This window comes from Kitasatospora sp. NPDC087271, from assembly GCF_044744605.1.
GTDB lineage: Bacteria > Actinomycetota > Actinomycetes > Streptomycetales > Streptomycetaceae > Kitasatospora.
Map to the genome: position 1 here is coordinate 169,681 of NZ_JBIUYQ010000009.1, position 44,532 is coordinate 214,212.

A 44,532-nucleotide genomic window follows, 5' to 3' on the forward strand; every position below is an offset into this window, starting at 1 on the left:
ACCACTCCGGGGATGCCGATGATGTGCGCGTAGTTGTTGATGTCCCGGTTGAACCCGATGCCGGTGGCCCCGACGACATCCGCGATGTGTCGGCCGTTCAGCGTGTTCAGCACGAGGAAGGCGATGTCGCCCTGCGGAGCGGGGGCGTCGACCCAGCCGGCCGCCCGCCAGGTCCACCAGCCGTAGGGGGCGTTCCCCGCGTCGTAGCCGGGAGCGAACTTGAAGTCGTGCCCGCCCTCCACGCAGTGCCGGGCGGTGGCGATGACATCGCGGTTGGCGCTGGAGACGACGTTGGCGGTGCACACGCCGTCCCCGGTGAGCAGCCGCCCCGTGGTGCCCCAGACGCTGGCCTTGGCGCCGGCCATCGCGTCGGCGTTGGCCTTGGCGCCTCCGTTCGGGCTGACGGTCGGTTCGGTCGCGTGGATCGTCAGCGGCTGGCCGTCGAGGGAGCTCTCCTTCTCGGGCGCCCAGCTCGTACTGCCGGCATTCGCCGGGTTGATCAAGACGTGGCTCTTGCCGCTGACCCGCTCGATCGGCTTGGCGTCCGTGGCCGGTGCGGCGGACGAGGCCGGCACGGCCATGCCGAGGGCCGCCACCGATGCCACGACTGCTGCGAGGAGACCGCGCATGCGCATGGTTGTCCTTCCTTCGCTGTGGGGTGTGCTGTCTGCTGTCCCGTCAGCTTGGAGGCGGCATGTCAACAACGAGTCAACAACGTGTCAATGGCCGGCGCGGCGACCGGCGTCGGCGACCGCGGCCCAACGCGGTGATCACCGTCCTCGGCCCGCCGATGCCGCCCCTGCTGCCGGTGGCCCAGCTCTACGCGCACGCGATTCCCTTGCTGCCGTGCCCTGAGGGCGCGGACCTGCTGCAGGTGCTGTGGTGTCCGCTGAACCACGAGCCGTCGTGGTTGCCCGCGGTCAGGGTGGTGTGGGGCTCCTCCGCGCAGGTCGACGCGCTGCTGACCGATCCGCCGCTGCCGGCTGACGTGGAGAATGACGGAGACTACGTGCCCGAGCCGTGCGTGCTGCACCCGGAGGTGGTGACGGAGTACCCGGCACCGCTGGAGCTGGGGGCCGACCTCGCGGACCGGATCGGGGACTGGTGCGAGCGGGAGTTCACCGGCACCGATCCGAGGTACCGGTACGCCGAGGAGTTCCGGGCCTACTACCAGTACGAGCTGTCGGTCGCCCCTGGGCGGCAGGTCGGCGGGCGGTTCGACCGGTGGGTGAGCAGCAAACGGCGACGCGGGCGAGGACGAGTCCGGTGTTTGTCCGGCGGCGGCGGGCCGGGCGTCGTGCGGAGCGGTCGGGGACCAGGCCTCGCAACTCACCCAACCCGTGCGGCCCTTCCACCGCCACGGCCCCACCAGCACCGGGACCGTTCATCCCATGGCCGTCAATCCGCCTCTTGGTCCCAGGGCGGCAGCTTGGTGGTCGCAGGCTGTCCGAGGTGGTCGCGCAGTTCGTGCCTGCCCAGATCCGTGAGGGCGAGGGCACGGGTGGTTCCGATCCGGGTCAGCCACCCGGCGGCCAGGGCGTGCCCGCAGATGGCGGCGCCGACGGCCCCGCCCAGGTGCGGGCGCCGTTCGGTCCAGTCCAGGCAGGCGCGTACCAGCGGTCTGCGGGAGGCGTCGGGCAGTGCGATGCCCAGGTCGTGGAGCCAGGCCGCCCCTTCGGCGGTGAGCGACGGATCGGCTCCCCACGCCAACAGGCCGAGGCCGGCCATCGAGTCGGTGACGGCCAGGCCCAGTTCTCCGGCCAGGTGGTCGTAGCAGAGCCGCGCGCGGGCCAGGGCCCGCTGCCGCCCTGAGCCCGACAGCGAACGCGGCCTGTGGGTGTGGCGCGGCGCGAGTGCGGCGAGGCTCTCGATCAGGGCCATCACGCGCGGATCGGCCATCCGCAGGTAACGGTGGCGTCCGTGGCGTTCCTCGGCGAGGAGTCCGCCACGTACGAGCACGTTCAGGTGCTCGGTCGCGGACGAGGCCGCGACACCGGCATGGCGGGCCAGTTCCATGGCCGTCCAGGCCCGGCCGTCCAGCAGGGCCAGGCAGAAGTCCGCCCTGGTGCCGTCGGCCAGCAGCCTGGCCACGGCGGCCAGGTCCACGCCGACGTCCCGGCCCTCGCGCTGATGGTCCATGTCCCCGATTGTCGTCGATCTCGCTTCGGGCCCGGCCGAAGCGTCCACGCCCTAACGTCCCGTACCGGCCGAGGCCACCGCGCCCTGCGCCCGCACACCTGCCGCCAACCGACCTGGGAGCCCCATGCCTGCCACCGACAACACGCCATCGAACCCCCGGCCCGGCATCGGCCTCACGGTCACCGACGCCCCGAAGCCCGCGGACGTATCGCTCATCTCCGACGCCCTGGACCGGTTCAACACCGACTCGACATCCGTCGACGACCGCCGCCCACTGGCCGTCCTGGTGCGTGACTGCGTGACCTCCCAGGTGATCGGTGGCCTGACCGGTCGCACCTCACTCGGGCTGTTCTTCCTCGACCTGTTCTTCCTGCCGGCCGAGTTGCGCCACGGTGGCCTGGGCAGTGAGATCCTGCGCCGGGCCGAAAGCGAAGCCCGCGCACGCGGCTGCCGCACGGCGGTCCTGTACACGATCAGCTTCCAGGCTCCCGGCTTCTACGCGAAGCACGGCTGGCGACGCCTGGGCGAAGTCCCGTGCGACCCGCCGGGCACCAGCAGGGTCTTCATGACAAAGGACCTCGCCCCGCCGTCAGCCGCCTGAATCCGCAGCACCGCGGTGCTGCATGCCGTGTTCTGCCCGCTCCTCAAGGACCGCGGTGGCGGGTGAGCATGCGGCCCCTGCCCCGAGCAGCCGACGGGCTGGCCCCCGCGGCCGGCAGAGCGGCGGCGGGGGCCTGCCGTCAGGTCGCCTCCGTCCGTCGAGGTACTCGCGCGTCCCTGGCCTGACCTCGTCCATTCCCGCCCCTTCCTTCTCACTCCTGTGGCACCTGTTGCCCCGGACGATACGCACCGCCGCAGACAACCCCCGGTGCCGCGGCCCGCCCGGCGCGGCCGGTTCTGACCGAGCCGCAGGGCCGCAGGCGTGCAGGCCGGTTACGGGGAAGCTTCCGAAACGGGAACCGTTTCCAAAAACCCCGCCATCGATCGGTCAAGGTCTGACGGAACGCGGCCGTAGCGACCGCCCGCTGCGCCAGGGTGGGCGCCATGAGACTCCTGAAACCCCGCCTTGCCCCGCGCGCGGGCCGGACGCCGTTCCGCGCGCTGCCGCTGATCGCGCTGGTCGTGGCCGGCGCGGTGATATCCCTCGGTACGGTCGTCCCGGCCGCGGCCGCGACCTCCCGGGTCGACCTGAACGTCCTCGTCGTCACCGACGGCAACCCGTGGGTCGAGGGCATCCACAAGCAACTGGTCTCCGAGGGCGTGCCGACCACCGTGGTCGACCTCACCAGCAGCAACCGCGCGACCCTCACGGCGTCCTTCCTCGCCGACGCCCTGGCCGACGGCACACCGCACGGCCACTTCGAGGGCGTCGTCCTGCCCAACGACGCGCCGAGCCAGCTCTCCGCCGCCGAACTCTCCGCCCTCACCGGCTACGAGCAGACCTACCACGTCCGACAGGTCGACTCCTACGTGTGGCCGGGCGCCAACACCGGTCTGAGCACGCCCTCGTGGACCGGTTCGCTCGACGCGACCACCGCCACCGCGTCCTCCTCCGCCCGGACCGACGCCTTCCGCTACCTCAACGGCCCGGTGCCGTTCGAGGGCACCGCGGGCGGCAGCGGCTCGTACGGCGCGCTGGCCACGCCGGTGCCCGACAACCCGACCACCGGCTCGCACTTCGAACCGTTCCTCACCGAGACGGTGCCCGGCACCTCGACGCAGGGCGTGCTCGCGGGCGTCTACACCAGCGGCGGCCGCCAGCAGTTGGTCCTCACCTTCGCGTACAACTACGACCAGCAGCAGTTCCGGCTGCTCGCACACGGAATCGTCGACTGGGTGACGCGGGGCGTCCACCTGGGCTACTGGCGCAACTACTTCTCGGCACACATCGACGACCTGTTCAACGCCAACTCCCGGTGGAGCCAGAGCGGCAAGTGCACCCCGGGCGAAGGCGACTGCGCCGCCGGCGTACCGGACACCACACCCATCCGGATGGCCGCCTCCGACGTCACCGACACGGTGAACTGGCAGCAGCAGAACGGCTACACCCTGGACTTCCTGTTCAACGCCGGACCGGGTGTCGAGTACCAGCAGGAGCAGGGCGGCGACGACCCGCTGAGCGACGCGCTGCTGGCGAACAAGAACAGCTTCCGGTGGGTCAACCACACCTACGACCACCCGTTCCTGGGCTGCGTGCAGGACTTCTCGGTGATCCCCTGGCGGTGCCAGACCGACGCCTCGGGCGCCATCGAATACGTCGACCAGCCCACCATCAGCTCCCAGATCACCCAGAACATCCAGTTCGCCCAGGCCAACGGCCTCCCGTTCCGGCCGAACGAGCTGGTCGCGGGCGAGCACTCCGGCACCGTGATGCTGCCGCAGCAGCCCGACGACAACCCGAACTTCCTGGCCGCGCTGAGTGCCGACAACATCCAGTGGCTCGGCGTCGACGCCTCCCGAGAGAGCGGGCAGCGTCAGATCGCCTCCGCGCTCGGCACCCCGCGCCACCCGGTCAACGTGTTCTACAACGTCTCCACCCAGGCCGACGAGGTGAGCGAGTACAACTGGCTCTACACCTCCAAGGCGAACGGCGGCAGCGGCAACTGCGAGGCCAACCCGGCCACCACGACCTGCATCGCACCGCTGGACCCGAACACCGCCTGGTCGAGCTACGTCCTGCCGCTGCAGGTCAGGATCACCCTCGGGTACGTGCTGTCCAACGACCCGCGGCCCTTCTTCATGCACCAGTCCAACCTGACCGACGACAAGCTGGCCCTGCAGACCCTCACCGGCATCCTGTCCACCTACCGCACCTGGTTCACCGCGGACACCCCGGTGGTCAACCAGACCCTCACCGACTCCGGGACGGTCCTCCAGCAGCAGGCCGGCTGGCAGCACGCCCAGAACACGGGCTCGGCCACCGGCTACGTCCAGGGCGGCGTGGTCACCCTCCAAGGGACCTCCGGCACCGCCGTGCCGGTCACCGTGCCCGCCGGCACCACCGTCACCGGCGGCGCCACCTTCGGCGCCGCGTACGGCGGCGAGCAGTCCGCGAACACCACGCTCGGCGCGACGGCGACCGCACTGACGCTGCCCACGAACGTGTTCGGTACGGTGGCCGACTCGACCCCCACCGGCCCGGGCGCGGAGCTCGCCTCCTACGCCAAGGGCTCCCCGCACGACGTGCGCCGCGACGGCGACGCCATCGTCATCACCGACCCGACCGGCACCCACGTCCTGCCCAAGCTGGCCGGCGCGCCGGAGGAACAGCTGCACATCGGCGACCACCACCACAACCCGTACAACGCCGTCCCGAAGGCACCGGCCAAGAAGTAGCCCGCACCCCGTACCGCGCACCCCGTACCGCGGCGGCGGGCCGCACGAGCGCTCCCCGGCCCGTGCGGCCCGCCGCCCGCCGCCGACCCGGCTACGCGGTGCCGACGGTGAGCCGGGTGATGGTCCCGACCACCTCGGTGTCGGTCGCGTCGAGCAGCGAGGCCCGGACGGCCGCCGTGTCACCCGCGACGTAGCGGCTCTGGTTCAAAGTCGTGACCGGGACGGTCACTTGGACATTCGCGCCCGTGCAGTTCGGGGTGAAACGGGCGTAGCCAAGGGCGCCGGACGTACGGTCCTCGGCGGTCACGGTCGCGGACGCGACGAGACCGCCGGCGTCGCAGGAGTACGCGATGGTGGCGTTCACCGTCGCCGAGGCGCCACCGGAAACGGTCGCGCCGTCGACCCGCACCCCGGTGCCGGCGTGCGCCGGGGCCGCACCGAGCACCGCCCCCGCGAGCAGTGCGGGTACGCCGAGCAGAGTCACGATCCTGCCGTTCATGATGTCCCTTCCAACGCCGATCGCTGCTCCCACGCCGTCGACGACGGTACGGACCGGCCGGACGGCGGTCGATCCCGGAGTCCTTCCCCGGGGTGATACGCCGGGCCTGCGCCACCGGCAGTGTCACGGCACTACCTGCGAAGTCGACCTGACTGTACATCATCTATCAACTCTGGCCCGGCAATTGATAAAAATCGAGGCGTCACTCCACCTGGCCTCGGCGGTCGGCGCTGAACCCGCCCTCCGCCCGCGCGGCCCCTCCCAAGCGGGCTGCCCACGCTGCCCGCTACTGCCTCGGCGCGCTCGGCGAGTTCGGGTGTGTTCGAGGTCGCGGCCGCGGACCAGCGGCGGATCACTCTCCAGGTTCGACCCACTGCGACCGCCAGGCCGGCGGGTCGAACGGGTCGGCGAAGTACTGCGTCTCCCGCACCACGCGGCCTGCCGAGAACTCCATGATGCTCACCGTCTGCGTGGGTTTGCCGTCATAGGTGAGCACGAACTCGGTCACCCAGAGGTCGCCGGATCCGAGGATCCTGCGCACGGTGAAGGTCCGGACCGCGGGATGTTGGGTGCGCAGTGCCTGGATGTTGCTCCTGCCGCGGATGACCTCGCCGGACTGCGGGTACTCGACGATGACGTCGTCGGCGTAGATGTCGTGTTCCGCGTCCGCGTCGCCGCTGTTCGATGCGGCCCAGTGCCGGTCCAGCAGGGCCCGGGCAAGCGTCGCTTCCACCGTCATGGCCCTTTCGCTCGAAACACCACGTGCCCCATGTCCTGCGACGCGGGCGCGTGCCTGGGCCGGATCGCTCCAGGACTGGTCACTTGAGGATCTCCAGCATCCGGTTCCCGAGGACCGCGGCCGAGGCCGGGTTCTGTCCGGTCACCAGGTTGCGGTCCTCGACCATGTAGGGCTCCCAGACCGGACCGCGGCTGAAGTCGACCCCGACCTTCGCCTTCACGTCGGTCTCCAGCAACCACGGCGCCCTGGAGGCCAGTCCGACGCCGTCCTCCTCCTCGTCGGTGAAGCAGGTGATGTGGTAGCCCTTGAACGGCGACTCGCCGTGGATCCTGGTGGCCAGCATCGCGGCGGGACCGTGACAGACGATGAACAGCGGCTTGCCCGAGGCCAGTTGCCGGGTCAGCAGCCGCCCCACGTCGGCGTCCCACGCCAGGTCCGCCATCGGACCGTGACCGCCCGGCAGGTAGACCGCGTCGTAGTCCTCCAGACGCACGTCCGACAGTTGTAGCGGTCGACGCAGCACCTCGGCGGAACGGATGACGGCCTCCAGCTCCAGGGCGCTGTCGTTTCCGCCGACCATCTCGGGGCGCAGGCTCATCATGTCGACGGTCGGTGTCACACCGTTGGGCGTCGCGACGTCGACCTCGTGACCGGCGTCCGTGAGGATCTTGTACGGGTTCGCGAACTCCTCGGCCCAGTAGCCGGTCGCGTGCCGCGTGCCGTCCTTCAACACCCAGTAGGTGGCTCCGCTGACGATGAAAAGCACCTTTGCCATGGCAGAGATCCCCTCTCGGACACATGCCAGGAGTGGGTTCGGCGGGATGCCCCACGGTGGGATGTCCCATGCAACCGACCCGCCCCGCCGGTTTTCGCCCCTCGCCCCACGCAACCACGCTAGGCAGCTGCGCCGACCGCGCGCAACCCGGCGCCCCGTCGGCGCTCTGCCACACGTATCGCTCGGCGCGCCGTCGGCGCTGGCGCCCTCCGCCACGGACGCATCCGGTCACCTTTGTTCTCCCAGGAGGCCCCGGCCGTCAGGACGGGGAGGAATGGGTCCTTGGCCCGGAGCCGCGCAGCGGCGGAGTGAGCTTCGGGGGCTTGGGCGGAGGGTGTCAGTGCCCTCCGGTAGGTTGTTGTTGTGCATCTTCGGTACTGCTATCGCATCTATCCGACGGTAAGTCAGTGTTCTGCGCTGGCACGTACGTTCGGGTGCGCGCGAGTGGTGTACAACGATGCCCTTGCCGCGCGGAAGGAAGCCCGCAAGGCAGGGCTGGCGTTTCCGAAGACCACGGACTTGCAGAAGCAGGTCATCACTGGGGCGAAGAAGACCGCCGAGCGGGCGTGGCTTGCCTCGGTCGGGGTGGACCCGCTGATCCAGTCCTTGCGGGACTTGGACACGGCGTACCGGAACTTCTTTGACTCGGTGTCCGGCAAGCGGCAGGGCCGTCCGGTCGGGCTGCCCCGGTTCAAGTCCAGACGGGACAGCCAGCAGTCGCTGCGGTTTACCCGCAATGGGTTCCGGGTGCGGGGCAACGGGAAGCTGAACCTGGCGAAGATCGGCGATGTGCGGGTGAAGTGGTCGCGGGCGCTGCCCGCCGACCCGTCGTCGGTGACGGTCGTCCTGGACCCGTCGGGCCGGTACCACGCCTCCTTCGTCGTGGACGTGGAACCCGGGCACCTGCCCGAGCTGGACACCGAGGTCGGAATCGACCTGGGGCTGACGACGTACGCCGTTCTCTCCGATGGCTCCGTGATCGACAACCCGCGTTTCCTGCGGAAGGCGGAGAAGCGGTTGAGGGCGGCGCAGCGGGAGCTGTCCCGCAAGGCCAGGGGGTCGAAGAACCGGGAGAAGGCCCGCAGGAAGGTCGCCAGGGCGCACGCCAAGGTGGCCGACACCCGCATGGACTGGTTGCACAAGCAGACGACCAGGTTGATCGGCGAGAACCAAGCCGTCTACCTGGAGGATCTGAACGTGCGCGGCCTCGCCCGCGGCCGGCTTGCCAAGTCCGTCCACGACGCCGGATGGGCCGCCTTCCGACGGCTCCTCGAAGAGAAGGCAGTCCGCTACGGGCGCGTCATCGGCATCGTGCACCGTGCGTTCCCGTCTTCCCGGCTCTGCTCGGAGTGCGGGCACCGCGACGGACCCAAGCCCCTCGCCGTCCGTAAGTGGGTCTGTAGCGCGTGCGGTGTGCTTCATGACCGTGACCTCAACGCTGCTCGGAACATCCTGGCCGCCGGGCAGGCGGACAGGCTAAACGCCCCTGGAGGGCCGGTCAGACCTGGCGTGGCAATCCCATGCCAGGCACGGCCCGTTGAACGGGGAACCTACCTCGGCGACCTGCCACGCACGGGTGTTTGTGCCGCCGCAGGCGCGGGAGGAATCCCCGTCCTCTGGGACGGGGAGGATGTCAAATGTCCAGGACCACGTCGGCCGGGGGCGTCGAGCAGCAGATGAGCGCGCTCCCCGTGGCGGGGGGCTCCAGGGGCTGCGGGGCGTACTCGACGTGGCCGGAGAGGAGCGCGGTCTCGCAGGTGTGGCAGATTCCGGTGCGGCAGGACCAGCGTACGGGCACGTCGCACGCCTCGGCGAGTCCGAGCAGCGTGCCGTAGTCAGGGTGCCAGGGGACGATCAGCCCGGTGCGCGCGAAGGCTACGGACGGTCCCGGGCGGCCGGCGGGAGGAGCGGCCGGCTGGTGCGGCGCCCGGGCGGGTCCGGTCACCACACCGGGGGTGACGGCGGACGTGGCCCCGAAGACCTCGGTGTGGATCCGGGAGGACGGCAGGCCGCAGGCCTGAAGGGCTCCGGTCATGTCCCGCATGAACGCGTTCGGTCCGCAGATGTAGGCGTCGGCGTCCGGAGGCGGCTCCAGGCCGCGGATCCGCTCGGGACTGAACCGCCCGCTGACCGTGTAGTCGACACCCGGGCGGTCGACGCCGGACGGACGGCTGTAGGAGACGAACGACCGGCCTGCGGGCAGCTGGGCGAGCAGTGCGCGCACTTCGTCGGCGAACGGGTGGTTCTCGCCGTCCCGGGCCGCGTGCAGCCACCACACCGCGCGCTGCGAGTGCTCCGCGGCCAGGGCGTGCAGCATGGCCAGGACCGGGGTGGCGCCGACACCGGCGGACAGCAGCAGGACCGGAGTGTCCGCGTCCGTGAGCAGGAACGTGCCGCGCGGGGCGGCGACATCGAGGACGTCACCCACCTTCACGTGCTGGCGCAGGTAGGTGCTGGCGACACCGTTCGGCTCCTGCTTGACACTGATGCGGTACGTTTCGGCGCCCGGTCGGCCGGAGAGCGAGTAGTTGCGGATGACCGGGGAGGTCTGGGGGTCCGGCCGCAGGCGGACCGTGAGGAACTGCCCCGGCAGAGCGGCGGGGAGGGGCTCGCCGTCGACCGCCGCCAGAGTGAGCGAGAAGATGCCCGCGCTCTCCGGCTCGATGCGGGAGACTTCGAGCCGACGGAACCCGGGCCAGGCCGGCGGCGGGCTGCTGGTGGTCAACCCGCGGTTTCCACCCGCGGCGCCGGAGCCGCGGTCCGCGTCGTCGAGCAGGGCTCGCAGCGACGTCTTCCAGCCGGGGCTCAACGCGGTGATGCGCAGGGCCCGTTCGAGCTGTGGCCGGGCGTGGCCGGGCAGGTAGAGCAGCGCGTCGATCTCCGCGACGGTCATCTCCTCGGGGCCCGAGGAGATCTTCACGATCTCGTCCCCGGCCCGCACCCGCCCTTCGGTCAGCACCCGCATGTAGAAGCCCGGGCGACGATGGGACACCAGCAGGGCGGCCATCTGCGGCTCGCCGAGCCGCAACCCCACGCGGTAGCACGTCACGCGGGGTTGGGTGACCTCGAAAACCGCACCGCCGATCCCGTAGCGGTCACCGATGCACACCTCGTCGTCGGAGAGTCCGTCCACGGTGAGGTTCTCGCCGAACTGGCCGTACGTGAAGTCGTCCCGCTTCAGGTGCTCCTGCCAATGGCGGTAGGAGCTCAACTGGTAGACCAGTAAGGCACGTTGCTCGCCGCCGTGCCCGGCGAGGTCACCCTGCCCGTCGCCGTCCAGGTTGAGCCGGCGCGCCATCACGGGCCCGGCGACGGGGTGCTTCCAGATGCCGGTGCGGGTGGTCCTGCCCTGCCAGGGGACGTCCTTGGGCATGCCGACGTTCACGGCGATCAGAACGGCCATGACCTGTGCTCCTCCCGCGCTCGACAGGCCGGTTACTCCAGCGTCGTACGGTCGGCCGCCGGCCGCACCCGAAGAACTCTGCGCGGCGCCGGGGCGCGGCGACGAGTAGAGTGAGAACCGGTGGGCGCCGCCGCCGGACGTGTGTCGCAGACGCGGGTACGCCGCCGTCGTCGAGGCGATCATGAACCTCGACGATCATGCACCTCGAACAGGCCCTGTTCGTCACCGGCGAGATCCTGTGCGTCGACGGCGGCCAGAGCGCCGGCTTCTGAAAGAACCGGGATCGGGAGCGATCGACCTATGCGCACTCGCAAGCAGCTGACCCCGCTTGGTGCTGTCGGTGCGGGCCTGGCGGCGGGAGTGGTCGGCACCGTCTGCATGGACGCCGCGCGGTTCCTGCGCCAGCGCCGGGCCGGTGGCGAACGCAACGCCCTGCACTGGGAGTTCGCCCCGGTCCGCACCTGGCAGGAGGCGCCGGACCCAGGGCAGGTCGGAAAGCGCCTGGTCGAGGCCTTCACCCGGCGCGAGCTGCCGGACAGCGCGGCGTTCCCCGTCAGCACGTTCATGCACTGGGCTTACGGAGTGGGCAACGCGGCCTTCTACGGCGCCGTCAGCGCCTCGCTGCGCAAGCCCCACGTCCTCTACGGGCTCCCGTACGGTGCGCTCGTGTGGCTCAGCGGATACGTGGTGCTTCCGATCACGGGACTCTACAAACCCATCTGGACATACGATGCCAAGACGCTGGGTGATGATCTGACCGCCCACCTCGCCTACGGCCTCGGCGCCAGCAGCGCGTTCTGGTTGCTGAGCAGGGTTTCCGTGTTCTCGCGACAGCTGTAGTTCGCGATCCGGCTGGTGCTGGTGCTGGTGCTGGTCGGCGAGGTGGTGGCCGGGTCCGGGCATGATGACGGCCATCGCGACCATGGCGAGGCGTGATCCAGGGTCGGAAAGCGGTGGCCCCCGATCGGCGTACGAGGACCAGTGCGCGCCCGTGGAGTGCCGCGTGCTACGGGTGTTCGGCGCCATCTACGTGGCAGGTGTGGTCCAACACGGGCATGTTCCCGGGTGCCACGCAGATCGCGAAGAAATCGCGTGTCGACCCGGTGACGCGCCAATTCACCGGCCGCGTGCTGGCCGCGCCTGTCCGAAAGCCATGCCCCGAGCGGGGACTTCCCTTCCTCGCCGACGATGAGGCTGCCGATGCGGTCGGCGGTTGCGCTGGTGGAGGTGTGGGGCGGGGCCGGGAAGGATGCCAGGACCAGGCGGTGACCTGCTTGGATGCCGGTTCCTCGTCGGCTCGCGCGGGGTGTTGCGAGACATGGGGTTTCTCATCGTCTCGCTACCTCGAAGCGATTGGGTATGGGCATCTGATTATGGTTTGTGATGATTTTTCATCAGGCGTCCCGTGTCGCTTGTGTCTTGTCGCGCGAGGGTGCGGGGCGCTTTGTTGGGGTGGCGCCGAGGTAAGCCCCAAAGCCGCCAGTACTTGATCTTGGCGCCCTGTGCAGTAGTGGCCGTCACCCATTCGGCCGAAGGTCGTTGGTGCTGATACTGACTGATCTCTGGGCCTGGGGCGGGACTTGTGACCTCGATCGAGCGGACCGCGTACCCGCGGTTCAAGCGGCTGATCACCGCGCATGAGCTGCATCTCTTCTTCGCGCCGACGCGGGAGGAAGCTGCGTGGGCGGCTGAGCGGATGGACTCCGACGGGCATCAGCTCGCGCTGCTGCTGGCGCTGAATTCGTATCAGCGGATGGGCCGGTTCCCGAAGCCGGATGAGTATCCGGAGATGGTGGTCGACTTCGTCCGCCGTACGGTCGAGCTGCCGGAGGGCACGCTCCCGTTGTACGAGACGGGCCGCACCGCTGAGCGGCAGCGTACGGAGGTGCGCCAGCGAGTGGGGACGAAGTACCAGCAGTCCCAGGCCCGGCAGATCGCTGAGGCGGCGATCCGCAAGGAGGCCGCTGCGAAGAACCGGCCCGCCGACCTGATCAATATCGCGCTGTTCACGCACTTCATCCCGTGCGGGGTGTGGGAGGCCGTCTACATCATCGAGGGCCTCCTCAAGAACACCTCCGAGGTCAAGCCGACCACCGTGCACGCCGACACCCAGGGCCAGAGCGTGCCCGTTTTCGCCCTGGCGCATCTGCTGGGCTTCGATCTGATGCCCAGGATCAGGAACTGGAAGGGCCTGACCTTCTACCGTCCGTCCAAGCAAAGCGAATACGTCCACATCGACTCCCTGTTCGGCGAGCCGGGCAAGAACGTCATCGACTGGGATCTGATCGAGTCCCAGTTCCGGCACCTGATGAAGGTGGCCGTGTCCGTGCGGGAGGGCGCCATCTCGTCCTCGACGCTGCTCAAGCGGCTGCGGTCGGGCTCGCACAAGAACTCCACCTACACCGCCTTCCGTGAGGTCGGCCGCGTGATCCGCACGGTGCAGCTGCTGCGCTACCTCTCGGACGCGCCGCTTCGCCGGCGGGTGACCGCGGCGACCAACAAGGTCGAGTCGTTCAACCGGTTCTCCCAGTGGGTCGGCTTCGGCAATCAGGGCGTCCTCGCCGACAACGACCCCATCGAGCAGGAGAAGGCGATGAAGTTCAACGCCCTGCTCACGAGCGCGGTGATCTTCCACAACGCCCTGGATATCGCGGAGATCATCCGCCAGCTCCTGGAGGAGGGCTGGGAGATCGACCCGGAGGACCTGGCCCACATCTCGCCGTACCTGACCGAGCACATCAAACGATTCGGCGAGTACTCCACCCAGGAACTCGGTATCCAGCCCGAGGCGTACGACCCGAAACTCGACGTCGACTTCACCCTGCTTCGCGACCAGGACCCGGCCGCCTCCGGCTTCAGCACAGCCGCCTGACCGTCACCTCTGTGAAGGACCCTGTCATGCCCGTTGAGCAGTACGGCCCTCGGCCTCGCTCGCATTCGGCAGGAGCTGAGCGTCACGCCGGCGGCCGGGCGAGTTTGGCGGCCACGGCGTCGAGGACCCAGTCCAGGCCGGTCGCGAAGGATGCCTCGGCGTCCACGTCCGTGCCCTCGTACACGGCCTTGGTCAGCGCCGGGAAGCGGCCCGTGGCCAGCATTCTCGTCAGGTGCGGGCCGCGGGCGCGCTGCCAGTCGTGCTTGGACAGGCCCGTGGCGCGCTCGGCCCGTAGATTCGTGATCTCGCGCCTGATCGCGCCCGTGAAGTAGGCGCTGACCGTCTCCACGGCGCGCATGACGGTGTCGATGTCGGCGAGGCCGTCAAGGGCGGACAGGGTGGACTCGGCCACGGCGAGGCCGTTCGGGCCGAAGGCCGGGCGGCCGCCGAGCAGGTCGGCCAGCCATTCGTGACGGAGGGCGGCCTGCCTGGTGCGGTGGGCGAGGACGCGCAGCGCCTCCCGCCAGTCACCGGGCTGTTCCTCGGGGAGAATCTCGGCCTGGACCTCGTCCACCATGAGGTCGAACAGCTCCTCCTTGGTGGAGATGTATCCGTACAGCCGCATCGGGCCGGCCTCCAGCCGGGCGGCGACCTTGCGCAACGACACCGCCGCAAGGCCGCCCTCGTCGGCCAGCGCGACGGCGGCGGCGACGATCCGCTCCCGGTCGAGCGGCACGGGGCGAGTCGGCGGCTCCGGCCGGTCCCACACGGTCATGGTCACTCCGAACTGTTGCGATGCATCGTAATGAGCAAATACAGTGTATCGATATGAGACATCGTATCGCTGTGGTCGGGAGCGGCCCCGCCGGCCTTACCTTCGCCCGCGTCCTGCACCGCCATGGCCACCCCGTCACCGTCCTCGAACGCGATCCCGCCCCCGACGCCCGCCCCCCGGGCGGCACCCTGGACCTGCACGAAGGGCTGGGCCAGCTCGCGCTGGACAAGGCGGGGCTGCTGGCGGAGTTTCAGGAGCTGTCTCGCCCCGAGGGACAGGCCATGCGCATCCTGGACACGGACGGGACCGTCCTGCGCGACTGGCAACCCCGTCCAGATGACCGGGCCAATCCCGAGATCGACCGCGGGCAACTTCGTGACCTGCTGCGCGGGCCTCTGGACGTTCAGTGGGGGCGGGGCGTGACGGAGGTGGTGCCGGGGACCCGGGATGGCGTACTGGTCCATTTCGCGGACGGGCGGCAGGAGACGTTCGACCTCGTGGTCGGCGCGGACGGCGCCTGGTCCCGGATCCGTCCGGCAGTCTCGTCGGTGACGCCGCACTACACCGGCGTCACCTCGGTCGAGACCTCCATCGACGACGTCGACACCCGCCACCCCGACCTCGCCCGGTTGATCGGCGACGGTTCCGTGGCTGCGTACGGCGTGAACCGCTCCCTCGTCGCCCAGCGCAACAGCGGCGGCCACGTCAAGGTGTACGCCAAGTTCCGCGCGCCGCTGGACTGGCACACGAACCTGGACCTGGCCGACGTCGACGCCGTGCGATCGAGCCTGCTGGCCCTGTTCGACGGCTGGGCCGCTCCCGTCCTCGACCTCCTCCGCCACGGCACCGCTTTCGTCCACCGCCCCCTCTACGTCCTACCCGTGTCCCACACCTGGACCCACGTCCCCGGGGTGACGCTCCTGGGCGACGCCGCCCACCTGATGCCCCCCTTGGGGGCGGGCGCGAACCTCGCGATGCTGGAAGGCGCCGAACTCGCCGAGTCCATCGCCACCGGCCCTGGAGATCTGGACGAGGCCGTCCGCGCCTTCGAGGAACAGATGTGGGCACGGGCCGGCAGGTGGGCGAAGATCACGACGGCCGGTCTGGAACGCCTCGTGAGCCCGGACCCCGCCGAAGCCCTCGCCCTCTTCGACCAAGTCCAGCCATCCTGACTGCCAAGCGCGAGAGCACCAGTATCAATAGCTCGCCACGGCTTCACGGGAAGGTACGGCACCGTCGCGGTCCCTTCCGGCAAAACCACCGTTAGACGAACGCACGGACGCCTGTACCGGACGCAGCCCTCAGCCCGCTACCGCGAATCCGGTCCGATCCTCCTCGCACACATAACTACCAGGTGCGCGAAGAGTGATGGGCTCCGGCCGGGACGTCCTGTCCGTCCTCCGTGTCGTCAAAGGATCGAATGGCGACAGGCGCGGCGGACGTCCAATGAACCCGGGCTTTCCGGGGCCCGGCGGCGGCGCAGATCCAATCAGATCCGATGACGGATGATGACAGGGTTTGCTGACAGCTAGGGTCGAATGCGACCACCACAATGGGGAGCAGCATGGCCAACCTGGTCTACAAGCGGGTGTCGACCGACCAGCAGTCGACCGACCGCCAGAACCTGGTGCTGGACGAGGCCGGGACCGAGGCCCCGGTTGTCTTCGAGGAACAGGCCGGGACCTCCAGCCGCCTTCATCCGCTGGAGCGGCCGAAGTTCGGCGAGCTGCTCGCGTACGCGCGGCCAGGCGACGCTGTGCACATCTCCGAGATGTTCCGCCTGGTGCGCGGCACCGGGCACATCCTCGACGTGCTCGACGTCCTGCACCGCGACCGCCTCGCCCTGCGCATCCACGATGGCGCGTTCTCCGCGATGGACCTCACCGCCCGCCACCCGCGTACCGGCGAGCTGCTGTCCACCGTGAAATTCATGGTGCAGACCCTCGCCGCCGCCGGCGAACTCCAGCGCGACCTTCAGCGCGAACTGACCCACGACGGGCTGCGGGCCGCCGAGGCGAAGGGCAACAAGGGCGGGCGCCGCCCCGCCGTCCCGGCCGCGAAGACCGACGCCGTACGCACCGCGTACCTGGAACGCCGGTCCATCGCGGCCCTCGCCCGCGAGCACGACGTCAGCCGCGGCGCCATTCGCACTGCCGTCGTGGACCTCCTGCCCGAGTACACACCCGCCGACCCAGGCGCCCCGGCCCCGGAACTGCCGGTCGTCCTCGACATGCCGGGCAAGGTCGCCGACTTCCTCCGCGCCGCCGAGTTGGAGCCCGTAGTGCGCGTCACGCTCGACCAGGGCGTGACCGTACGGCGCGGCCAGGGCTACACCCTTCGCGTCACTGCCGTGCCCGCGGTCCACCGCCAACTCCTCGACCGCTGCCAGTCCCTCGACGGCACCACGGCGGTCCCGGCCCAGCGCAAGGCCCGCCGCGAGTACGAGAACCGCGTCAACGCGCTCCCGGTTGCCAGCCTGCGTTGAACGGACCGAGCACCACACCCACCAAGATCAAGTACTGGCGGCTTTTGGGCTTACCTCGGCGCTACCCCTTGTTGTGAGGAGAGGTGAACCTGCGGATGAGCGCCCGTACTCGTGGACAGGGCGATCTGCCGTGGTACGGGGTCAGCCGTCAGTGGCCCGTGGCCGTGTTCAACAGGGCCACGGGCGGTGCCGTCGTCACCGGTGACCGGGGCACGTCACCTGCACCGCAGTGACGCCCTTCCCGCCGGGGTACGACCTGCGCTGCGACCACCGCGAGCACTGGTGGAGCAACCCGGGGTCCGGCGGGGCGAAGCACCGGCCACCCGCGCGGTGGCCGGTGCTTCTTGCCGTCCGGTGAGGGGCCCGAAGGTTGTGACCTGGCCTGCTTGCAGTGCTCGCTCCTGGAGGGCCCTGGGCGGGGCCGCCGGCCCGGTGCGGATGCGCGTTGGGCCATTGGTGTGCAGGGTGGATGGGTACGGTCCGGGCTGCCCGGCGGCGGCAGTCCGTCCAGCCGTGGAGCGCTCGGTGGGCGGGTGATCGCCCGGCCGCCGGTGAACTTCCCGGGAGCGCCGTCGATGACCGAAGGAGACGCCATGCCCACCTGGAAGGTCCTCCGCCGGGCTCTGGCCCCGACCGCCCTCGCCGCCGTGTTGGCCGCGCCGTTCACGATGCCGTCGCCGGCGCTCGCCACGGGGGCCCTCGCCCCGCAGGTGGTGGCCGCTGTCGCGCCGGTCTCGTTCGTCGGCCTGCCCGACCGGCCGCTGCCGTCCGACCACGCGGCGCACCCGATGACTGTCACCTACCGCAACGACTCGTCGGCGGACCGGACCGTCGCCCCGCAGATCCTCGTCGAGTCACCGGACAACGGGCCCTTCCTCGCCCCGACGGACATCAAGCTCGAGGTCCTGACCGGCGGCCACTGGAGGACCGTGCGGCTGGCCAGCCAGACGGGAACGCTGTACACCGACCTCACCCGGGCGAAACTGGTCCTCCACAGCCATCACACCCTCACCCAGCGGTACCGGCTCACCGTCGTCAAGGCCGGCCCGGGCACGGTCCAGCCCAGGATCGCGCTGTACGCCTGAAACCCTCGGGGCTTCGCCGGCCGCATAGGCCGCATAGGCCGCGTCGAGATGCGAGATGCCCGGCCACGAACGACATGGGCCGCATAGGCCGCGTCGAGATGCGAGATGCCCGGCGACTCGCACCCGGCCACGAACGACGCCGGGGCGTCTTCGGAGCGGGGTATGCCGGGCGGGACGGGCGTCTCGGTGGCCGGCCGGGATTCCGTGACGGCTTCGCGCCCTGCCCGACCGCCGCCCTGCCGACCAGGGGGCCGACAGCTGTGGCGACGCCCTGTGGTGCCGTTCCCGCGTCGGCCGGGTGTGGTGGCGGTCTCAATGGCGGCCGATCTGTGGTGACTCGGCGTGGTGGCGGTGGGCCGGTCGGTGATGGCGCCGGGGCTGGGGCCGTGAGTGCGCTCACATGCGAATGCGGCGTACGACGACGGATAGTGGTGTCCGTTTTGCACTATTTTGCAACTATTTAGCGGGTTATTGGGGGGTGTTTGCGCAGGCGGAGCGGGGTCGGCGCGCTCCGGGTGGCCCGCCTCTCGAACCAGTGCCGGTCGCTTCGCTACGACGGCGGATCGTAGCGAAGGGGTCTTGGCGGGCGCCGATCCGGTCTGGCAACTTGGCATTCATCGCCAGCCACACCGGCTCCTGTCCCACCGGTGAACGGCTTACCGCCGAGTCACACCCCGCGACCGTTCGGCCCCTGTCCGGCCACGGTCGAGGCGGGGAGTGACGCCGGCCCAACTGATTGAGGTCTTGCTCTCTATGCCCGCTTTCAAGTTCCGCATGCGTACCACTGCCGTGATTCTTGCCGGTGCCGCCGGTGTGACCGCCCTGGGTGCCGCCGTGGTCCCCGCCGTCGCCTCGGCCGCGGACGCCTCCCCGCAGGCCATCGCCGCGCAGATCGTGCCGGCGGACCAGCTGGCCTCGTTCAGCCAGATCATCTCCCACGAGTCGGGCTGGAACGTCACGGCGACCAACCCGAGCTCGGGCTCGTACGGTCTGGGCCAGGCGCTGCCGGCCTCCAAGATGGCCTCGGCCGGCGCGGACTGGAAGACCAACCCGTCCACCCAGATCAAGTGGTCGCTGGACTACATGAACACCCGCTACGGCAGCCCGAACGCGGCCTGGAACTTCTGGCAGGCCAACCACTGGTACTAAGCCGACCACTCGGCTTCCCCTCACCCCGGGGGCCGGACAGGGGCAACCGGAGTGACCCACGAAGGGCCTGTTCCCGCGCAGATGTGCGGGCACAGGCCCTCGTGCCGTCTCCGGGCCGTTCGAAACACCACGATCGGCAGCACCGCACCTGTGCCGGCGCCTGCCGTGGCGGCACGGCGACGTACCACTTCCGTGACGGCTGCCGGGAGGTGTTCGTCATCGGCACCGGCCACGCCGTGTGGACGCGTTGGACCCGCCCCTCGGGGACGTCGGTTACGGGATGCTCATGAGGCCGTCGAACCGCGGTGACACAACGGTCAAACGGCGCGAAAAGAGGTCTCCTAGCTTCTTCCGCATGACCTACGAACACCGAACGTCCCATGACCACGACACCCACGCCGTTGGCCGCGGCCTGCGCCGGGGTGGCGTCCTCTGCGCGGCCGTCCTCGCCGCCGCCCTCGCCCTGACCTCCTGCGGAAGCTCCCCGGCCGAGGACGGGGGTGGCCCGGGGCCGGCGAAGGCCGGGGCCGGCGCGGAGCGGTCGTCGTCGGTGCCCGGCGCCGGAGGGTTGAAGAAGCCCTCAAGGATCCTGTGGATGGGGGACTCCATCGCCGTCGGGGAGGCCCTGCCGCTGGCCGCCGCGCTCAAGTCCACCGGCATCGAGCTCACCTCCGTCGCCGCCGACGGCGGCGGCGCAGCGGTCGGACCGGTGGCGATGTCCAGCGGCGACGTCGCCTCCCGGCTCGCGTCGGTCCGCCCCGAGCTGGTGGCCTACCAGATCACCACCTACGACTGGGGCGGCCCGCAGGCGCAGCAGCAGGCGTACGAGAAGCTGATCGACACGGTCAAGGCCGCGGGTGCCCGTCTGGTGATCGTCACCACTCCGCCGTTCGACACGGGCGACGACTTCTACGCCCCGCACAGGGCCGACATCGAGTCCGCTCCGGGGGCGGCGAAGGCGGCCGTCGCCGCGCACCCCGGCGATGCCTTCTTCCTCGACGCCTCCGCCTTGTGGGGCACCGACTTCAAGGCCCCGCAGGCGCAGCGTTCGAACGACGGGACGCACTCCTGCCAGCAGGGCACGGCGAAGTTCGCGCAGTGGTTCACCACCGAGGTGGGCAAGCTGGCCGGGTTCTCGCCCGCCGATCCCAAGAGCTGGGCCAACGGCGACTGGACCAAGTCGGATGTGTTCGCCCAGCTGAACTGCGCCTGAGCCGGTGTCCGAGATGAAGACCGCCTCGCCGGCGGCCCGGCGGTGGAACGCGCGCGTGTCCCGCCGCCGGCCGGGCCCGGGGACCGCCGCGCGCTCCGGCTCCCGCCGCTCCCATGTCCCGGCCCTGGACGGCCTGCGCGGGCTGGCCGTCCTCGGGGTCTTCCTGTTCCACCTCGGGGACTTCCCCGGCGGGTTCCTGGGGGTCGACCTGTTCTTCGTGCTCTCCGGTTTCCTCATCACGGGGCTGTTGCTGCGGGAGGCCGGGGAGAACGGCGGCCGGATCGACCTGGCGGCCTTCTGGGGCCGCCGGGCCAGGCGGCTGATGCCCGCCCTGGCCCTGGCCTTGGGCTCGGCGCTGGTGCTGGCCTCCGTGCTGGGCACGGCGGCCATGGCCCGCTTCGCGCACCAGGACGCCCCCTGGGTGGTGGCCAACCTCGCGAACTGGCATTTCGTCGACGCGCAGGTCGGTTACTTCCAGGCGAACCCGACCCGGGTGTTCACCCACCTGTGGAGCATCGCGGTGGAGGAGCAGTTCTACCTGCTGTGGCCACCGCTGGTGCTGCTTCTGCTGCGGCCGCGCCGGACCGCGGGTGCCGGCGCGGTGGCCGGCGTGGCGCTGGTCGGTGCGCTGGTGTCCGCGGCGCTGATGGCGCTGCTCGTCGACCCGATGGACACCACCCGGGTCTACGAGGGCACCGACACCCGGGTGTTCGCCCTGCTGCTCGGCGCGCTCGCGGCCACTCCGGCGGTGCGGCTGCGGGTGGCGCGGTTGCCGGGGCCCGCCGCGGGCCGGCTGGCGCTGATCCCGGCGGGCCTGCTGGCCGCCGGGTGGGCGCTGGCCTCGGGGACGGGGCAGCTCGTCCTGTTCCGCGGCGGGTTGCTGCTGCACTCGGCGGCGGCGGCCGCGCTGATCGCCCTGCTCGCGCACGTCCCGGCGTCCCCGCTGGGCAGGGTGCTGAGCTGGCGCCCGCTGACGGTACTGGGCGGGCTCTCGTACGGCCTGTACCTGTGGCACTGGCCGCTGATCCTGCTCCTGGACCACGCTGGTCCCCACCTGGAGGGCTGGGCCCGGATGTTGTGGCTGGGTGGGCTGGCGGTGGCGGTCGCGGCCGGGTCGAAGGCACTGCTGGAGGACCCCGTCCGCCACCGGGTCCGCTGGGCCCGCGGCCGCCCCGGGGTCCTGGCGGCCGTGAGCACCGTGGGCGCGCTCGCCGCGCTGTGGCTGGTGCTGCCGCTGATCGCGCCGACGGCGCCGGGTGCCGTCGTGGACGTCACCCAACTGTCCCTTCCCTGAGGCGCGGTGGCCGGATCCGCGCTGTGCCTGCGTGCGTTCGGGCCGGGCTTCGGGACCTGTCCCAGACCGTCGCGGGCGGGCGGGCGGGCAGGCAGGTAGGCAGTCGGTGCCGGTGATCCGGCTCCGCTGGGCCCGGGCGGGCGGGCGTCCTCACCGAGGCGCGTGGCGAGTCCTCGTGCCACCTTCCGGGTCGGGTTCCGCCGGACTCAGCCGGTGTGGTGGAGGTCGCACTGCGCGAAGACCGGTCCGGGGGCGTCGCTGCTGACCACGGCGATCCGGGGGGCGGTCGCGGTGGTCGCGGGGGCGTCCTCGGCGGTGCAGACCAGCTGCTGGATGGCGTAGGGGCTCAGCGCGGAGGTCGGCCAGGACAGGCGCAGGGTGACGGTGCCGTCCTCGCCGGCGGCGGTGACCTTGCCGGAGGCGGGCAGGGCGGTGCCGAGACCGGCGTGCTGCTCCGTCCGGGTGGGGCCTGCCATGAGGGTGTCCAGGGTCTGCTGGAGGCCTTCGCGTTCGGTGCCCGGCCTGATCGTCAGGCGGATTCCCTGGGGGCTGAGGAAGTACAGCCGGGTGCCGGACTCGATCCCGGTGGCGGCCTTGCCCGACTTCACCGCGCCCGCCGTGTCGGGGATCGCGCAGCCGCAGGCCGTGAGGAGCAGCGCCGCTGCGGCGATCGAGCGGAGGCGGATGGTCATGGGGCGTCCTTCGTCAGGGGTCCGCGGGGCAGGACGAGGGTGAACACCGCGCCGCTGCCGGGCGCGTTGGCGGCCTCGATGAAGCCGCCGTGCAGGAGGGCGTTCTCCTGGGCGATGGCCAGGCCGAGCCCGCTGCCCTCGGATCGGGTGCGGGCCCTGTCGGCCTTGTAGAAGCGGTCGAACAGGTGCGGGAGTTCGGCGGGCGGGATGCCCGGGCCCTGGTCGGTCACGGTCAGCACCAGGTCGGATCCCGGCCGCGGGTCACGGGTGGTGAGGGTGAGGCGTACGGGCGGGCGGCCGTGGCGCAGGGCGTTGCCGGCCAGATTGGCGACGATGACGTCGAAGCGGCGCGCGTCGAGGCGGACGGGCAGGGCGGCGGGCAGGTCCAGCTCGATCCGGTCGCTCCAGCCGCGCAGGTCGAGGGTGGCGCGTACGGCTTCCGCGGCGTCCACGTCCTCGGTGCGCAGCGGGGCGGCGCCGGCGTCCATGCGGGAGATCTCGATGAGGTCGTTGACCAGGCGGGTGAGGCGGCCGGTCTCGTTGCTGATCATGCGCAGGGCGGTCGCGGTGTCGGCGGGCAGGTGTTCGGCGTCCTCGTCGAGGATGTCGGTGACGGCGGCCATGGCGGCCAGCGGGGTGCGCAGTTCGTGGGAGACGTCGGCGGCGAACCGGCGGCCCTGGCTCTCGACCGCCCGAAGCTCCTCGATGGTGCCCTGGAGGGTGCGGGCGGTGTGGTTGAACGTCTTGGACAGCTGGGCGAGTTCGTCGTGACCGGAGACGGCGAGGCGGGTGTCGAGCCGTCCCTGGGCGAGGGCCTGGGCGGCGTCGCCCAGGGCGCGGACGGGGCGCAGGACCTGGCGGGTGGCGAGCAGGGCGAGGCCGGCGGCCAGTACGGCGGCGAACACGCCGGCGCCGGTGGCGGCGGCCAGCAGGGTGCTGGTGGCCTCCTGTTCGCGGTCCAGGGGCAGGAGGGCGTAGACGGTCAGCCCGGACAGGTCGCCGGCTCTTGCGGCGGGGCCGGCGGGGCCGGCGGTGGTGCGGGTGGTGTGGGTGACGGGGATGCCGACCGCGAGCCAGGAGTGCCCGTCGGCGGTGAATCGCTGGAAGGCGCCGTGGCCCGAGCCGACGGTGTCCTGGAGGGCGGCCGGGATGGTGACGGCGGCGGTCCACTCGGAGTGGGCGGCGCCGTAGCGGGCCAGGACGTGCCAGTCGCGGAAGCCGCCGGTGCCCGAGAGCCGGAGGGACAGGCGGTCGAGTTCGGCCTGGGTCGGGGGGAAGGGCAGGGCGGGGGCCAGGACGTCGACGCGGCGGCGCAGCTCGTCCAGGGCGGTGTCCTGGGTCAGGTCGAGGGTGGAGCCGGTGGCGGCCTGGTAGGTGAGTGCGGAGGTGGCCAGGGCGCTGACGGCGGCGGTGGCGACGAACGCGGCGAGCATCCGCGGACGCAGCCCCAGGACGGCCCGGCGCCACCGGAGGAAGCGGGAGGCGTCGGCGCGGTCCGGCCGGCCGTCGGCACGGGCGGTGCCGTTCGCGGCATCGCGCGTCCGGGTTTCGGCCGAGGGGTGCTCCGGTGTGTGCGGCGGGGTGGTCACAGGGGTCCGAATCGGTAGCCGAAACCGCGCACGGTCTGGAGGTAGCGGGGCGCGGACGGGTCGTCCTCCAGCTTCGCGCGCAGCCGGTTCACCCCGGCGTCGACCAGGCGGATGTCCTCCTGGCGGCCCAGGCCCCAGACGGAGTCCAGCAACTGCTCCCGGCTGAAGACCCGGCCCGGCGCGGCGGACAACTCCAGCAGCAGGCGCAGCTCGCCGGGTGTCAGGGGCAGCGGGGTGCCGCGTTTGGCGACGGTCAGCGCGGCCCGGTCCAGCACCAGGTCGCCGTGCACCTCCCGCACCGGCTCGGCGACCCCGGGTGCGGGGGACACGTTGGTGGTGCGGCGCAGGACGGCCTTGATCCGGGCGTCGAGGACCCTGGACTGCGCGGGCTTGACCACGTAGTCGTCGGCCCCGTACTCCAGGCCGAGGACGGTGTCGATGTCGTCCCCTCGCGCGGTCAGCATGATCACCGGGACACTCCCGTGCGCGCGCAGCCGCCGGCACACCTCGAAGCCGTCGATCCCGGGCAGCATCAGATCCAGCACCACGATCTCCGGAGGCTCCCGGAACACCTGCTCCAGGCCGTCCTCGCCGGTGGCGGCCATCCGCACCTCGTGGCCCTGGCGGCGCAGGCCCAGGGCCAGTGCCTCGCGCACCGACACGTCGTCCTCGATCAGCAGTACCCGTGACATATCCACCAGTATCCGGCCCTCCGACCTGCGCAGGGGGCCGTGGAGCAGGGATCGGCGAGGTTGTTGCGAAACGCTCATACGCAGCTCACAGGCCCGGAAACCGCGCGACGGACGGTGGTTCCGTCGCCGTGGCCGACGCCGCCGAACAGTCGCCACCCCCGCCAACGCGTGAGGAACCCCACGTCCAACGGCTACACCTTCAGCTTCCCCGAGCAGTGCCCCCGCCCTGCGGATCTGCTGCTCCGCGCCCGGCCCCCCGGGCCGCCGGATCAGGCCGTGGGGAACTCGACCCGGACCCGCAGTCCGCCCGTGCCGCCGGGGACGGCGGTGACGACGGCGTGATGGGCGCGCGCGATGGAGGCGACGATGGACAGGCCCAGGCCCGCGCCCTCACCCGGGCTGTGCCGACGCTCCCGGAGGCGGCGAAAGGGCTCGAAGAGATAGGGGACGGTCTCCGGCGGCACCTGGGGGCCGGTGTTGGCGACCTCCAGGACACCGTCGTGCACGCCGACCTCGACCCGGCCGCCGTCGTGGTTGTAGCGCAGGGCGTTGCCGACCAGGTTGCGCACCAGGTGTGCCAGCAGCACCGGATCACCCTCGACGGACACGGGGGCGGTGTCGGTCCGGACGGTGACGCGGTTCTCCCGGGCTTCCTGCGAGGCGTCGCACTCGGCGGCCACCGCGCGGGCCAGCTCGTCCAGTGCGACCGGTTCGCGCCGGTCCAGCCTCTGGTCGGAGACGGACAGCAACAGCATGCCCTCGATGAGCCGTTCGCTGCTCTCGGAGACCTCGATCAGTTTGCGGCGGACCCGGGCGACGGCGGCCGGATCCTCGGTGGCCAGCCCGATTTCGGCCGCGGCCCGCTGCACCGCGAGCGGAGTCCGCAGTTCGTGCGCGGCGTTGGCCGCGAACCGCTGCTGCGCACCCACCAGTTGTTCCATGCGGTCGAGCATGGCGTCGAAGGTGTCGGCGAGCTGTTTGAGCTCGCCCGGGGGTGCGTCGAGGGCGATCCGCTCGTGCAGGTTCTCACCCGAGAGCCGCCGCGCCGTGTTGGTGATCACCGCCACCGGGCGCAGCACCCGCCCCGACATCCACCAGGCGAGCGCCACCGAGATGACGGCGAAGGCGGCCAGAGCGATCAGGGAGACGGTCAGCAGCTGGTTCTGGGCTGCCTGCTCGGCGGCCTGGGTGACGACCTTGACGGCCTGGAAGTGGGACTGTCCGCTGTCGGCGGGGGCGGTTCCGGGTGGAGCGTTCGCGGGTGAAGCGGTTCCCATCGTGAGGGATTTCGCCGCGGCGGGGTCAGGGGTCGCCAGTGTGGCCAGTCGCGGTTCGACGGCGACGGCCGTGCTGATCGAGGTGTACAGGCCCTCCCGGACCAGGAAGTTGACCAGGAAGATGAGCATGGCCCCGGCGAGGACGAGCAGCCCGCCGTAGAGCATGGTCAGCCGGCCCCGCTCCCCGCCCGGCAGCCGCGGGCGAGGTCGGCCGGGCAGCGGAGGCCGGTTCAGGCCGACCGCGGCGAAGCGCCTCATGCCGGGACGCCGATGCGGTAGCCGTGGCCGGGCACGGTGTCGATGACCGAGGGCTCGCCGAGCTTGGCGCGGAGTTTGCTGAGGACGACCCGGACCGCGTTGGTGCGGTATCCCATGTTCCGCTCCCACACCTGCTCGATCAGGTCCTCGCCGCAGACCACGGCGCCCTCGGCCTGCATCAGCACCTCCAGGACGCCGAACTCCTTGCGGGACAGGGCGAGGTAGCGGCCCTCCCGGAAGGCCTGGCGGCGAGCGGTGTCGAGGGTGATGCCCGCACGTTCGATGACCGGCGGAAGGGCGGGGTGGGTGCGGCGGCCGAGCGCCAGGACCCGGGCCAGCAGTTCCTCGTAGGCGAACGGCTTGGTGAGGTAGTCGTCCGCGCCCAGGTCCAGGCCGTCGACGCGGTCGCGGACGGTACCGGAGGCGGTGAGCATCAGCACCCGGGTCAGCAGCCGCTGCTCGACGACGCTCTGGCACACCTCGTCGCCGTGCGCCCCGGGCAGGTCGCGGTCGAGCACGAGCACGGCGTAGTCGGTGAGCCTCAGCCGCTCCAGCGCGTCGGCGCCGTTGTACACGACGTCGACGGCCAGGGCGTCGCGCCGCAATCCCTCGGCGATCATGTCCGCCAGGAATTCCTCGTCCTCCACGATCAGTACACGCATGACACCAGGTGTACCTGAGACCCACCTTTCGTCGCCGTAAAGGTCTCGGCTGACAGCGGCGAAATGCGGGTGCGTGCCAGCCTCTGCGTGGCCGGAGTGGTCGGCCACTGGTCATCGGCCACTGGTCATCGGCCACTCGTCATCGGCCACTGGTCATCGGACACGGAGGAATTCCATGCGGAACCACATGCGGAACCACAGGTACGGCGCGGCGGCCGCGCTGGTGGCGGGGATCGCGCTGTTCGCCACGGCCTGCGGCGGAGGCGCCACGGGCTCCGGCGGGGGCGGCGGCTCGGACTCGTCGGGCAAGGGCGCGGCGGCGGACCAGGCCTACGAGCACCGTAAGTGTCTGCGCGAACACGGCGCCCAGGTGAAGGAGCCCGAGCCGGGCCAGGACCCGCGGGCCATGGTCCTGGAGGGCGGCCAGGACAAGATGGCGGAAGCCCTCAAGGCCTGCGGGGGAGTCGGTGGCGCGGGTGGCGCGAAGATGTCCCAGGCCGACAAGGACAAGGCCCTCGAATTCGCCCGGTGCATGCGCGGTAACGGTGTGGACATGCCGGACCCGAAGTTCGACGGCGACTCGGCGATGTCGGGATCGGCGATGAAGATCCCGGAGGGCGCCGAGAAGGACAGGTTCGACCAGGCGAACAAGGCGTGCAGTGGTCAGAATGCGCAGTGAGCGCGGGCGCAGCCGCCGGACGTACCTGATCGCCGTGTTGGCCACCTCGGTCACGCTGGCGGGCGGGGTCACGGCCCTCTCGCAGACCGGAGGCGGCGGCAACGCCGGCGTGGACCGCACGGACGGGCTGCCGCCGAGCACGGGCTCGGTGGAGCGGCAGGACCTGAGCAGTCGGACCAGGGTGGACGGGGTCCTCGGTTACGCCGAGGAGCGCCGGATCAACGCCGGTGTGCCGGGCACCCTCACCTGGCTCCCGGAGGCCGGCGCGGTGGTGAAACGCGACGGGGTTCTCTACGAGGTCGACGGCCGGAAGGTCCGGCTCATGGTCGGCGAGCGCCCGATGTACCGGACGCTGAAGGCCGGCGACGAGGGGCCGGACGTCAGACAGCTGAAGGAGAACCTCCGCGACCTGGGCTACGGCAAGGGGCTGGCCGCGGACGAGAAGTTCACCGCCGGTACGGCGGAAGCGGTCAAGCGCTGGCAGAAGGCCCACGGCCTGGCCCAGACCGGCGAGATCGGCCCCGAGCAGATCGTCTTCTCGCCCGCTCCGGTGCGGATCAAGAAGAACGACGCGGCCGTCGGCGACCAGGCAGCTCCCGGCAAGCCGGTCCTCACCGCCACCGGTTCCGAACGGCAGGTGCAGATCAAGATCGAGGTCTCCCGGGCCGACCTCGCCAAGCCCGGCACCCGGGTCGAGGTCGACCTGCCCGGCGGCGGCAGGGCCAAGGGCAAGGTCGCCTCCGTGGACCGCACCATCGGCGAGGACGGCAAGGAGCAGGGCTCCCCGGACAAGCCCGCCAAGATCACCGCCCGGGTGGTCTTCGACGACCCGGGGCAGGCGGAGGGCTTCGACCAGGCGCCCGTCACCGTCGAGCTCGAAGGCGAGGTCCACAAGGACGTGCTGACCGTACCGGTCAACGCACTGCTCGCGCTGTCCGGCGGGGGCTTCGGCGTCCAGGTCGTGGAGAACGGGAAGGTGCGCGAAGTCCCGGTCCAGCTCGGCATGTTCGGACAGGGCCGGGTCGAGGTCGGCGGGACCGAGCTGACCGAGGGGATGAAGGTCGGGGTGCCCAAGTCATGAGCGCGGTGGTCGAGTTGAACCAGGTCACCAAGGAGTATCCGGGCGGGGTTACGGCGCTGCACGGAGTGGACCTGCGCATCGGACGCGGCGAACTGCTCGCCATCGTCGGCCCTTCGGGGTCGGGCAAGTCCACCCTGCTGCACATCGTCGGCACCCTGGACCGGCCCAGCGCCGGATCCGTCACCCTGGCGGGCCACGACGTCGCCGCCCTCTCCGACCGCAGGCTGTCCGCCCTGCGCGCCCGGCACATCGGCTTCGTCTTCCAGTCCTTCCACCTGGTGGCCGGGGTCAGCGCCCGGGACAACGTCGCCGAGGGCCTGCTCTACTCGGGCCTGCCGCGCGCCCAGCGCCGCAGGCGCGCGGCCCTGGCCCTGGAGCGGGTCGGGCTCGCGGACCGGATGCACCACCGTCCGCACGAGCTGTCGGGCGGCCAGCGGCAGCGGGTGGCCATCGCCCGGGCGGTGGTCGGCGAACCGGACCTGCTGCTGGCCGACGAGCCGACCGGCGCGCTGGACTCCGCCTCTAGCGAAGCGGTGATGGAGCTGCTGTACGACCTCAACGCCGAGGGTGCCACCATCGCGGTGATCACCCATGACGGCGAGATCGCCGAGCGCCTGCCACGCCGGGTCCGCATCCGCGACGGCCGCGTCGTGGCGGATCTGCGCACGGGCGCCGCAGACCCGGCCGATCGGGGTGGGGAGCGATGAGTCGCACACGGCTCTCCCCGGCCCGGCTCGGCCCCCGCGACGTCCTCCACGTCGGCTCGGCCGGCCTGCGCACCCGGCCGCTGCGGGTGGTGCTGTCCGCGCTGGGCATCGCCATCGGCATCGCCACCATGATCGCGGTGGTCGGCATCTCCTCCTCCAGTAAGGCCCAACTCCTCAGGCAGCTCGACCAGTTGGGCACCAACCTGCTGGTGGCATCCCCTGGGCAGGGGCTGTTCGGCGAGAAGGTGAAGCTGCCCGAGGAGTCGATCGGCATGCTGAGCCGCGTCCCCGGGGTCGAGCAGGTCGGCGCGACCGGGGACCTGGCGCAGTCCGTCAGACGCAGTGAGAAGATCCCCAACGACGAAACCGGCGGCATCACCGTGAAGGCCGCCACCGAAGGACTGCTGGACGTCGTGCGCGGCGCGGTCGGCTCGGGCACCTGGCTCAACGAGGCCAACGGGCGCTACCCGTCGACGGTTCTCGGACACGTCGCGGCCCGGCGCCTGGGCATCGCCGCCCCCGGCCAGCAGGTCCACATCGGCGGCCAGTACTTCACCGTCATCGGCATCCTCGACCCGCTGCCGCTGGCTCCCGAGATCGAACGGGCCGCCCTGGTCGGCTGGGACGGCGCCGGCGCGCTGCTGGGCTTCGACGGCCACCCGACCCAGATCTACGAACGGTCGACGGACCAGACGGTCGGCGCCGTCCGCGCGCTGATCCCACGCACCGTCGACCCGCAGAACCCGCACAACGTGCAGGTCACCGACCCCTCCGCGGCACTCCAGGCCAAGGCCGCCACCGAGGGGGCGTTCACCGACCTCCTGCTCGGACTGGGCGGGGTGGCACTCCTGGTCGGCGGCGTCGGGGTCGCCAACACGATGATCATCTCAGTGCTGGAGAGGCGCCACGAGATCGGACTGCGCCGCTCCCTGGGCGCCACCAGGGGCCAGATCCGTCTCCAGTTCGTGACGGAGTCCCTCCTGCTCTCCGGACTGGGCGGGCTGGCCGGCGTGGCCCTGGGCGCGGCCGCCACCTACGCCTTCGCCGCCTCGGGCGGCCTGCCCTGGGTGATCCCCTTGTGGGCCGTCACCGGGGGCTTCGCCGCCACCTTGCTCATCGGTACGGTCGCAGGCCTCTACCCGGCCGTCCGGGCCTCCCGACTCTCCCCGACCCTCGCCCTCCACGCCGGCTAGTCCTGGCCGGTCGATCTCGGCGGATCAGCCCGCGGCGCCCCGGCCGAAGGCTGGGGGCGCCCCGGGCCCGGCAAGATCGACCGGACCTGGCCGGCCGGCGGATCAGGAGCCCGGGCAGAACTCCGCCTTCAGCTCGTCGGTGAACAGGTCGATCGGCCCGCTGCCGCCGTTCAGCCAGTCCCCGTTGACGTTGGTGGAGAACAGGTGGCGGCCGTCCCGGCTGCCGTAGGTGTAGGTCCACGAGCCGTTGATGGCACCGCCCATGCCCCAGACGGTGGTGCAGGGCAGGTTGACGGAGCTGACGCCCAGGCCGTAGGCGGCGTCCTTGATCCACTTGTCCGCCGGCGTCGGGACCATCGTGAACATCTCCTGCTGCTGGGCCGGCGGCAGCAGTCGTCCGCCCAGCAGGGCGGCGAAGAAGGTGTTGAGGTCGCGGGTGGTGGAGATCATGTCGCCGGACGCCCAGCCCCAGGACGGGCTCAGCTCGGTCACGTCGTGGTCCGGAGTGTTCGGGTCGGTGTACCCGAGGTGGGAGTACGCCCGCCCGTGCGGTCCGTGGATGGTGACGTCGTCGGAGGCGGGCTCGTAGGTGCTGGTGAGGTCGAGCGGGGCGGTGATGCGCTGCCGGATCTGCTGGGCCAGGGTGCTGCCGGAGGCCCGTTCGACGATCATCCCGGCGAGGACGTAGTTGGTGTCGGAGTACGTCCAGCCGGTGCCGGGGGCGAAGTCGGGTCGGTGGGCGCGGGCGATGCCGACGAGCCGCTCGGGGGTGAAGTCGTCGAAGCGGTGCTGCAGGAAGGGCTCGTGCCAGAACTCCTTCCCGATCTCGTCGTCCATGGCGAAGTTGGGGACCCCGCTGGTGTGGTTGAGCAGCTGCCGGACGGTGATCCGGTCGGGCTGGTAGCCGGGGGCGTCGAGGACGCCGGGCAGCCAGTGCTCCACGCTGTCGTCCAGGCTCAGCCGGCCCTCGGCGGCGAGCTGGAGCACGACGGTGGAGACGAAGGTCTTGGTGGTGCTGCCGATCCGGAACCGGTCCTGCTCCTGGCGGGGCCGCCCGGTGGTGATGTCGGCGACGCCCGCGTCGCCGAACCAGCGGTGGCGCCCGTCCCGCACCTCGGCGACCGCGCCGGGGAGCCCACCGGTCGTCACGCCCTGCTCGAGCACGGCCTGCACGCCCTGGTGGCGGTCCCGCTGCCCGGCCTGCCCGGCGGCCTGGTCGGCGAACACCGGTGCGGCGGTGGTGGTGGCGGCGGCGAGCACGGCCCCGGTGAGCAGGGCGGTGACGGCGGCGCGGGCGGTGGTCCTCATGGCGTGTTCCCCTTCGGCGGTGTTTCCCGTTGACGGAGAGAACGCTCCCTCGAATTCACGACACCGTCAACATCAACCCCACGGCCAGTTGTGCATCACAGCAGGTCAGTGGGCAGATTTCCTTGCAATGTGACTGCTTGTGAATGCAACACCTCGGCACTTCCATTGCAAAGATCGGCCCGCCGCCGGAGCGGCCGCGGTTGACCTCCCGCCCACCGACGCGGAAGTCGAGCCCGTGCGCGCCGCCGCGGTCACCGACCCGGCGGTCGCGGCAGCCCTCGCTGCCACGCGCGGGCCGTCCTCGGTCGCCGCGAATCCGAGGGCCAGCTCGCCTCAATTCAGTAGCTAAAACTACGTAGTTCATACTTGACAGTCCAGGCTGCCAACTTTAGCGTGGACGGCATGGAACAGAACGCCGCGAGCGCCACCGATTCGGCAGTCCGGGCGGCCCGCGACCTGCGGGTCCTCCTCAACCGTCTGCGCCGACGCCTCAAGGAGAGCGAGGATTCGCACGGGCTCACCCCGTCGCAGACCTCGGTCTTCAGCCGGCTCGCGGACGGACCGACGACGGTCGGTGATCTGGCCGCCGCCGAGCGGGTCCGTTCACAGTCGATGACCAACACGATCGCCGCGCTCGCCGAACGCGGCCTGATCGAGCGCCGGCCGGATCCTTCGGACGGACGCCGCCAGGTCATCTCGCTGAGCCCGCAAGGGCTGGAGCAACTGAAGGGCAGCCGGCACACCCGGGAGGAGTGGCTGGCCGGCGCGCTCCAGGAGCGCTACACCGCCGCCGAGCGCCGGTCCATCATCGAGGCGCTCACCCTGCTGGAGCGACTGGTCGAGTGACGCCTCGCCCCCTGACGTCCGTTCAGCGCGTCCCGGAGCGAACCGATTCCGGCCGGCGGCCCGGCCCCGGGCCCGGCTGCGGCCGACGAGAACGAATCAAGGAGGACGAACGACCATGAGCCGTGCCGCGAAACTCAAGGAACTCATCCTGTCCCGCGAACTGCTGGTGATGCCAGGAGCCTTCGACCCGGTCAGCGCCAAACTCGCCGAGCAGGCCGGCTTCACCGCCCTCCAGTGCACGGGCGCGGGCATCTGCGGAGTCCACCTCGGGCGCCCGGACTACTCCATGGTCTCCATGGACGACATGGCCGCCTGCACCGCACGCATCGTGGACGCCGTCTCCGTCCCGGTCATGGGCGACGGCGACACCGGCTTCGGCAACGCGGTCAACACCCACTACACGGTCCGGGCGTTCGAGCGCGCCGGTGCCGCGGGCGTCAACCTGGAGGACCAGGTGGTGCCCAAGCGGTGCGGGCACCTGGACGGCAAACGGCTCGTCGATCTCGACGAGGCCACCGCCAAGATCCGGGCAGCCGCCGACGCCCGCCACGACCCCGACTTCGTCGTCAACGCCCGCACCGACGCACTGGCCCTGGAGGGCATGGCGGGAGTGATCCGGCGCGGCAACGCCTACCTGGCGGCCGGCGCCACCATGGTCTTCGTCGAGGGCGTCACCAGCCGCGAGGAGATCCGCGCGGCGGTCCGCGGCATCCGCGGGCCCGTGGCCGTCAACGTGATCGAGGGCGGCAAGTCCCCACAGCGCCTCACCTTCACCGAACTGCAGGAGCTGGGCGTCGCCCGGGTCAGCCTGCCCGCCGTGCTCCTGCTGGCCGCCATGGGTGGCATGCGCACCGCGCTGCGGCGGATCCGCGAGGACGACGGCACCGCCGACCTCGGCGACCTGCTCGTCCCCTTCCGCGAGGCCCACGACCTGATGGGCATGCGCGAGGTGGAGGAACTGGAGGAGCGCTACCTGCGCCCCCTGACCGGCACGGCGCCCACCACCGCCCGACGATGACCCCTGCCTCGCCCACCCGCACCTCCCGCCACCGAAGGAGGACCGCACCATGACCACCGAAATCCACAACCACACCGCCACCGACACCGCCACCGACACCGCCACCGACACCGCCTCCGCCACCGCCACCGACACCGACCGTCGCCGGTCCGTCATCGCCAAGATCTGGGACCAGCACGTCGTCGCCGAACTCGACGACGTCATCTGCCTGCTGCACATCGACCGGATCCTCCTGCACGACCGCAGCGGCGGGCTCGCCCTGCGCGCCGTACGCGACGAGGGGCGGCAACTGTTCGACCGCTCCCTGGTCTTCGGCACCATGGACCACGTCGTCGACACCCGCCCCGGCCGCACCGACGCCACACCCGTGCCCGGCGGCGCGATGTACATCGACGCCTTCCGCGCGGAGGCCCGCCACCAGGGGGTGACCCTGTTCGACATCGGTGACCCGCGCCAAGGCATCTCCCACGTCGTCTTCCCCGAACAGGGCATCGCCCTACCCGGCACCACCATGATCTGTGCCGACAGCCACACCCCCACCCTCGGCGGTATCGGCGCCCTCGCCTGGGGCGTAGGCGTCACCGAGTGCGAACACGCCCTGGCCACCCAGACCCTCGCGGTGCGCCGCCCCGCGGCAATGCTCGCCCGATTCGAGGGGACACCGGGCGAACACGTCACCGCCAAGGACCTCGTCCTGGCCCTGATCGCGAACATCGGCGCGGGCGGCGCGGCGGGCCACGCCGTCGAGTTCGCCGGCCCCGCGATCAGCGCCCTCTCCGTCGAGGCTCGCATGACGCTGTGCAACATGGCCGTGGAGGCCGGCGCCCGCACCGGCATCGTCGCACCCGACGACAAGCTCCTCGCCTACCTCAGGGGCCGCCCCCACGCACCCGCCGGACCGGCCTGGGACCAGGCCGCCCGCGCCTGGCTCGACCTGCGCAGCGACCCCGCGGCCCGCTACGACCGGACCACCACCCTCCAGGTCGACGGCCTCGGCCCCCAGGTCACCTGGGGCACCAGCCCGCAGCACGCCACCGGAATCGACGGGACCGTCCCCCACCCCGACGAACTGGCCGACCCCCAGGCCGCCCGCCGCGCCCTGGACTACATGGACCTGCGACCCGGCACCGCGCTCACCTCCGTCGCCATCGACGCGGCCTACCTCGGCTCGTGCACCAACGCACGGCTCGACGACCTGCGCGCCGCCGCCGCCGTCCTGCGCGGCCACCGGGTCGCCGAAGGGGTCACCGCCGTCTGCGTGCCCGGCTCCACCGCGGTGCGCCGCGCCGCCGAGGCCGAAGGCCTGGACCGGGTGTTCACCGACGCGGGCTTCCAGTGGCGCGAATCCGGCTGCGGCCTGTGCTTCCACGCCGGCGGTGACCGCTTCCCGGACGGCGCCCGCGTCATCAGCTCCACCAACCGCAACTTCGAGAACCGCCAGGGCCCCGGCGTGCGCACCCACCTCGCCAGCCCCGCGACCGTCGCCGCCTCCGCGCTCGCCGGCCGCCTCGCCGACCCCCGGGAGCGGTGACCACCGTGCAGCCCTTCCACACGCTGACCGGCATCGCGGCACCCCTGCTGCACGCCGACATCGACACCGACGCCATCGCACCCTCCCGGTTCCGCTCCGCGACGCTGTCCAAGTACGGCTACGAGGCAGCCCTGTTCGCCGGCCTGCGCTTCGACGAGGACGGCGCACAGCGCCCCGGCTTCGTCCTCGACCAGACCCCCTACCGCGACGCCGTCATCCTGGTCACCGGCCCGAACTTCGGCTGCGGCAGCTCGCGCGAGACCGCGGTCTGGGCCCTGCGGGACTTCGGCATCCGCGCCGTCATAGCCCCCTCCTTCGGCTCGATCTTCGAGACCAACTGCCTGCGCAACGGCCTGCTGCCACTGTCCCTGCCGCCCGCCGAACACCGGCAACTCGTCGAGGCGGCCTTCGCCCCCGCGGCGAGCGCGCGCCTGCGCATCGACCTGGACACCTGCCGACTCACCACCGCAACCGGCCCCCAGCCCACCTTCACCACCGGTTTCACCATCGACGAACGCTCCCGCCAACAGCTCCTCAACGGCCTGGACCCCATCGGCGAGACCCTCCTCCTGCGCGAGACGATCACCCGCTTCCGCACCCGGGACCGCCGCCACCGCCCCTGGAACTACCCGGCCCCTCCGCCCCGCCCGCAGGCGGGCCGGTGCCCAGCTGACTGATCCCAAGGGCCCGGCAGCGGCGGGGGAGTACGGCGGCCGGTCGTGACGCCTGCGGGCGGGTTCGCCGAGGCGGGCGCCGAGCGCCGGGCGGCTCGGCGTCCGTGCGCCGGTGCGCGGCAGCCGCGCACCGAAACGCCTCAAGCGCGGCATGTTCGGCCGAGCGAAGCCACCCCTGCTCCGCAAGCGACTTCTCCTGATCGCCGCCGGCCGACGCCCCCACACGGCGGCGATCCCCTGACCGACTACCCTTTGCCGACCCGGGCCTGACGGTCCAGGAACTCGATCAGTCGCGTTTCCGAACGAAGAAGCCGTTCCCGTTGCTCCTGGGGAAGAGAAGCGAGTGCGTCGGCCAGCACTTGCTTCCGTGGAACGTGCACCACGTTGCCGGAGTAGACCCTGCAGCCGGAACACCAAGCGAATCCGATGCAGCGCTCGAACATGGAGGACTCGGGCGGATGGAAGCGGTACTGGTACGCGCGGACCGGCGCTCCGCAGGCTGCGCAGATCCGGCGTTCGTCGTCGAAAGCGGCCCACCCGGTGATGACCTTGCGCCAGTGCTGCCGCCCGGCGGGTGCTCTTCAAGTCGTCATGCCGAGCATGATCTCGCCGTGAGCCGCCCGCCGCAGGTCTCAGTCAAGCTCGGACCGGCGACGGACCGTAACGGCCTCACGAGCCACTTCGCGAAATCCGCGCCTGAACCCCTGATCTGACCCCACTTTTCCGAGGTGGGATCCAGACCCCGTCGCAACGCAAGACCCCAAAGGTGTTGCAACGACCGCTGGAACCCAAGACCCGCTCGGCGCGGCGGACGCTCTCGTGCGCGCCCCGTGGGCGCTCCTGCACGCCGTCTACCGCGTGGCGCGGAGGTGCGCGAGGATGGGCGGCCGACCGTGTCCGGCACACGACCGAAGGGGAAGTGACGATGGGTGAGCACGAGAAGCCGCCACCGGATCCTCAGAAGGGCACGCCGCCTCCCAACAACGCCGACGGCGAGGTCCCTCCGGCTCCGCCGTCCGACGGCAAGCACCGTAAGTAAGAACCGTGGCTGACGAGGACTTGGCCGGGCGCCGGGCGCGCCTGGACGCGGAGATGGAGCGGTGCGGGGCGTGGCCGGCCGCTTCGCCGTGGCTGCGTGGCGCCTTCACCGCGCTGCCGCGCGACGCGTTCGCGCCGGACCGGCTGTGGCGGTGGGACAACCGGGCCTACGTGCCGCTCGACCGCTCGGCGGATCCGGACGGCTGGGCGGCCGAGCTGTACTCCGGCGTCTACTCCGCGGCCGTCACCCAGCTCGACGGCGGCCGGCCGTCCTCGTCGCTGTCCGCGCCCTCGGTGGTGGCGGACATGCTGGACAGCCTCAGGGTGGAACCGGGGCACCGGGTGTGGGACGTCGGCACCGGCCAGGGCTGGACGGCGGCGCTGGCCGCCTGGCGGGCCGGGCCCGGCCTGGTCGTGACCACCGAGGTGGACGGGCACCTGGCCGAATCCGCGCGCGCCCGCCTCGCGGCCGCCGGACTCGACGCCGAGGTCACCCTGGGCAACGGCACCCGCAGCGGCCCGCCCGGCGGCGTCCCGGTCGACCGGCTCCACGCCACCTACGCCGTGGAGACCGTCCCCTGGTCCTGGGTGGCGGCGGTACGGCCGGGCGGACGGATCGTCTATCCCTGGGGGCGGCTGGGCCACGTTGCCCTGACCGTGGCCGACGACGGACGGTCCGCCACAGGATGGGTCCAGGGCTTGGCCCAGTTCATGGGCGACCGGCACGGCCCGGCACAGCCGAGCACCGGCAGCGCCGCCTTCGCGCAGGTGCGCGGCGGTACCGAGCCCGAGACCCGCCAGACGCTGGACCGTGACTCGCAACTGCTGGACGACTGGGACCTGCGGTTCGCCCTGCGGGTGGCCGTGCCGGACGCTGTGGTGCTCACCGCCCGGGACGACGACGGCCTCAACGCCTGGATCCACGACGGCACCCGCTCGTGGGCGACGGTGACCGCGCGCGGCGACGGCGAGGCGCCGCTGCTTCTTCAGGGCGGACCGCGCCGTCTCGGGGACGAGGTGGTCGCCGCCTGGACCCGGTGGGAGGAACTCGGCCGGCCGGACCGCTACGACTACGGGATCACCGTCACCCCTGAGGAGCAGTGGGCATGGCAGGGCGGCCCGGGCGGCCCCCGCTGGCCCATCGTGCAGGCAGCCCCGGCCGGACGCTGACCGGGGCGGCGCGGCGGGGACACCGTCGCAGCGCTCCGAGCGCCTGCTCGGCGACGGCGCGTCCGGTGTCCCCCCGGGCGACGGCCTCCGTTCCCCGTGGACAGCCCAAAGGAATCCACGCGATCTCAACTCCTGCAAGCCAAAGGCGACTTGCGGAAGATGATCGTGTCCATCCCGCTGGCCGACGACGAGCAGGCAGCCGTCGAGGACGGCCAGGCGGCCATGCACCGGCTACTCGACCGCCTCGCCGACACACCCACTCGGGCCGGACCGGCACCACGCGATCTGGACGTGGCGGTGTCGGCCCGCCTCCTGCGGGTGGGATGTCCGGAGGCCGGCGTGCCCAGGAGCGGCCCGAACCACCGCCCTGAGCGGCGGCCACGCACATTCACATGACAGCCGCGGCCGGCTCCGCGATCCTTTGCCGATGGCCATAGAACCGGACCTTCTCAGCTCTGTACGTCACGGTCACACGCGACGAGGAGCATGTCGTCTGGGCGGGCTGGCACGACCCGGCCGAGCGGGGCTTCGACCTGCCGGAGTTTCGGTTCGCCGCGGATCAGTACGAGGCCGAGGTCCTGCGAGCCGAAGGGGACCGCAGCTGGGAGTGGCCGGCAGCAGTGCCGGAGCAGGTGGGCTACCCGTGGCCGTAGCCGGCCGACCCGCTGTTCATATGAACGGTAGTACGGGGGCGTAGCCGGTGAGGTCGAACTCCGTAACGCGGCTGGAGAGTTCCGGGGGGCTGTTCCGGTCCGGCGGCTCGGGCCGACAACGAGGCCGCGGGGTGCAGGGGGTCGCGGGGAGGGACTTCGCCGGGGTGACGGCCACGACCTGCTCTATCGTTCCCGTACGGATCGGGTGGGACGGGTAGGACGGGCGGGCGGCCGTGGGCCGGGGAGGGGGCGTGCGGTGTCGGGGCGTTCGGGCCGGACGGTCACGGTGTTGGGCGGTGGGGTGGCCGGGCTGACGGCGGCCATGGAGCTGGCGGAGCGCGGCTTCGAGGTGACCGTGGTGGAGCCCTCGGGGTGGGGCGGGAAGGCCCGTAGCGCCTCGGTTCCGGGGACGGGTACCGGCGGGCGGCTCGACCTGCCCAGCGAGCACGGGTTCCGGTTCTTCCCCGGCTTCTACCGGAGCCTGCCGGACACGATGCGGCGGATCCCCCTCCCGGGATCGCCCTCGGGCGTGGAAGGCAACCTGCGGGAGGCACCGCAGATGCTGTCCGCCCGGTCGGGGAGGATCGGGGAGACGGTCTCCGACGTGTCCCTGGCCGCCGGTCCGAGGACGCCCCTGCAGATCCTGCGGGCCCGGGGCATGAAGCTGGGCGCCGGGGGAGAGCTGAACGAGGAACTGCTGTACTTCGCCAACCGGCTGCTCGTCTACATGACCAGCAGCGCGCAGCGGCGGCTGGGGCAGTGGGAGCAGATGTCGTGGTGGGACTTCACCGCCGCCGACGGAGCCTCCGAGGAGTACCGGAAGGTGTGCGTCGTCGGGGCGACCCGTACGGTCGTGGCGGCCAGGGCGGAGGTGTGCAGCGCGCACACCGTCGGGGGGTTCCTGGAGGCCTTCGGCTACGGCTTCCTCGGCCGGGGCGAGGCCCAGGCAGCCGACCGGGTCCTGAACGCCCCGACCAGCACCGCCTGGATCGACCCCTGGGTGCGGCACCTGGAGCGGCTGGGGGTGCGGCTCGAACTCGGTTGGCAGGTGGAGCGCCTGACGGTGCGGGGTCGCGCTGTCGTCGGCGCCGTCCTGCGCGGCCCGGGCGGCCGCCGGCGGGAAGCGGTCGCCGACTGGTACGTGTGCGCGCTCCCGGTCGACCGGATCGGGACGCTGCTGGAGCGCGGCCTGGCCGAGGCGGACCGGGAGCTGAAGAAGACGGCGGACCTGCGCACCGACTGGATGGTCGGCCTGCAGTTCTACCTCACCGAGCCCACCCCGATCACCCGCGGCCACGTCATCTACCAGGACTCCCCGTGGGCCCTGACCTCCGTCAGCCAGGCGCAGTTCTGGGACACCGACTTCCGCGCCACCTACGGCGACGGGACGGTGGCCGACTGCCTGTCGGTCGACATCTCCTCCTGGGACACCCCCGGAATCCTCTACGGCAAGCCGGCCCGCGACTGCACCCGGGCCGAGGTCGTCGCCGAGGTCTGGGCCCAGCTCGCCGACGCCCTCAACGACGGCCGCCGCCGGACCCTCCACGACGGCCTGCTCCACTCCTGGCACCTGGACCCGGCCGTCAAGAACCTCGACGGCCCCGGTCCCGCCACCAACGACGAGGCCCTGCTGATCAACACCACCGGCTCCTGGACGCTGCGCCCGCGGGCGCGGACGGCCGCGGTGAACCTGTTCATGGCCGGGGACTTCGTCCGCTGCCCGGTGAACCTGGCCACCATGGAGGGCGCGAACCAGAGCGGCCGGGCGGCGGCGAACGCGCTGCTGGAGGCCGCCGGGCACGGCGCCGAGCCGGCCGTGGTCCATGCCCTGTACGAGCCGCAGGAACTGCGCCGCCTGAAGGAGGTGGACGCCGCGCTCTACCGGCAGGGTCGTGCGCACATCCTCGACACCCCGGCGCCCTGGTCCTCCCGCGCCGGGGGCGACCGGTTCAGTGCGACCGGTTGACGATCAGTTCGCAGAGCGCGTCGAGGTCGGCGACGGCACCGGCCACCGCGCCGGGGCCGTCGGCGAGGCTCCGCAGACGGCGTCGGGCCCCGTCCGCGTGCTCGGCGGCGCGCTCCGCCGTCCAGCGCCGGCCGCCGGCCTCCTCCACCAGCCGGGCCAGCTCCGCCTCTCCGGCCCGGCCAGGGCCGGCCGACAGCGCGTAGCGGCGGGCCAGTTCGTCGCCCGCCACGGTGTTCGAGGCCATCGCGGCCACCACCGGCACCGAGAGCTTGCGGGCCCGCAGGTCCGCGAAGACCGGTTTGCCCGTGACCGCTTCGTCGCCCCAGATCCCCAGCAGGTCGTCCACCAGCTGGAACGCCATGCCCAGGTCGTGTCCGAACGCGGCCAGGGTCTCGACCTGCGCCGGCCCGCCGCCGCCGTAGAGGGCGCCCAGCCGACAGGCGCAGGAGATCAGCGACGCCGTCTTGCCCGACACCATCTCCAGGCACTCGGACAGCTCGACGCGGGGCGCGGCCTCGAACAGCACGTCCAGGCTCTCACCGACCGCGAGCTGGATGAGCGTGTCCAGCAGGGCCGTCGACGCTTCACCGGCGACGGCTTCACCGGCGAATGCTTCGCCGTCGGGGCCTGCGAGCACCTCGAACGCCAGCATCAGCAGTGCGTCGGCCGACCGGGTCGCCGCGCCCGGCCCGAACACCTCCCAGGCGGAGGCCCGGTGGCGACGGAGCGCGTCGCCGTCCAGGACGTCGTCGTACAGCAGCGACAGGTTGTGCACCATCTCCACCACCACGGCGGCGGGCACCGCCCGCTGCGGGTCCCCTCCCACCGCCCGGGCGCAGCCCAGTGCCAGGGCCGCTCGAACGTTCTTGCCGCCGTGCCGCGGGTGAGGGGATCCGTCGGGGGTCCATCCGAACTGGTAGGCCGCCACCTGGCCGACCGCGCCCTCCAACTGCCCGACCCAGCGCCGCAGGTGCGCCTCACAGGTGGCAGCCGCGTCCTTGAGGACCGATTCGGCCCGCGCGCGATCCGACAACACCCGCCACCCCCTGCCTCCCGACCCGGCCGCCGCCCCACACCTTCGCGGCACCCGGGCGAGCGTACGCGACCGCGTGGCCCGGCGGTCCTGCGATCGGCCGAGGACCGGCAGATGCGGACGGCGTGCGGGCGCGGCTGATGCCCCGAGGGGGCCGTGCCGCAGGTGTTCTTCACCGAGCCGGGGCCCCGCCCTGTCACCGGACGGGCCGATTTCGCCGGGTGGCTGACTGTGCGTGCCGACGGTGTTACGCTCCCGAGAGAAGAGAGAGCTGACTCTCACTTGTTGGGCCGGGACGCCGCTCATCCGCCCTGGTCCGGACGTGCAGGAGAGGGCGGTTCTGCCAAGCGTTCGCTGCTCTTGTGGCCTTTGGCCGGTGAGGAGACCACCATGACCGCCCCCGCACCGCAGTTACCCTTCGAGCGCCCCGACGCCCTGGACCTGGCGCCGCTGTTCGCGCGTCTGCGCGAGGAAGGTCCGATCACGAGGGTGACGACACCCGCTGGCGACCCGGCCTGGCTGGTGACCCGGTACGAGGAGGCCCGGGAGGTTCTGAGCGACGCCCGGTTCTCCCGGCTGCGCCCCGATTCCGAGGGCGCGCCGAGGATCTCGGAGTCGGCGCTGCACACGCGCCCCGCCCCCACGCCCGAGGAGGAGGACCGCGAGCACACGCGGATGCGGCGGATGCTGGCGCCCGCGTTCAGCGCGCCGCGGATGCGCCGGCTGGGCGAGCGGATCGGGGAGCTCGCCGCATCCTGCCTGGACGCGATGGAGGAGGAGCGCTCACGGGAGCCGGAACGCGCCGTCAACCTGCACGACCACCTGTCGTTCCCGTTGCCGGTGATGGTGATCTGCGAGCTGCTGGGTGTGCCGGTCGCGGACCGGGGCCTGCTGCGCGGCTGGTCGGAGCGGATCGCCGCGCTGTACGGCGGGGCCGACGGCGCCGCGGCCATGGCCGAGTTCGAGGCGTACGTGGCCGGCATCGCCGAGGAGAAGCGGAAGAAGCCGGGGCAGGACGTGATCAGCGACATCCTGGCCGTGCAGGCGGAGGACCCCTCGTTCACCGAGGGGGAGATGACCCGGCTGGCGGTGGGGCTGCTGTTCGCCGGCCACGAGACGACGTCGGCCCGGATCGACCTGGGCGTCCTGTTCCTGCTGAGCGACACCGGCCGGCGGGACCGCTTCGCCGCCGAGCCCGAGACGCTGGCCCGCGCCACCGTGGAGGAGGTCCTGCGGATGGCCTCGCCCGGTGGCCTGGGCCTGACCCGCTACGCCCGCGAGGACGTCACCGTCGCGGGGGCCGCGATCGCGCGGGGCGAGGCGGTGCTGGTGGCGATCAACGCCGCGAACCGGGACGGGAGGGTGTTCGAGGAGCCGGACACCTTCGACCCGTCGCGTTCCCCCAACGCGCACCTGGCCTTCGGGCACGGCGGTCACTACTGCATCGGCAACGTGCTGGCACGCACCGAGATGCAGGTCGCGCTGACCGCGCTGTTCCGGCGCTTCCCCGGCCTGCGGCTGGCGGTGGACGCGCGGAGCCTGCGCGACCACGCCGAACGGCTGGCGGGCGGCCTCAGCGAGGTCCCGGTCCTGTGGTGAACGGGGAGCAGCCGCGCGAGCGGCCGGTCGCGCGGGTGGAGGCGGACACCTCGCGGTGCGTGTCGTCGGGGCAGTGCGCGGTGACCGCGCCGCTGGTGTTCGACCAGGACGAGGCCGGTCAGGTCGTCGTGCTCGCCGTCGAGCCCGGCGCACGGGCGGCGGAACTGGCCCGCCAGGCGGCCGCCATGTGCCCGGCCTCGGCGATCAAGGTGCACCCGGCGCGCTAGCGGTCAGTGGTGTCGGCCGCCCCCACCGCGCGAGGGCGGCCGGCACCCGCCTCGGTGTCAGGGTGTGCGGGTGTGCAGTGCGGGGGCGGGGCAGGGCAGCGGGCGGGCCCCGGTGGGGGTGAGGCTGTCGAGGGTGAGGGCCAGGTAGCGGCGCCAGCCGTTCTCGTGGGGTTCCATCGTCCACAGTACGGAGACCAGCATGACGACGATGCGGTGCAGGTCGTCGGGTACGAGGTCGGCGCGGATCACACCTGCGTGCTGACCGCGCGCCAGGAGGGCGTCGAGGGCGGCGAAGAACTCCTGCCCGGTCGCCGGGGTCAGGACGCCGGCGGAGCGGGCGGCGGCCAGCACGTTGTAGTCGCCGGCCACTGATTCCAGTGCCGCTTCCAGCACGCGGGCCAGTCCGGAGGCGGGGTCGGGGTCGTGGGCGGCAGCCTGGATGACGGGGCGGACGTTCTCGGCGAAGCGCTCGTTGAGTACGGCCCGCAGCAGCGCGGCCTTGTCGGGGAAACGGCGGAAGAGCGTGGCGGCTGCGACGCCGGCCCGGCGGGCCACGTCGTCGAGGAGGGCGTCGGGGCCTTGTTCGGTGAAGACCTCCCGGGCAGCCCGGATGATCTTTTCCGCGTTGCGGGCGGCGTCGGCGCGCAGCAGCCGGGGGGAGTCGAGGGCCATTGCGGCAGCCTATCCAAGGGGTGGCGCAACGGTGCCGGACGGTCCGGGTGCGTGGTGGTGTGCGATCAGGTCGACGGGGGGGGGGGGGGGGGGGGGGGGGCGGGGGGGGGGGGCGGCGGGGGGGGGGCGCCCCCCCCCGGGCCGGGGGGGGGGGGGGGGTGGGGGGGAACACCGCCCGAGGGGGGGGCCGACAACCCAGGTGG

The 44,532-nt window shown here is 71.8% G+C and carries 39 protein-coding genes (1 of these 39 only partly in view); 24 read left to right on the forward strand and 15 right to left on the reverse strand.

What is annotated here, in order from left to right; translation table 11 throughout:
- A protein-coding gene (locus tag ACIO9K_RS17915) for a peptidase (RefSeq protein WP_363587220.1) crosses the window boundary here: on the reverse strand, positions 1 to 635 show its 5' portion. The gene continues 271 nt to the left of window position 1, outside the view; 635 of the gene's 906 nt are visible here — the first part of the coding sequence; its start codon is at positions 633 to 635; its stop codon lies beyond the left edge, outside the window.
- Between the two features lie 763 nt (positions 636 to 1,398).
- A complete protein-coding gene (locus ACIO9K_RS17920) occupies positions 1,399 to 2,139 on the reverse strand; it encodes a helix-turn-helix domain-containing protein (protein ID WP_400330865.1) in 741 nt (246 codons plus the stop codon).
- 124 nt (positions 2,140 to 2,263) lie between these two features.
- Here ACIO9K_RS17920 and ACIO9K_RS17925 point away from each other — a divergent pair, with 124 nt between their 5' ends.
- The gene (locus tag ACIO9K_RS17925) at positions 2,264 to 2,740 is read left to right on the forward strand and encodes a GNAT family N-acetyltransferase (protein WP_400330868.1); all 477 of its coding nucleotides are present in this window, start codon (positions 2,264 to 2,266) and stop codon (positions 2,738 to 2,740) included.
- A gap of 443 nt (positions 2,741 to 3,183) precedes the next feature.
- On the forward strand, positions 3,184 to 5,475 hold the full coding sequence (locus ACIO9K_RS17930; protein WP_400330871.1) for a hypothetical protein: 2,292 nt from the start codon (positions 3,184 to 3,186) through the stop codon (positions 5,473 to 5,475).
- Between the two features lie 91 nt (positions 5,476 to 5,566).
- Here ACIO9K_RS17930 and ACIO9K_RS17935 read toward each other — a convergent pair whose 3' ends face one another.
- The 3 genes from ACIO9K_RS17935 to ACIO9K_RS17945 form a co-directional block, all read right to left on the reverse strand.
- The gene (locus ACIO9K_RS17935; protein ID WP_400330874.1) at positions 5,567 to 5,974 is read right to left on the reverse strand and encodes a hypothetical protein; all 408 of its coding nucleotides are present in this window, start codon (positions 5,972 to 5,974) and stop codon (positions 5,567 to 5,569) included.
- A 352-nt stretch (positions 5,975 to 6,326) separates the two neighbouring features.
- Positions 6,327 to 6,707: a nuclear transport factor 2 family protein gene (locus ACIO9K_RS17940; protein ID WP_400330877.1), complete on the reverse strand. Its 381-nt coding sequence runs from the start codon at positions 6,705 to 6,707 to the stop codon at positions 6,327 to 6,329.
- An 85-nt stretch (positions 6,708 to 6,792) separates the two neighbouring features.
- Positions 6,793 to 7,488 (reverse strand): type 1 glutamine amidotransferase domain-containing protein, encoded by a 696-nt coding sequence (locus ACIO9K_RS17945; RefSeq protein ID WP_400330880.1) that lies wholly within the window; start codon positions 7,486 to 7,488, stop codon positions 6,793 to 6,795.
- Between the two features lie 363 nt (positions 7,489 to 7,851).
- Between ACIO9K_RS17945 and ACIO9K_RS17950 the strand changes: the two genes are divergently transcribed.
- Positions 7,852 to 9,168, forward strand: coding sequence for an RNA-guided endonuclease InsQ/TnpB family protein (locus ACIO9K_RS17950; RefSeq protein WP_400330883.1), 1,317 nt, complete (start codon positions 7,852 to 7,854; stop codon positions 9,166 to 9,168).
- Here ACIO9K_RS17950 and ACIO9K_RS17955 read toward each other — a convergent pair.
- Positions 9,122 to 10,891 carry an MOSC domain-containing protein gene (locus ACIO9K_RS17955; protein WP_400330886.1) on the reverse strand — a complete coding sequence of 590 codons (1,770 nt, stop codon included), beginning with the start codon at positions 10,889 to 10,891 and terminating at the stop codon, positions 9,122 to 9,124. The genes ACIO9K_RS17950 and ACIO9K_RS17955 overlap by 47 nt on opposite strands.
- Before the next feature lie 300 nt (positions 10,892 to 11,191).
- On the opposite strand from ACIO9K_RS17955, the gene ACIO9K_RS17960 reads away from it, so the two are divergent.
- Complete coding sequence (locus ACIO9K_RS17960) at positions 11,192 to 11,731, forward strand: hypothetical protein (protein ID WP_400330889.1); 540 nt, start codon at positions 11,192 to 11,194, stop codon at positions 11,729 to 11,731.
- Positions 11,732 to 12,473: 742 nt separating this feature from the next.
- A complete protein-coding gene (locus ACIO9K_RS17965) occupies positions 12,474 to 13,763 on the forward strand; it encodes a Tn3 family transposase (protein ID WP_400330892.1) in 1,290 nt (429 codons plus the stop codon).
- Between the two features lie 82 nt (positions 13,764 to 13,845).
- Here ACIO9K_RS17965 and ACIO9K_RS17970 read toward each other — a convergent pair whose 3' ends face one another.
- Positions 13,846 to 14,538 carry a TetR/AcrR family transcriptional regulator gene (locus ACIO9K_RS17970; protein WP_400330895.1) on the reverse strand — a complete coding sequence of 231 codons (693 nt, stop codon included), beginning with the start codon at positions 14,536 to 14,538 and terminating at the stop codon, positions 13,846 to 13,848.
- A gap of 53 nt (positions 14,539 to 14,591) precedes the next feature.
- Here ACIO9K_RS17970 and ACIO9K_RS17975 point away from each other — a divergent pair, with 53 nt between their 5' ends.
- The 6 genes from ACIO9K_RS17975 to ACIO9K_RS18000 all read left to right on the forward strand — a co-directional run bounded on the left by ACIO9K_RS17975 (position 14,592) and on the right by ACIO9K_RS18000 (position 21,764).
- A complete protein-coding gene (locus ACIO9K_RS17975) occupies positions 14,592 to 15,710 on the forward strand; it encodes an FAD-dependent oxidoreductase (protein ID WP_400330898.1) in 1,119 nt (372 codons plus the stop codon).
- Positions 15,711 to 16,102: 392 nt separating this feature from the next.
- The gene (locus ACIO9K_RS17980) at positions 16,103 to 17,023 is read left to right on the forward strand and encodes a recombinase family protein (protein ID WP_400330901.1); all 921 of its coding nucleotides are present in this window, start codon (positions 16,103 to 16,105) and stop codon (positions 17,021 to 17,023) included.
- Positions 17,024 to 17,616: 593 nt separating this feature from the next.
- Entirely contained in the window at positions 17,617 to 18,108 is a 492-nt protein-coding gene (locus tag ACIO9K_RS17985; RefSeq protein WP_400330903.1) for a signal peptide protein, read from the forward strand.
- A 774-nt stretch (positions 18,109 to 18,882) separates the two neighbouring features.
- The gene (locus ACIO9K_RS17990; RefSeq protein WP_363587236.1) at positions 18,883 to 19,257 is read left to right on the forward strand and encodes a transglycosylase SLT domain-containing protein; all 375 of its coding nucleotides are present in this window, start codon (positions 18,883 to 18,885) and stop codon (positions 19,255 to 19,257) included.
- A gap of 355 nt (positions 19,258 to 19,612) precedes the next feature.
- Positions 19,613 to 20,470, forward strand: a complete 858-nt coding sequence (locus tag ACIO9K_RS17995) for an SGNH/GDSL hydrolase family protein (RefSeq protein WP_400330907.1) — start codon at positions 19,613 to 19,615, stop codon at positions 20,468 to 20,470.
- A 13-nt stretch (positions 20,471 to 20,483) separates the two neighbouring features.
- Positions 20,484 to 21,764, forward strand: coding sequence for an acyltransferase family protein (locus ACIO9K_RS18000; RefSeq protein WP_400331084.1), 1,281 nt, complete (start codon positions 20,484 to 20,486; stop codon positions 21,762 to 21,764).
- A 206-nt stretch (positions 21,765 to 21,970) separates the two neighbouring features.
- On the opposite strand, the gene ACIO9K_RS18005 is transcribed toward ACIO9K_RS18000, so the two are convergent.
- The 5 genes from ACIO9K_RS18005 to ACIO9K_RS18025 all read right to left on the reverse strand — a co-directional run bounded on the left by ACIO9K_RS18005 (position 21,971) and on the right by ACIO9K_RS18025 (position 26,934).
- Complete coding sequence (locus tag ACIO9K_RS18005) at positions 21,971 to 22,456, reverse strand: GerMN domain-containing protein (RefSeq protein WP_400330910.1); 486 nt, start codon at positions 22,454 to 22,456, stop codon at positions 21,971 to 21,973.
- Complete coding sequence (locus ACIO9K_RS18010) at positions 22,453 to 24,045, reverse strand: sensor histidine kinase (RefSeq protein WP_400330913.1); 1,593 nt, start codon at positions 24,043 to 24,045, stop codon at positions 22,453 to 22,455. The genes ACIO9K_RS18005 and ACIO9K_RS18010 overlap by 4 nt, the downstream gene beginning before the upstream one ends.
- Positions 24,042 to 24,737, reverse strand: coding sequence for a response regulator (locus ACIO9K_RS18015; RefSeq protein WP_400330916.1), 696 nt, complete (start codon positions 24,735 to 24,737; stop codon positions 24,042 to 24,044). Before ACIO9K_RS18015 ends, ACIO9K_RS18010 begins: the two co-directional genes overlap by 4 nt.
- 269 nt (positions 24,738 to 25,006) lie before the next feature.
- A complete protein-coding gene (locus ACIO9K_RS18020) occupies positions 25,007 to 26,179 on the reverse strand; it encodes a sensor histidine kinase (protein WP_400331087.1) in 1,173 nt (390 codons plus the stop codon).
- A gap of 89 nt (positions 26,180 to 26,268) precedes the next feature.
- Positions 26,269 to 26,934, reverse strand: a complete 666-nt coding sequence (locus ACIO9K_RS18025) for a response regulator transcription factor (RefSeq protein ID WP_363620603.1) — start codon at positions 26,932 to 26,934, stop codon at positions 26,269 to 26,271.
- A gap of 187 nt (positions 26,935 to 27,121) precedes the next feature.
- Here ACIO9K_RS18025 and ACIO9K_RS18030 point away from each other — a divergent pair, with 187 nt between their 5' ends.
- From ACIO9K_RS18030 to ACIO9K_RS18045, 4 genes are read left to right on the forward strand one after another with little or no spacing between them, the layout of a single operon-like run.
- Positions 27,122 to 27,613, forward strand: coding sequence for a hypothetical protein (locus ACIO9K_RS18030; protein ID WP_363620601.1), 492 nt, complete (start codon positions 27,122 to 27,124; stop codon positions 27,611 to 27,613).
- Positions 27,603 to 28,694 carry a peptidoglycan-binding protein gene (locus ACIO9K_RS18035; protein WP_363620600.1) on the forward strand — a complete coding sequence of 364 codons (1,092 nt, stop codon included), beginning with the start codon at positions 27,603 to 27,605 and terminating at the stop codon, positions 28,692 to 28,694. Before ACIO9K_RS18030 ends, ACIO9K_RS18035 begins: the two co-directional genes overlap by 11 nt.
- Positions 28,691 to 29,401 carry an ABC transporter ATP-binding protein gene (locus ACIO9K_RS18040; protein ID WP_363620598.1) on the forward strand — a complete coding sequence of 237 codons (711 nt, stop codon included), beginning with the start codon at positions 28,691 to 28,693 and terminating at the stop codon, positions 29,399 to 29,401. Before ACIO9K_RS18035 ends, ACIO9K_RS18040 begins: the two co-directional genes overlap by 4 nt.
- Positions 29,398 to 30,594 carry an ABC transporter permease gene (locus ACIO9K_RS18045; protein ID WP_363620596.1) on the forward strand — a complete coding sequence of 399 codons (1,197 nt, stop codon included), beginning with the start codon at positions 29,398 to 29,400 and terminating at the stop codon, positions 30,592 to 30,594. The genes ACIO9K_RS18040 and ACIO9K_RS18045 overlap by 4 nt, the downstream gene beginning before the upstream one ends.
- A 102-nt stretch (positions 30,595 to 30,696) precedes the next feature.
- Here the strand turns inward: ACIO9K_RS18045 and ACIO9K_RS18050 are convergent, their stop codons facing one another.
- Positions 30,697 to 31,902, reverse strand: coding sequence for a serine hydrolase domain-containing protein (locus ACIO9K_RS18050; RefSeq protein ID WP_400330922.1), 1,206 nt, complete (start codon positions 31,900 to 31,902; stop codon positions 30,697 to 30,699).
- Between the two features lie 402 nt (positions 31,903 to 32,304).
- Here ACIO9K_RS18050 and ACIO9K_RS18055 point away from each other — a divergent pair, with 402 nt between their 5' ends.
- The 7 genes from ACIO9K_RS18055 (at position 32,305) to ACIO9K_RS18085 (ending at position 40,798) form a co-directional block, all read left to right on the forward strand.
- Positions 32,305 to 32,748: a MarR family transcriptional regulator gene (locus ACIO9K_RS18055; RefSeq protein ID WP_363620591.1), complete on the forward strand. Its 444-nt coding sequence runs from the start codon at positions 32,305 to 32,307 to the stop codon at positions 32,746 to 32,748.
- Between the two features lie 115 nt (positions 32,749 to 32,863).
- Positions 32,864 to 33,766 carry an oxaloacetate decarboxylase gene (locus tag ACIO9K_RS18060; RefSeq protein WP_363620589.1) on the forward strand — a complete coding sequence of 301 codons (903 nt, stop codon included), beginning with the start codon at positions 32,864 to 32,866 and terminating at the stop codon, positions 33,764 to 33,766.
- A gap of 49 nt (positions 33,767 to 33,815) precedes the next feature.
- The gene (locus ACIO9K_RS18065) at positions 33,816 to 35,297 is read left to right on the forward strand and encodes a 3-isopropylmalate dehydratase large subunit (protein ID WP_400330927.1); all 1,482 of its coding nucleotides are present in this window, start codon (positions 33,816 to 33,818) and stop codon (positions 35,295 to 35,297) included.
- On the forward strand, positions 35,294 to 35,974 hold the full coding sequence (gene leuD / locus ACIO9K_RS18070; protein ID WP_400330930.1) for a 3-isopropylmalate dehydratase small subunit: 681 nt from the start codon (positions 35,294 to 35,296) through the stop codon (positions 35,972 to 35,974). The genes ACIO9K_RS18065 and leuD overlap by 4 nt, the downstream gene beginning before the upstream one ends.
- Before the next feature lie 455 nt (positions 35,975 to 36,429).
- Entirely contained in the window at positions 36,430 to 36,684 is a 255-nt protein-coding gene (locus ACIO9K_RS18075; RefSeq protein WP_363620583.1) for a hypothetical protein, read from the forward strand.
- 331 nt (positions 36,685 to 37,015) lie between these two features.
- Positions 37,016 to 38,179 (forward strand): protein-L-isoaspartate O-methyltransferase, encoded by a 1,164-nt coding sequence (locus ACIO9K_RS18080; protein WP_400330933.1) that lies wholly within the window; start codon positions 37,016 to 37,018, stop codon positions 38,177 to 38,179.
- Positions 38,180 to 39,088: 909 nt separating this feature from the next.
- Positions 39,089 to 40,798 carry an FAD-dependent oxidoreductase gene (locus ACIO9K_RS18085; protein ID WP_400330936.1) on the forward strand — a complete coding sequence of 570 codons (1,710 nt, stop codon included), beginning with the start codon at positions 39,089 to 39,091 and terminating at the stop codon, positions 40,796 to 40,798.
- On the opposite strand, the gene ACIO9K_RS18090 is transcribed toward ACIO9K_RS18085, so the two are convergent.
- Positions 40,782 to 41,831, reverse strand: a complete 1,050-nt coding sequence (locus ACIO9K_RS18090) for a polyprenyl synthetase family protein (protein WP_400330939.1) — start codon at positions 41,829 to 41,831, stop codon at positions 40,782 to 40,784. The two genes, ACIO9K_RS18085 and ACIO9K_RS18090, sit on opposite strands and share 17 nt — an antisense overlap.
- 390 nt (positions 41,832 to 42,221) lie before the next feature.
- Here ACIO9K_RS18090 and ACIO9K_RS18095 point away from each other — a divergent pair, with 390 nt between their 5' ends.
- Complete coding sequence (locus ACIO9K_RS18095) at positions 42,222 to 43,430, forward strand: cytochrome P450 (RefSeq protein ID WP_363620574.1); 1,209 nt, start codon at positions 42,222 to 42,224, stop codon at positions 43,428 to 43,430.
- On the forward strand, positions 43,427 to 43,657 hold the full coding sequence (locus ACIO9K_RS18100; protein WP_363620572.1) for a ferredoxin: 231 nt from the start codon (positions 43,427 to 43,429) through the stop codon (positions 43,655 to 43,657). The genes ACIO9K_RS18095 and ACIO9K_RS18100 overlap by 4 nt, the downstream gene beginning before the upstream one ends.
- A gap of 57 nt (positions 43,658 to 43,714) precedes the next feature.
- Here ACIO9K_RS18100 and ACIO9K_RS18105 read toward each other — a convergent pair whose 3' ends face one another.
- Complete coding sequence (locus ACIO9K_RS18105) at positions 43,715 to 44,329, reverse strand: TetR family transcriptional regulator (RefSeq protein ID WP_363620570.1); 615 nt, start codon at positions 44,327 to 44,329, stop codon at positions 43,715 to 43,717.
- Positions 44,330 to 44,532: the final 203 nt, after the last annotated feature.

Coding starts and splice junctions, on each gene's coding strand:
- ACIO9K_RS17920 (WP_400330865.1), bottom strand. CDS start 2,139: ATGGACCATCAGCGCGAGGGCCGGGACGTCGGCGTGGACCTGGCCGCC.
- ACIO9K_RS17925 (WP_400330868.1), top strand. CDS start 2,264: ATGCCTGCCACCGACAACACGCCATCGAACCCCCGGCCCGGCATCGGC.
- ACIO9K_RS17930 (WP_400330871.1), top strand. CDS start 3,184: ATGAGACTCCTGAAACCCCGCCTTGCCCCGCGCGCGGGCCGGACGCCG.
- ACIO9K_RS17935 (WP_400330874.1), bottom strand. CDS start 5,974: ATGAACGGCAGGATCGTGACTCTGCTCGGCGTACCCGCACTGCTCGCG.
- ACIO9K_RS17945 (WP_400330880.1), bottom strand. CDS start 7,488: ATGGCAAAGGTGCTTTTCATCGTCAGCGGAGCCACCTACTGGGTGTTG.
- ACIO9K_RS17955 (WP_400330886.1), bottom strand. CDS start 10,891: ATGGCCGTTCTGATCGCCGTGAACGTCGGCATGCCCAAGGACGTCCCC.
- ACIO9K_RS17960 (WP_400330889.1), top strand. CDS start 11,192: ATGCGCACTCGCAAGCAGCTGACCCCGCTTGGTGCTGTCGGTGCGGGC.
- ACIO9K_RS17970 (WP_400330895.1), bottom strand. CDS start 14,538: ATGACCGTGTGGGACCGGCCGGAGCCGCCGACTCGCCCCGTGCCGCTC.
- ACIO9K_RS17975 (WP_400330898.1), top strand. CDS start 14,592: ATGAGACATCGTATCGCTGTGGTCGGGAGCGGCCCCGCCGGCCTTACC.
- ACIO9K_RS17980 (WP_400330901.1), top strand. CDS start 16,103: ATGGCCAACCTGGTCTACAAGCGGGTGTCGACCGACCAGCAGTCGACC.
- ACIO9K_RS17985 (WP_400330903.1), top strand. CDS start 17,617: ATGCCCACCTGGAAGGTCCTCCGCCGGGCTCTGGCCCCGACCGCCCTC.
- ACIO9K_RS17990 (WP_363587236.1), top strand. CDS start 18,883: ATGCGTACCACTGCCGTGATTCTTGCCGGTGCCGCCGGTGTGACCGCC.
- ACIO9K_RS17995 (WP_400330907.1), top strand. CDS start 19,613: ATGACCTACGAACACCGAACGTCCCATGACCACGACACCCACGCCGTT.
- ACIO9K_RS18000 (WP_400331084.1), top strand. CDS start 20,484: ATGAAGACCGCCTCGCCGGCGGCCCGGCGGTGGAACGCGCGCGTGTCC.
- ACIO9K_RS18005 (WP_400330910.1), bottom strand. CDS start 22,456: ATGACCATCCGCCTCCGCTCGATCGCCGCAGCGGCGCTGCTCCTCACG.
- ACIO9K_RS18015 (WP_400330916.1), bottom strand. CDS start 24,737: ATGTCACGGGTACTGCTGATCGAGGACGACGTGTCGGTGCGCGAGGCA.
- ACIO9K_RS18020 (WP_400331087.1), bottom strand. CDS start 26,179: ATGCTCTACGGCGGGCTGCTCGTCCTCGCCGGGGCCATGCTCATCTTC.
- ACIO9K_RS18025 (WP_363620603.1), bottom strand. CDS start 26,934: ATGCGTGTACTGATCGTGGAGGACGAGGAATTCCTGGCGGACATGATC.
- ACIO9K_RS18030 (WP_363620601.1), top strand. CDS start 27,122: ATGCGGAACCACAGGTACGGCGCGGCGGCCGCGCTGGTGGCGGGGATC.
- ACIO9K_RS18035 (WP_363620600.1), top strand. CDS start 27,603: ATGCGCAGTGAGCGCGGGCGCAGCCGCCGGACGTACCTGATCGCCGTG.
- ACIO9K_RS18040 (WP_363620598.1), top strand. CDS start 28,691: ATGAGCGCGGTGGTCGAGTTGAACCAGGTCACCAAGGAGTATCCGGGC.
- ACIO9K_RS18045 (WP_363620596.1), top strand. CDS start 29,398: ATGAGTCGCACACGGCTCTCCCCGGCCCGGCTCGGCCCCCGCGACGTC.
- ACIO9K_RS18050 (WP_400330922.1), bottom strand. CDS start 31,902: ATGAGGACCACCGCCCGCGCCGCCGTCACCGCCCTGCTCACCGGGGCC.
- ACIO9K_RS18055 (WP_363620591.1), top strand. CDS start 32,305: ATGGAACAGAACGCCGCGAGCGCCACCGATTCGGCAGTCCGGGCGGCC.
- ACIO9K_RS18060 (WP_363620589.1), top strand. CDS start 32,864: ATGAGCCGTGCCGCGAAACTCAAGGAACTCATCCTGTCCCGCGAACTG.
- ACIO9K_RS18065 (WP_400330927.1), top strand. CDS start 33,816: ATGACCACCGAAATCCACAACCACACCGCCACCGACACCGCCACCGAC.
- ACIO9K_RS18075 (WP_363620583.1), top strand. CDS start 36,430: ATGGAAGCGGTACTGGTACGCGCGGACCGGCGCTCCGCAGGCTGCGCA.
- ACIO9K_RS18095 (WP_363620574.1), top strand. CDS start 42,222: ATGACCGCCCCCGCACCGCAGTTACCCTTCGAGCGCCCCGACGCCCTG.
- ACIO9K_RS18105 (WP_363620570.1), bottom strand. CDS start 44,329: ATGGCCCTCGACTCCCCCCGGCTGCTGCGCGCCGACGCCGCCCGCAAC.